61 protein-coding genes and 1 riboswitch (2 of these 62 cut by a window edge) are annotated in these 54,869 nt (G+C 67.4%); of the genes, 17 read left to right on the top strand and 44 right to left on the bottom strand.

The features are described 5' to 3' along the window. A protein-coding gene (locus ABD172_RS11615; protein ID WP_344309808.1) for a hypothetical protein crosses the window boundary here: on the top strand, nucleotides 1–734 show its 3' portion. The gene continues 154 nt to the left of window position 1, outside the view; 734 of the gene's 888 nt are visible here — the last part of the coding sequence; its start codon lies off the left edge, out of view; the stop codon is at nucleotides 732–734. A gap of 33 nt (nucleotides 735–767) precedes the next feature. Here the strand turns inward: ABD172_RS11615 and ABD172_RS11610 are convergent, their stop codons facing one another. After that, entirely contained in the window at nucleotides 768–1,838 is a 1,071-nt protein-coding gene (locus ABD172_RS11610; protein ID WP_344309806.1) for a PLP-dependent cysteine synthase family protein, read from the bottom strand. A gap of 216 nt (nucleotides 1,839–2,054) precedes the next feature. On the opposite strand from ABD172_RS11610, the gene ABD172_RS11605 reads away from it, so the two are divergent. Beyond that, complete coding sequence (locus ABD172_RS11605) at nucleotides 2,055–2,510, top strand: Hsp20/alpha crystallin family protein (protein WP_344309804.1); 456 nt, start codon at nucleotides 2,055–2,057, stop codon at nucleotides 2,508–2,510. 147 nt (nucleotides 2,511–2,657) lie between these two features. Here the strand turns inward: ABD172_RS11605 and ABD172_RS11600 are convergent, their stop codons facing one another. Further along, a complete protein-coding gene (locus ABD172_RS11600) occupies nucleotides 2,658–2,888 on the bottom strand; it encodes a DUF1653 domain-containing protein (protein WP_344309802.1) in 231 nt (76 codons plus the stop codon). 64 nt (nucleotides 2,889–2,952) lie between these two features. Here ABD172_RS11600 and ABD172_RS11595 point away from each other — a divergent pair, with 64 nt between their 5' ends. The 4 genes from ABD172_RS11595 to ABD172_RS11580 all read left to right on the top strand — a co-directional run bounded on the left by ABD172_RS11595 (nucleotide 2,953) and on the right by ABD172_RS11580 (nucleotide 6,681). Next, nucleotides 2,953–3,633, top strand: a complete 681-nt coding sequence (locus tag ABD172_RS11595; RefSeq protein WP_344309800.1) for a hypothetical protein — start codon at nucleotides 2,953–2,955, stop codon at nucleotides 3,631–3,633. A 471-nt stretch (nucleotides 3,634–4,104) separates the two neighbouring features. Then, complete coding sequence (locus ABD172_RS11590) at nucleotides 4,105–4,626, top strand: cyclase family protein (protein WP_344309798.1); 522 nt, start codon at nucleotides 4,105–4,107, stop codon at nucleotides 4,624–4,626. Between the two features lie 101 nt (nucleotides 4,627–4,727). Next, complete coding sequence (locus ABD172_RS11585) at nucleotides 4,728–4,967, top strand: TM2 domain-containing protein (RefSeq protein ID WP_344309796.1); 240 nt, start codon at nucleotides 4,728–4,730, stop codon at nucleotides 4,965–4,967. A 376-nt stretch (nucleotides 4,968–5,343) separates the two neighbouring features. Further along, entirely contained in the window at nucleotides 5,344–6,681 is a 1,338-nt protein-coding gene (locus ABD172_RS11580) for a type 2 periplasmic-binding domain-containing protein (RefSeq protein WP_344309794.1), read from the top strand. A 158-nt stretch (nucleotides 6,682–6,839) separates the two neighbouring features. Here the strand turns inward: ABD172_RS11580 and ABD172_RS11575 are convergent, their stop codons facing one another. After that, nucleotides 6,840–7,658 (bottom strand): exodeoxyribonuclease III, encoded by an 819-nt coding sequence (locus ABD172_RS11575; protein ID WP_344309792.1) that lies wholly within the window; start codon nucleotides 7,656–7,658, stop codon nucleotides 6,840–6,842. Nucleotides 7,659–7,951: 293 nt separating this feature from the next. Here ABD172_RS11575 and ABD172_RS11570 point away from each other — a divergent pair, with 293 nt between their 5' ends. The 4 genes from ABD172_RS11570 to ABD172_RS11555 all read left to right on the top strand — a co-directional run bounded on the left by ABD172_RS11570 (nucleotide 7,952) and on the right by ABD172_RS11555 (nucleotide 11,031). Next, complete coding sequence (locus ABD172_RS11570) at nucleotides 7,952–8,446, top strand: GNAT family N-acetyltransferase (RefSeq protein ID WP_344309790.1); 495 nt, start codon at nucleotides 7,952–7,954, stop codon at nucleotides 8,444–8,446. Between the two features lie 121 nt (nucleotides 8,447–8,567). Beyond that, complete coding sequence (locus tag ABD172_RS11565; RefSeq protein WP_344309788.1) at nucleotides 8,568–9,029, top strand: dimethylamine monooxygenase subunit DmmA family protein; 462 nt, start codon at nucleotides 8,568–8,570, stop codon at nucleotides 9,027–9,029. Beyond that, nucleotides 9,029–10,030, top strand: a complete 1,002-nt coding sequence (locus ABD172_RS11560) for a PDR/VanB family oxidoreductase (protein WP_344309786.1) — start codon at nucleotides 9,029–9,031, stop codon at nucleotides 10,028–10,030. The genes ABD172_RS11565 and ABD172_RS11560 overlap by 1 nt, the downstream gene beginning before the upstream one ends. Beyond that, nucleotides 10,027–11,031, top strand: a complete 1,005-nt coding sequence (locus tag ABD172_RS11555; protein ID WP_344309785.1) for a heme-dependent oxidative N-demethylase family protein — start codon at nucleotides 10,027–10,029, stop codon at nucleotides 11,029–11,031. Before ABD172_RS11560 ends, ABD172_RS11555 begins: the two co-directional genes overlap by 4 nt. Nucleotides 11,032–11,193: 162 nt before the next feature. On the opposite strand, the gene ABD172_RS11550 is transcribed toward ABD172_RS11555, so the two are convergent. Then, nucleotides 11,194–12,081 carry a bifunctional methylenetetrahydrofolate dehydrogenase/methenyltetrahydrofolate cyclohydrolase gene (locus ABD172_RS11550; protein ID WP_344309784.1) on the bottom strand — a complete coding sequence of 296 codons (888 nt, stop codon included), beginning with the start codon at nucleotides 12,079–12,081 and terminating at the stop codon, nucleotides 11,194–11,196. After that, the gene (gene glyA, locus ABD172_RS11545) at nucleotides 12,081–13,364 is read right to left on the bottom strand and encodes a serine hydroxymethyltransferase (RefSeq protein WP_344309782.1); all 1,284 of its coding nucleotides are present in this window, start codon (nucleotides 13,362–13,364) and stop codon (nucleotides 12,081–12,083) included. The genes ABD172_RS11550 and glyA overlap by 1 nt, the downstream gene beginning before the upstream one ends. A 32-nt stretch (nucleotides 13,365–13,396) precedes the next feature. Continuing rightward, a riboswitch (ZMP/ZTP riboswitch) is annotated at nucleotides 13,397–13,484 on the bottom strand. 121 nt (nucleotides 13,485–13,605) lie between these two features. On the opposite strand from glyA, the gene purU reads away from it, so the two are divergent. Further along, nucleotides 13,606–14,499, top strand: coding sequence for a formyltetrahydrofolate deformylase (gene purU, locus ABD172_RS11540; protein ID WP_344309780.1), 894 nt, complete (start codon nucleotides 13,606–13,608; stop codon nucleotides 14,497–14,499). Between the two features lie 23 nt (nucleotides 14,500–14,522). Here the strand turns inward: purU and ABD172_RS11535 are convergent, their stop codons facing one another. After that, on the bottom strand, nucleotides 14,523–15,506 hold the full coding sequence (locus ABD172_RS11535; RefSeq protein ID WP_344309778.1) for an RNA-binding protein: 984 nt from the start codon (nucleotides 15,504–15,506) through the stop codon (nucleotides 14,523–14,525). Nucleotides 15,507–15,763: 257 nt separating this feature from the next. On the opposite strand from ABD172_RS11535, the gene ABD172_RS11530 reads away from it, so the two are divergent. Genes ABD172_RS11530 through ABD172_RS11515 form a run of 4 tightly spaced genes read left to right on the top strand, consistent with a single transcriptional unit; the run spans nucleotide 15,764 to nucleotide 20,448 of the window. After that, nucleotides 15,764–17,440 carry a phenylacetate--CoA ligase family protein gene (locus ABD172_RS11530; RefSeq protein ID WP_344309776.1) on the top strand — a complete coding sequence of 559 codons (1,677 nt, stop codon included), beginning with the start codon at nucleotides 15,764–15,766 and terminating at the stop codon, nucleotides 17,438–17,440. Between the two features lie 4 nt (nucleotides 17,441–17,444). Beyond that, nucleotides 17,445–17,906 carry a hypothetical protein gene (locus tag ABD172_RS11525; RefSeq protein ID WP_344309774.1) on the top strand — a complete coding sequence of 154 codons (462 nt, stop codon included), beginning with the start codon at nucleotides 17,445–17,447 and terminating at the stop codon, nucleotides 17,904–17,906. Further along, nucleotides 17,903–19,243, top strand: coding sequence for a GNAT family N-acetyltransferase (locus tag ABD172_RS11520; protein ID WP_344309772.1), 1,341 nt, complete (start codon nucleotides 17,903–17,905; stop codon nucleotides 19,241–19,243). The genes ABD172_RS11525 and ABD172_RS11520 overlap by 4 nt, the downstream gene beginning before the upstream one ends. After that, complete coding sequence (locus tag ABD172_RS11515; RefSeq protein WP_344309770.1) at nucleotides 19,240–20,448, top strand: hypothetical protein; 1,209 nt, start codon at nucleotides 19,240–19,242, stop codon at nucleotides 20,446–20,448. The genes ABD172_RS11520 and ABD172_RS11515 overlap by 4 nt, the downstream gene beginning before the upstream one ends. A 108-nt stretch (nucleotides 20,449–20,556) precedes the next feature. Here the strand turns inward: ABD172_RS11515 and rplQ are convergent, their stop codons facing one another. The 6 genes from rplQ to infA all read right to left on the bottom strand — a co-directional run bounded on the left by rplQ (nucleotide 20,557) and on the right by infA (nucleotide 23,728). Further along, on the bottom strand, nucleotides 20,557–21,096 hold the full coding sequence (gene rplQ / locus ABD172_RS11510) for a 50S ribosomal protein L17 (RefSeq protein ID WP_344309769.1): 540 nt from the start codon (nucleotides 21,094–21,096) through the stop codon (nucleotides 20,557–20,559). 21 nt (nucleotides 21,097–21,117) lie between these two features. After that, nucleotides 21,118–22,113, bottom strand: a complete 996-nt coding sequence (locus ABD172_RS11505; RefSeq protein ID WP_344309767.1) for a DNA-directed RNA polymerase subunit alpha — start codon at nucleotides 22,111–22,113, stop codon at nucleotides 21,118–21,120. A 98-nt stretch (nucleotides 22,114–22,211) separates the two neighbouring features. After that, on the bottom strand, nucleotides 22,212–22,613 hold the full coding sequence (rpsK, locus tag ABD172_RS11500; RefSeq protein ID WP_344309765.1) for a 30S ribosomal protein S11: 402 nt from the start codon (nucleotides 22,611–22,613) through the stop codon (nucleotides 22,212–22,214). A gap of 24 nt (nucleotides 22,614–22,637) precedes the next feature. Next, complete coding sequence (gene rpsM / locus ABD172_RS11495; RefSeq protein WP_344309763.1) at nucleotides 22,638–23,006, bottom strand: 30S ribosomal protein S13; 369 nt, start codon at nucleotides 23,004–23,006, stop codon at nucleotides 22,638–22,640. Between the two features lie 296 nt (nucleotides 23,007–23,302). Next, a complete protein-coding gene (gene rpmJ, locus ABD172_RS11490; RefSeq protein WP_028473449.1) occupies nucleotides 23,303–23,416 on the bottom strand; it encodes a 50S ribosomal protein L36 in 114 nt (37 codons plus the stop codon). A 90-nt stretch (nucleotides 23,417–23,506) separates the two neighbouring features. After that, nucleotides 23,507–23,728, bottom strand: coding sequence for a translation initiation factor IF-1 (infA, locus tag ABD172_RS11485; protein WP_025777906.1), 222 nt, complete (start codon nucleotides 23,726–23,728; stop codon nucleotides 23,507–23,509). A 414-nt stretch (nucleotides 23,729–24,142) separates the two neighbouring features. Here infA and ABD172_RS11480 point away from each other — a divergent pair, with 414 nt between their 5' ends. Further along, nucleotides 24,143–25,309: a hypothetical protein gene (locus ABD172_RS11480; RefSeq protein ID WP_344309760.1), complete on the top strand. Its 1,167-nt coding sequence runs from the start codon at nucleotides 24,143–24,145 to the stop codon at nucleotides 25,307–25,309. 264 nt (nucleotides 25,310–25,573) lie between these two features. Here ABD172_RS11480 and ABD172_RS11475 read toward each other — a convergent pair whose 3' ends face one another. Then, complete coding sequence (locus tag ABD172_RS11475) at nucleotides 25,574–26,755, bottom strand: MalY/PatB family protein (protein ID WP_344309759.1); 1,182 nt, start codon at nucleotides 26,753–26,755, stop codon at nucleotides 25,574–25,576. A gap of 317 nt (nucleotides 26,756–27,072) precedes the next feature. Here ABD172_RS11475 and ABD172_RS11470 point away from each other — a divergent pair, with 317 nt between their 5' ends. Next, the gene (locus ABD172_RS11470; RefSeq protein WP_344309757.1) at nucleotides 27,073–28,476 is read left to right on the top strand and encodes an MFS transporter; all 1,404 of its coding nucleotides are present in this window, start codon (nucleotides 27,073–27,075) and stop codon (nucleotides 28,474–28,476) included. Between the two features lie 347 nt (nucleotides 28,477–28,823). Here ABD172_RS11470 and ABD172_RS11465 read toward each other — a convergent pair whose 3' ends face one another. The 31 genes from ABD172_RS11465 to fusA all read right to left on the bottom strand — a co-directional run. After that, on the bottom strand, nucleotides 28,824–31,610 hold the full coding sequence (locus ABD172_RS11465) for a cation-translocating P-type ATPase (RefSeq protein ID WP_344309755.1): 2,787 nt from the start codon (nucleotides 31,608–31,610) through the stop codon (nucleotides 28,824–28,826). A 197-nt stretch (nucleotides 31,611–31,807) separates the two neighbouring features. Beyond that, nucleotides 31,808–32,638, bottom strand: coding sequence for a type I methionyl aminopeptidase (map, locus tag ABD172_RS11460; RefSeq protein WP_344309753.1), 831 nt, complete (start codon nucleotides 32,636–32,638; stop codon nucleotides 31,808–31,810). A gap of 181 nt (nucleotides 32,639–32,819) precedes the next feature. After that, a complete protein-coding gene (locus ABD172_RS11455; RefSeq protein WP_344309751.1) occupies nucleotides 32,820–33,389 on the bottom strand; it encodes an adenylate kinase in 570 nt (189 codons plus the stop codon). 180 nt (nucleotides 33,390–33,569) lie between these two features. Continuing rightward, on the bottom strand, nucleotides 33,570–34,871 hold the full coding sequence (gene secY, locus ABD172_RS11450; RefSeq protein WP_344309750.1) for a preprotein translocase subunit SecY: 1,302 nt from the start codon (nucleotides 34,869–34,871) through the stop codon (nucleotides 33,570–33,572). 298 nt (nucleotides 34,872–35,169) lie between these two features. Beyond that, on the bottom strand, nucleotides 35,170–35,622 hold the full coding sequence (gene rplO / locus ABD172_RS11445) for a 50S ribosomal protein L15 (RefSeq protein WP_344309749.1): 453 nt from the start codon (nucleotides 35,620–35,622) through the stop codon (nucleotides 35,170–35,172). A 1-nt stretch (nucleotide 35,623) separates the two neighbouring features. Beyond that, on the bottom strand, nucleotides 35,624–35,806 hold the full coding sequence (gene rpmD / locus ABD172_RS11440; RefSeq protein ID WP_344309748.1) for a 50S ribosomal protein L30: 183 nt from the start codon (nucleotides 35,804–35,806) through the stop codon (nucleotides 35,624–35,626). Beyond that, nucleotides 35,806–36,432 carry a 30S ribosomal protein S5 gene (gene rpsE / locus ABD172_RS11435; RefSeq protein WP_344309879.1) on the bottom strand — a complete coding sequence of 209 codons (627 nt, stop codon included), beginning with the start codon at nucleotides 36,430–36,432 and terminating at the stop codon, nucleotides 35,806–35,808. Before rpsE ends, rpmD begins: the two co-directional genes overlap by 1 nt. A gap of 26 nt (nucleotides 36,433–36,458) precedes the next feature. Continuing rightward, entirely contained in the window at nucleotides 36,459–36,839 is a 381-nt protein-coding gene (rplR, locus tag ABD172_RS11430; protein ID WP_344309747.1) for a 50S ribosomal protein L18, read from the bottom strand. Between the two features lie 2 nt (nucleotides 36,840–36,841). Next, entirely contained in the window at nucleotides 36,842–37,378 is a 537-nt protein-coding gene (rplF, locus tag ABD172_RS11425; protein ID WP_344309745.1) for a 50S ribosomal protein L6, read from the bottom strand. A 19-nt stretch (nucleotides 37,379–37,397) separates the two neighbouring features. Next, nucleotides 37,398–37,796: a 30S ribosomal protein S8 gene (gene rpsH, locus ABD172_RS11420; protein WP_344309743.1), complete on the bottom strand. Its 399-nt coding sequence runs from the start codon at nucleotides 37,794–37,796 to the stop codon at nucleotides 37,398–37,400. A gap of 70 nt (nucleotides 37,797–37,866) precedes the next feature. Beyond that, nucleotides 37,867–38,439 (bottom strand): 50S ribosomal protein L5, encoded by a 573-nt coding sequence (gene rplE / locus ABD172_RS11415; RefSeq protein WP_344309741.1) that lies wholly within the window; start codon nucleotides 38,437–38,439, stop codon nucleotides 37,867–37,869. Beyond that, a complete protein-coding gene (rplX, locus tag ABD172_RS11410; protein ID WP_344309739.1) occupies nucleotides 38,439–38,804 on the bottom strand; it encodes a 50S ribosomal protein L24 in 366 nt (121 codons plus the stop codon). Before rplX ends, rplE begins: the two co-directional genes overlap by 1 nt. A gap of 2 nt (nucleotides 38,805–38,806) precedes the next feature. Continuing rightward, a complete protein-coding gene (gene rplN / locus ABD172_RS11405) occupies nucleotides 38,807–39,175 on the bottom strand; it encodes a 50S ribosomal protein L14 (protein ID WP_344309737.1) in 369 nt (122 codons plus the stop codon). A gap of 154 nt (nucleotides 39,176–39,329) precedes the next feature. After that, nucleotides 39,330–39,605, bottom strand: coding sequence for a 30S ribosomal protein S17 (rpsQ, locus tag ABD172_RS11400; protein WP_344309735.1), 276 nt, complete (start codon nucleotides 39,603–39,605; stop codon nucleotides 39,330–39,332). Then, nucleotides 39,605–39,856 (bottom strand): 50S ribosomal protein L29, encoded by a 252-nt coding sequence (rpmC, locus tag ABD172_RS11395; RefSeq protein ID WP_344309733.1) that lies wholly within the window; start codon nucleotides 39,854–39,856, stop codon nucleotides 39,605–39,607. The genes rpsQ and rpmC overlap by 1 nt, the downstream gene beginning before the upstream one ends. Nucleotides 39,857–39,858: 2 nt before the next feature. After that, a complete protein-coding gene (rplP, locus tag ABD172_RS11390) occupies nucleotides 39,859–40,275 on the bottom strand; it encodes a 50S ribosomal protein L16 (RefSeq protein ID WP_344309731.1) in 417 nt (138 codons plus the stop codon). Between the two features lie 3 nt (nucleotides 40,276–40,278). Beyond that, complete coding sequence (gene rpsC, locus ABD172_RS11385; protein WP_344309729.1) at nucleotides 40,279–41,091, bottom strand: 30S ribosomal protein S3; 813 nt, start codon at nucleotides 41,089–41,091, stop codon at nucleotides 40,279–40,281. Next, on the bottom strand, nucleotides 41,091–41,474 hold the full coding sequence (rplV, locus tag ABD172_RS11380; RefSeq protein ID WP_344309727.1) for a 50S ribosomal protein L22: 384 nt from the start codon (nucleotides 41,472–41,474) through the stop codon (nucleotides 41,091–41,093). Before rplV ends, rpsC begins: the two co-directional genes overlap by 1 nt. Nucleotides 41,475–41,514: 40 nt before the next feature. Beyond that, the gene (rpsS, locus tag ABD172_RS11375; protein WP_344309726.1) at nucleotides 41,515–41,796 is read right to left on the bottom strand and encodes a 30S ribosomal protein S19; all 282 of its coding nucleotides are present in this window, start codon (nucleotides 41,794–41,796) and stop codon (nucleotides 41,515–41,517) included. Between the two features lie 15 nt (nucleotides 41,797–41,811). Then, complete coding sequence (rplB, locus tag ABD172_RS11370; protein WP_344309724.1) at nucleotides 41,812–42,648, bottom strand: 50S ribosomal protein L2; 837 nt, start codon at nucleotides 42,646–42,648, stop codon at nucleotides 41,812–41,814. A gap of 30 nt (nucleotides 42,649–42,678) precedes the next feature. Then, nucleotides 42,679–42,981, bottom strand: coding sequence for a 50S ribosomal protein L23 (gene rplW / locus ABD172_RS11365; RefSeq protein ID WP_344309722.1), 303 nt, complete (start codon nucleotides 42,979–42,981; stop codon nucleotides 42,679–42,681). Beyond that, nucleotides 42,978–43,652 carry a 50S ribosomal protein L4 gene (gene rplD, locus ABD172_RS11360; protein WP_344309720.1) on the bottom strand — a complete coding sequence of 225 codons (675 nt, stop codon included), beginning with the start codon at nucleotides 43,650–43,652 and terminating at the stop codon, nucleotides 42,978–42,980. Before rplD ends, rplW begins: the two co-directional genes overlap by 4 nt. 5 nt (nucleotides 43,653–43,657) lie before the next feature. Beyond that, nucleotides 43,658–44,332, bottom strand: coding sequence for a 50S ribosomal protein L3 (rplC, locus tag ABD172_RS11355; RefSeq protein ID WP_344309718.1), 675 nt, complete (start codon nucleotides 44,330–44,332; stop codon nucleotides 43,658–43,660). A gap of 14 nt (nucleotides 44,333–44,346) precedes the next feature. Continuing rightward, complete coding sequence (gene rpsJ, locus ABD172_RS11350; protein WP_009379191.1) at nucleotides 44,347–44,655, bottom strand: 30S ribosomal protein S10; 309 nt, start codon at nucleotides 44,653–44,655, stop codon at nucleotides 44,347–44,349. Between the two features lie 458 nt (nucleotides 44,656–45,113). Further along, a complete protein-coding gene (locus ABD172_RS11345) occupies nucleotides 45,114–46,355 on the bottom strand; it encodes an ABC transporter ATP-binding protein (protein ID WP_344309716.1) in 1,242 nt (413 codons plus the stop codon). Nucleotides 46,356–46,385: 30 nt separating this feature from the next. Beyond that, nucleotides 46,386–47,222 (bottom strand): carbohydrate ABC transporter permease, encoded by an 837-nt coding sequence (locus ABD172_RS11340; protein WP_344309714.1) that lies wholly within the window; start codon nucleotides 47,220–47,222, stop codon nucleotides 46,386–46,388. A gap of 2 nt (nucleotides 47,223–47,224) precedes the next feature. Further along, nucleotides 47,225–48,178: a carbohydrate ABC transporter permease gene (locus tag ABD172_RS11335; protein ID WP_344309713.1), complete on the bottom strand. Its 954-nt coding sequence runs from the start codon at nucleotides 48,176–48,178 to the stop codon at nucleotides 47,225–47,227. After that, nucleotides 48,175–49,491 (bottom strand): extracellular solute-binding protein, encoded by a 1,317-nt coding sequence (locus tag ABD172_RS11330; protein ID WP_344309711.1) that lies wholly within the window; start codon nucleotides 49,489–49,491, stop codon nucleotides 48,175–48,177. The genes ABD172_RS11335 and ABD172_RS11330 overlap by 4 nt, the downstream gene beginning before the upstream one ends. 160 nt (nucleotides 49,492–49,651) lie before the next feature. Beyond that, nucleotides 49,652–51,430, bottom strand: coding sequence for a glycoside hydrolase family 13 protein (locus ABD172_RS11325; RefSeq protein WP_344309709.1), 1,779 nt, complete (start codon nucleotides 51,428–51,430; stop codon nucleotides 49,652–49,654). A gap of 255 nt (nucleotides 51,431–51,685) precedes the next feature. After that, nucleotides 51,686–52,879, bottom strand: a complete 1,194-nt coding sequence (gene tuf / locus ABD172_RS11320) for an elongation factor Tu (protein ID WP_344309708.1) — start codon at nucleotides 52,877–52,879, stop codon at nucleotides 51,686–51,688. A 105-nt stretch (nucleotides 52,880–52,984) separates the two neighbouring features. Continuing rightward, nucleotides 52,985–54,869, bottom strand: partial view of an elongation factor G gene (gene fusA / locus ABD172_RS11315; protein ID WP_344309706.1) — the 3' portion only. It continues 221 nt past the right edge of the window; only the last 1,885 of its 2,106 coding nucleotides appear in the window; its start codon lies beyond the right edge, outside the window; the stop codon is at nucleotides 52,985–52,987.

Raw genomic sequence — 54,869 nt, 5'->3', positions numbered from 1 at the left:
ACCGGTTCCTCGTGACGCTCGATGCGCTCGACCAGTGCGTGTACACCTCGATGCACGCGGCCGAGGACGAGGCGCTCCGGCTCGACGACGTGGAGGTCGAGGACACTCCGGAATCGCTGCACGCGTTCGACCGGGCGCAGCTCGCGCACATCGTGTCCCGGTTCACGGATCCTGCGTTCCGTGTCGAAGCACCGTCGCTCATCGGGCGGCTCCCCGCCGAGGACGCGGACATCGAGGTGCTCGCCCGCCTCAACACGGACCCGGACGACGCACTCGATGCCGTTCTCATGGTGCAGGCGCTCCCCCTCGAACACGTCGGCGATCCGGACGACGACCCGTCCGGGCACTCCGCGGACCTCCTCGCGGGCCTGCCGAACGGGTACTTCTCGGACGACCTCGACGTCTTCGAGAACCACGCGCTCGTGCGGCACCTCGCCGGGGAGTACGGATACCGCCTGTTCGGAATCGGCGCCTCGCTGCTGGGCCTCGTGCGGCCGGAGCCGCTCGGCCCGGAGGCCGCCGCCCACCTCACCGGGGATCTCGCCCGCCTCTACGGAGGCGCCGAGGCGCCCGCCTGGTCGGACTTCACCGCCGCCGTCTCCTCCGGTCGGGTCCTCCTCGTCGGGTACACGTCCGGATTCGCCGAGGGGTTCGGTCCGCCGTCCGCGGGAGGCGACGGTGCCGCGGACGAACGGGGCGCCTCGGCGGACGCAGCCGCGGATCCCGGACGCTGAGGTCCCGATGCGTCGAGGCGTTGGGGCCGTGGCTCAGATCTCCCGCCACTGCCCGGTCGCGAGGAAGTGTTCGGTCCGTTCCCGGTACGGGGTGAGATCGCTTCCCTGAGCGGCGACCCACTCGTCGTCGAAGTACGTGTGGGCGTAGCGGACGCCGCCGTCGCAGATGAGTGTCACCACAGACCCGGTCTCGCCGCGTTCGCGCATTCCGGCGATGATGCGGAAGGCCCCGGCGAGGTTCGTCCCGGTGGAGCCGCCCGCCCAGTGCTGCGAGATCTCCCGCAGGAGGCGGACGGTCGCGATGGACTCGGCGTCGGGGATCCGGAACATCTCGTCGACGACGGTGGGAACGAACGACGGTTCCATGCGGGGCCGGCCGATGCCCTCGATGCGCCCGGGCAGACCGGTCGCGTGTTCGGGGTCGCCGGACTTCCAACCGCCGTAGAAGGCGGAGTTCTCCGGGTCCGCAACGGCGATCCGGGTGTCGTGACGGTGGTAGCGCACGTAGCGCCCGAAGGTCGCCGAGGTCCCGCCGGTGCCCGCACTCACGACGATCCACGCGGGTTCGGGGTACCGCTCGAGGCGCATCTGGGCGAACACGCTCTCGGCGATGTTGTTGTTCCCCCGCCAGTCGGTCGCCCGCTCCGCCTGGGTGAACTGGTCGAGATAGTGCCCGTTGCACTCCGCGGCGATCCGTTCGGCCTCCGGATACATGTCGAGGGGCCGGTCGACGAAGTGGCACTTCCCGCCGTAGAACTCGATGAGCTCGATCTTCTCGCGGCTCGTCGACCGCGGGACGACGGTGACGAACTCGACGCCGATCATGCGGGCGAAGTACGCCTCGCTCACCGCGGTGGACCCGCTCGAGGCCTCGACGAGGACGGTGTCGGATCCGATCTTCCCGTTCACGAGCCCGTAGAGGATGAGGGACCGGGCGAGGCGGTGCTTGAGCGATCCGGTCGGATGCACGGACTCGTCCTTGAGGTAGAGGTCGATCCCCCATTCGGCCGGCAGCGGGAACACGTGGAGGTGCGTGTCCGCACTCCGGTTGGCATCGGCCTCCAGCAGCCGGATCGCTTCATTCACCCACGCGCGTTCACTCATGCGCACCATGCTAGGCGGCGGATGTTTCCGTGACGTCCGGAGCGTTTTCAGCGGACACTCATCGAAGTTGAGTGCCATTCACTCAACTTTGAGGTTCGGCGCGGAATACCGCACCCGTGGGCCACGTTGTGCCGGGCGAAAGGTTCGCAGGCGCAGCGGTCCACCAGGAACGGTCGCCGATCCCGGCACCGGCGCCCTACACAAAGGAGGTATGACATGGCCGGCACTCTCACCCGCATCGACCCCTTCTCGCTCATCGACGAGGTCTTCGGATCGATGCGTTCACCGTTCCTCGACACCCGTGATCGTCGGAGCGGATTCGTTCCCGCGCTCGACGTCTCGCGGCACGACGAGGATCTCCACGTCCGCGTCGATCTGCCGGGCCTCGACCCGGAGAAGGACGTGAACATCGACCTGTCCGGTCGCACTCTCACGATCTCCGGCGAGCGCCGCACCGAGTCCGACGAGGACGGCATCCGGGAGGTCCGGTACGGCTCGTTCAGCCGCACCGTGACGATTCCGACGGAGGTCTCGCCGGAGAACGTCACCGCACGGTACGAGGCAGGCGTCCTCACCGTGACGGTCGCCGGGGTCTACGCACAGGAGCAGCCGCACCGGATCCCGATCACCGCAGGTGACGCGGACGACCGGAAGGCCGTGACGGCAGGCTGATCCCCGGCTCGGAGTGCACCACGCCGTACACCACAGCGCTCCGTACCGGAGTTCCGACGGGCTGGGCGGGGGAAGCACGCGCATCCCCCGCCCGGCCCTCGTGTGTGCGGTCATCGTCCGCCTCCCGCGCGTGCGGTCGCCGTCCGTTCAGGCCACCCGCCGGAACCGCGGCCCCGTGTAGTCCTCGCGTTCGACGTGCTCCGTGAACATCGCGAGGGGGCGGATCCAGAATCCGTAGTCGCCGTAGAGGGCGCGGTAGTAGACGAACGGTTCCTCGGTCTCGCTGTGGAGACCGACGCCGTACACCTCGTAGCGATTGCCCTTGAAGTGCTCGTAGATGCCCGGTTCGATCCCGACCGGCTCGCTCGCCAGTGCCATGACAGTGCCTTTCGCGTGAGAGGGTGGAGCACCGAGAAGACTACGGCCCGACCGAGGAGTGCCCGTGACAGAGACCCAGCCGTACCGCGACCTCGCGGCCCTCATCGCCGAGATCCCGACGGGCCGGCTCCTCGAGTACTTCGAGCAGGGCACATATCCGTATGCACCCGAGGAGGATCCGTTCGCCGCGGAGTTCTTCACCCGGTTCGCACTCGTCGAGCGCTACCGCGCGGCGCCCGACTTCAACCTCCCGGCTCCACTCGAGGAGCCGAAGGTGTTCCTCTACCGCTACGGGAAACTCACCCGCGAGGTGGCGGCCCGGGAAGCCGCTCCCGGCGCGGAGCAACCCACCACCGTCGAGGACCTCACCCCGGAGCAGACACGGCTCTCGCGGTGGCGGACCATCCTCGAGGAGTACCTCGAGATGTACGACCTGCAGTCGATGGACGACGACGGCGAGCGCCTCATCTCCGACGAGGACTTCGATGCGGTGGCCGCCCTCCCGTTCCGGTCCCTGCTCGACGCTGCGGAGAGCCTCGTCCGGCCGTTCCTCGACGACTCGGCCGATGCCGAGGATCTCGCAGACACTCCCGGACTCCTGCTCATCACCGCGTTCGAGCTCACTCTCGTCTCCGACCTCCGCCCGGCGATCACCCGCATCTTCCGTGACGAGATCACGTTCCGCCTCGACTGGAGACAGGGCGTCCTCGAGTCGGAACGGGATGCGCTCGGAATCGAGGAGTGAGGCAGCCGGTCCCTCCTCACTAATGCCCCGACCACCGGCTCCATGAGCCCGGTTCCACGGGAAACCGAGCGCTTGATCACATGCCCGAACGCGTGATCGGGTGGTTTTAATCCAAAGATCCGTCGGGCACTCCGGTCCGGCGGAGATGAGAGCACCACACATGTGGGGCGGGTGACGACAACGGCGTCGCACCTGCCCCACATGTCTTGCCCGCCGCACCTCTCACCGGCTGTAACTACGCGACCCGGAACGGAGCATTCTCATGACGGAAACGACCCCGCGTACTGCCACCCCGCTCACCGAACTCCTCGCGGAGGCACCGAAGAACTGGCACCGTTGGGGTGCCGAGGACGAGCTCGGTGCCCTCAACTTCCTCACTCCCCAGGAGGTGCTGCGCGGGGCCGCGGAGATCCGTGACGGACACGTCTTCACCCTGCAGCGCCCGCTCGGTCACGCGCGAGTGTCCTCCCAATGGCCGAGCACGGTGCCGTCGGCCGCGCCGTCCTCCTCGACTTCGCGCGGTTCCTCGGCGTCGAGTCCGTCGATCACGGGCACAGTTTCGACCTCGAGGACGTCCTCGCGTGCGCCGAGGCGCAGGGCACCGCGATCCGCCCGCACGACATCCTCGTGTTCCGCACGAACTACCTCCAGCGCTTCTACGACGAGGGCGCGGAGTTCTGGACCCGGTACGACGAACCGGGCCTGCGGTACTCCCCCGCCCTCGTCGACTGGTTCCACCGGATGGAGATCCCGAACCTCGTGTCCGACACGATCGGGAACGAACCGACGATCCATCCCGAGCACGGCACCGCGCTCGTCCTCCACAGTGCGCTCATGCGTAACCTCGGGGTCGCGTTCACGGAGATCGCACTTCTCGAGGATCTCGCGGCCCACCTGGCGGAGACCGGCCGGTCGTCCTTCTTCTACGTCGCCGCTCCGCTCAAGATCCCCGAGGCGAGCGGTGCACCGGTGGATCCCATCGCGATCACCTGATCTCCCCCGCCGGATCGTACGGGTAGCCCCACCCCCTCGGGGGAATCGGGTGAGCCGGGTCCGCGTTACTGTGGATACCGACCTCGATCAGGAGAAACGCCATGACCCCGAACCCGTACGCCGTCGTCCCTGCGAAGGATCCCGGGCTCGCGCTCGTCCTCACGATCCTCGGCTTCTTCTTCGTCGCCGGGCTGCAGTACTTCTACATCGGCAAGATCTGGAAGGGCATCTTCTTCCTGCTCACGCTCGGTTTCTTCTACATCGGCACCGTGATCTCGCTCTTCACCATCCGCGACGAGACCGCCCGGGTGAACGTCCGCCGCGCCTCCCGCGGGTACTGAGCCCGGCGGTCGCCGGCCCCACCTGCCCGCGACAGCGGCGACACCAGTTCTGTGCCCCGGACATCGGGAATCGCTTCCCGATGTCCGGGGCACTGTGCTGTCACGGCGGACCGCCGAGGTGCCTCGGCCCTGGCACCGCGCCGCGGGCGGACGGCGCCTCGGGCTCGGCCCTCCCCGAACAACCAGTCCGCAGCGGCCCGTGAAGATTGCATTTCGTCGACCCGGGAGCGATGACGCCCCCCGTCGCGCGGAGTGGATCGGAGGAGACGGCCGGCCCGGCTGCCGGACATGGACTTCATCGAGAGGCTTACTGAACGTACGATCAGTTTTGAAAGCGCGATCACCCGGATCGCACCATCACCACAACGGAGTGACGATGACCGACCGCACCACGATCTTCTCCACGGACCCCGGAACGGGATCCGCCACCGGCCCCGCCGGGGACCGGCGCCCGCGTGCCCTCGCACTCGGCGCCTCGGCGTTCGCCCTCGCACTCGGGTTGGCCGGATGCGCCGGGTCCGCCGGCGGCAGTACCGGTGGAGGCGATGAGGCTGCAGGCGTCGACTACGGCGCGACTCCCGAGGAGTATCAGGCGGCCCTCGCCGACATGGACCCGGTGACGCTCACCTACCAGCCGGGGTCCGCCTCGGCACAGGGCTTCACCGGGGAGGGCGAGACCGCCTTCACCGAACTCGTGCACGAGTGGTCCGGCGGGAAGATCACCCTCGAGCCCGTCTGGGGGCAGGCGATCGCACCGTTCGACGAGGTCACGGAGGCCGCGGCGGACGGGCGCATTGACATCGGGACCGAGATCCCGATCTACACCCCGGCGAAGTACCAGGCGATCAACGACCTCATCAACCTCACCCCCTCGAAGCCGGCGAGCCCCTACTTCACGGAGATCGCCACGACCGCAGCAATGCTCGAGACGAGCTGGAACACGCCGGAGATCATCGACAACTACACAGAGATGGGGGTCGAGGTCCTCCGCCCGACGTTCTTCGAGTTCTCGAATGCGCTCATGTGCACCGAACCGGTGACTGCTCTTCCGGACTTCGCCGGCAAGCAGGTCCGCGTCGGTTCCGCCGCCGACCTCACGATCAACGAGGCACTCGGATCGAGCGGCGTCTCGATGCAGTTCGGCGAGGCCTTCGAGGCGCTCCAGCGCAATACCGTCGACTGCACCTTCGGCGGTCTGCGCATCGGTTCCGAGTACGGCTTCCTCGAGGTCGCCTCGCACGTGACGTTCCCGAGCGAGGGCGCATGGGTGCGGAACCCGACGGCGATCGTCGCGGGACCCGGGTACCAGAACCTCCCGCTCCCGGCACGTCAGCTGATCTTCGACGCATTCTCCGTGTCCAACGGCACGACGCTCGAGGCGATGCTCCAGTGGAACGTCGAGGCCATGAAGAAGGTCGAGGAGTACGGCGGCTCGGTCTCCCGCATGGAGCCCGATGCCGAAGCGGCGTTCGAGGGCGCCGTGTCGTCCCTCGAACAGAAGACCGTGGACTCGACCGCGCTCGACGGCGCTCTCGCCCTCGAGACCTTCAATGCGAACTACGACAAGTGGATCGGGATCGCGGAGGAGCTCGGGCTTCCGCAGATCGACGACTACATGGAGTTCAAGGACGCATACGAGTCCGAACCGATCGAACTCGACGAGTTCTCCGCACGGATGTTCGAGGAGATCTACCTCCCGCACCGCCCGAGCTGACCCCGCTCGAACCGGCCGAGGGCTCCGGCCCGAGACAACGCCCCCGGACAGCACTTTGCCCCGGATACCAGGTTTTGGAATCCGGTATCCGGGGCACAGTGCTGCTATCGGCAGCCGGCCACGGTCGGACACGGCCGGCCACAGTCGGCCCAGCGGCGTCAGACGAGCGCGGGCAGGTCGTAGTCGATGACGAGCGGGGCGTGATCGGACCAGCGCGAGGCGTAGTCGGGAGCGCGGTCGACCCGGGCGACGCGGGCGAGCTCGGCGAGTTCCGGGGTGGCCATCTGGTAGTCGATGCGCCAGCCGGCGTCGGTGTCGAAGGCCTTGCCGCGCATCGACCACCAGGTGTACGGACCGTCGATGTCACCGGAGAGCGCACGGTGGACGTCGACCCATCCGAGCTCACCGAAGAACCTGTCGAAGTACGCACGCTCCTCGAGGAGGAAGCCGGCCTTCTTCCGGTTCGCCTTCCAGTTCTTCAGGTCCTTCTCCGTGTGGCACACGTTGAGGTCACCGGTGACGAGGGCGTGGTCCGCATGTTCCCGGATCTGCGGCATCCGCACGAGCATCTGCTCGAGGAATCGGTACTTGTCCACCTGCTTCGGGGTGTCGACCTCCCCCGAGTGCACGTAGGCGGACACGACGGTGAGGAGCTTGCCGTCGGACAGGCGGTAGTCCGCCTCGATCCAGCGTCCGGCGGCATCGAAGTACTCGTCACCGTTGCCGACCCGGACCTCGACGGGCGCAGTACCGCGGGAGATGACGGCGACGCCCGCCCGGCCCTTCGCCTCGGTCGAGTCCGCGGAGGCTGCGGTGTACCCGTCCACGGCATCGAGGATCCCCAGTGCGATGTCGTTCGCCGCCCGGACCTCCTGCATCGTGATGAGATCCGCGTCGACCCCCTGGATCCACGGCTCCATGCCCTTGCGCCAGGCGGCCCGGATTCCGTTGACATTCACTGTTGCGATCCTGATCATGCGCCCAGTTTTCCACGTCGCCGCGGCCCGGGCGAACCCGTCCCACACCCCACGCAGGGCCCGTCCCGCCGGTGACCTGCGGGTTTACTGCGGCATGTGACGCAGGCCGCACGGGGCTCTTACTACACGGCGTAGAGTGGTGCTACATTCAAGGCCCCCGAGGCGCCCGGCCGGACCGACAGGAACTCCCCGGCGGGAACTCCGAAGGTGGACGTCTCCCCCCGACGGAGTCCTCCTTCTTCGGAGTCACCACCACGGCTGCACCGGACGCCTCACGGATTCAAGGAGGAATCATGGCCGTCGTCGACATCACCCCGATCGACCGAACCCACCTCGTCATCAGCCCGCTCGACGAGGTCGATTCCCTGGAACTGCGCGACTTCCTCGTCGGCGAGCAGCAGAAGTTCTGGGGAGAACGCGACCTCAGCGAGGACCACGATCCCTTCTGGTTCCGACAGCTCGCCGCCGGCGGTCTCGTCGCCCGGTACAAGAACGAGATCGTCGGTTACCTCCTCGGCGTCGTCCCGAAGGAAGGACCCGCCTTCATCCATCTCGTCGCCGCCCGGGACGACTTCCGCGGCCAGGGCATCGGCCGCGAGCTCTACACCGCCTTCCTCGATCGCGCGCGGTCCTTCGGCGCCTCCGAGGTGCAGGCGACCACGGAGCCGGAGAACGCCGGCGCGATCAGTTTCCACTCGTCCCTCGGATTCGAGGGCGAGCGCATTCCCGATTACGCCGGAGCAGGGCGCGACCGCGTACTCTTCAGCCGCGCCTTGAACGGCCACTGAGCCCGGTCCGACGGGTCCTCCCGCACACCGGCCCGGCTCCGTTCCCCGTCGGTCATCGACCGTTACACCGGGGAAACCCCCAGGCTTCCGGCGTGTCACGGACCTCTCGTTCACTGGAACCGTGACGCACTGGACGCTTCCGCGAACCCTGAGCGCCGAGGACGCCGACACGCGCATGCGTGAGGGCACCTCGGCGCTCTCGGTCGTCTTCTCACCGGATGCCCCCGCCACCGCCGAGGCGCTCGCGGCATTCTCCCGCGACCTCGCCTCCGCCTCGGTCGGGGTCCGCATCCGCATCACCGGCCCGGAGGCCGACGTCCACGCCGCCGCCGCGGTCGCCCTCGAACAGGGGGCGCTGCCGGAGGAACTCGTGCTCGTGTGCGACGCCGTGATCGACGAGGCCCCCGTCCGTCGGGTGTTCTGCGTGCACTGCTCGCACATCACGCGTACCGAGGCGCCGATCGACGGCACCTGTGACTGCGACGGGTGTGGAAAGCGCCTCGGGGTGCACCGTCACTTCAGTCGTCGGCACAGCGCCTACATGGGCACCGCGGCTTCCTCCGTCCCGGGAGCGCCGGCCTGATGACGACGATCACCGCACCGTCCGCTGCACCGTCCCCCGCCCTCCGCGACGGCCTCGACCTCGTCGTCGACCGGATCCGTGATCTCACTCCGGTCGTCCGCGAGGTCACCTTCCGCTCGGCGGACGGTGCCGAACTCCCCGGGTTCACCGCCGGTTCCCACCTCGTGGTCGAGTGCGCGGGAGAACGGGGCACCCGGACGAACGGCTACTCACTCACGGGCGAGGGCCTCTTCCCCACCCGGTACACGATCGCGGTCCGCCGCGACGACGCGGGGCACGGCGGCAGCCTCTTCGTCCACGGCCTCCGCTCGGGTGACCGCGTCCGCACGTCCCGGCCCCGCAGCGCGTTCGCGCCGATCGTCTCCGCACGTCGCCACCTCCTCATCGGTGCGGGCATCGGGATCACTCCGATCGTCTCCCATGCGAGGGCCGCGGCGCGCACCGGCACCCCTGCCCTGATCCTCTACCGCCACCGTCCGGGCGAGGCCTCCCATCTCCGCGAACTCCGGGGTCTCGCCTCGGCCCACCGCCACCTCGAACTCCGGGCCGTGGGCTCCCGCGCGGACTGGGACACGGTGTTCGCGGACGCTCTCCGATCGCAACCGCTCGGCACCCACCTGTACGCCTGCGGACCGAACGGTTTCACGGACGCCGTGCGGGAGTCCGCGATCGCGGCCGGTTGGCCGGACGGTCGCCTCCACTTCGAGGCCTTCGGTGCGCAGACCGAACCGGGCGAACCCTTCGTTCTCCGGCTGGGCAGGTCCGGTGAGGAACTACCGGTGTCCGCCGGCGACTCGGGGTTGGAGGTGCTCGAGGCCTCCGGCCGAACGGTGCCGAACATGTGTCGGCAGGGTGTGTGCGGAGAATGCATGTTGTCGGTGCTCTCGGGCACCCCCGATCACAAGGACCTGTTCCTCTCCCCCGAGGAGAAGGAATCCGGCCGCTACGTCATGTGCTGTGTGTCCCGGGCGACCGGGCCGACCCTGGAGGTGGACCTGTGACGGTACCGACGACCGAGGTGGGTGCCTACCCCGGCTCCCTCGCACGCTTCCCGTTCTCGATCCCCGAGGGCCCCTTCGTCTACCGATCGAACGTCGAGCCCGCGCTCGTTGCCGAGCACACTGCCGCGGGCTCCTGGGGAGGGACGCTGTTCGACGTGAATCCCCTGTGGGACGCCGAGGTGGCCCTCCGCCGACAGGTCCTCGCGGCCGATCCCCGCCGGGCGTTCGCGTCCCCGCACATGCACCTCGCCCAGTGGGACACGCTCGTCCTCATGATGGAGCACCTGAACGCGGTCGACCCGTGCACGTTCCGGTACGCACGCGACGGGGCGCAGATCTCGTGGACGAACGGCCGCACCGGAGACACCCTCGAGTGCACCTTCGGTGACGACTCGACACTGCCGGCCGCCGGGACGGGCCGGCGCAGTGCCCTCCACTACATCGGTACGCAGGTGCCCGAGGACATCGTGCTCCTCGACCAGCGCGAGGGGCAGCTGTGGTTCGACGCGGGACTCGTCACCTACGCCTCGGCATGGTCGATCGCATTCACCGCGGGGATGAGTTTCACGGACATCCACGGCCCGGTCCCGCGCATCAAGGAGGAGGGTGTCGTCGGCCGTGCCGAACAGTTCCTCATGCGCCTCACCCCGGAGAAGCCCTACCGGCGGACGAACTTCGCGTTCTCCCTCGGGCGCGACCTCGACATCTCGATGGAGGTGTCCGACCGGTGGCTGCCCGCGAAAGAGGCCGCGGTCGACGCCCCGGACCTCATGGAGCGCCTCCACGGACGGGTCGAGGTGCAGCACTTCTTCCGCCTCCCCCACTCGGGCGCGGTCATCATGACCGTCCGCACGCACCTCGAGAGGCTCACCGATCTCGTGACAGTGCCGGAGTGGAAGGCCCGGCTGCGCGAGTACTTCACGACGATGCCTGCGGACATCCGCCTCGACAAGGGAATCACCCGCTACGAGGACCGTCTGCTGGAGTTCCTGGACTCCTGATCCGGCACTGGTTCGGTGCTGGTTCGGCGCCGTCGGGTGGCCCGGGCTTCCCGCCGCCGAGGCGCCCTGCGGCCGGGTGCGGAACGCACCGCGGCCCCCGTGGAGAGGACTCCGACGGGGGCCGCGGTGTGCGCCGGGCGATGACACCCGTGAGGCGGAGGGTCAGGACCGAGCGGCGGCCCGTTCCGCCGCCTCGACCACATTGGTCATGAGGAGCGCGACGGTCATCGGGCCCACACCGCCGGGATTGGGCGAAAGGTATCCCGCGACCTCGGCCACACCCGGGTGGATGTCGCCGTACACCTTGTTCTTCCCGGTCTCCGGGTCGACCTCCCGGGTGACCCCGACGTCGAGCACGGCGGCGCCGGGTTTCACGTCCTCGGGCCGGATGAGGTGCTTGACCCCGGCGGAGGCCACGATGACGTCCGCCTGACGCAGGTACTGGCCCATGTCGACGGTGCCGGTGTGCACCTGGGTGACGGTCGCGTTGATCTCACGACGGGTGAGGAGCAGCCCGATCGACCGACCGATCGTCACTCCGCGACCGACCACGACCACGTGCTTCCCCTTGAGGTCGTAGTCGTGGCGCAGGAGCAACTCGATGACACCGCGGGGCGTGCACGGCAGCGGGGTGTCGATCGGCTGGTTGACGTTGAGGACGAGACGCCCGAGGTTCGTCGGGTGCAGCCCGTCGGCGTCCTTGGCCGGGTCGATCCTCTCGAGGACCGCATCCGTGTCGAGGTGCTTCGGCAGCGGCAGTTGCACGATGTACCCGTGGCACTCGGGGTCCGCGTTGAGTTCGTCGATGAGGTCCTCGACCTGCTGCTGCGTGGCGTCGGCCGGCAGCTCGCGCTGGATCGAGTTCATGCCGATGGCCTCGGACTGCTTGTGCTTCATGCCCACGTACAGCTGCGAGGCCGGGTCGGCCCCGACGAGCACGGTGGCGATGCCCGGGGTCACGCCCCGGTTCTTGAGGGCGGCGACGCGTTCGGTGAGCTCCGCCTTGATCGCGGCGGACGTCTCCTTCCCGTCGAGAGAGACCGCCGGCATCAGTACTGCACCAGCCCGTCGTAGAGCGGGAAGTCGTCGGCGAGCTTCTTCACCCGGGCCTGGAGCGCCTCGACGTCCGGCTGCGGCTTGAGCGACTCGGCGATGATGTCGGCGACCTCGGTGAACTCGGTCGCACCGAATCCGCGGGAGGCGAGCGCCGGGGTACCGATGCGCAGACCGGAGGTCGTCATCGGCGGGCGCGGGTCGAAGGGCACCGCATTGCGGTTGACGGTGATGCCGACCTCGTGGAGGAGGTCCTCGGCCTGCTTGCCGTCGAGGGCGGAGTTCCGGAGATCGACGAGGACGAGGTGGACGTCGGTGCCGCCGGTGAGGACGGAGACGCCGTGCTTCGTCACATCGTCCTGCATGAGACGGTCGGCGAGGATACGGGCACCCTCGAGAGTGCGCTCCTGGCGCTCCGTGAACGCCTGGGTTCCGGCGAGCTTGAAGGCGACGGCCTTCGCGGCGACGACGTGCATGAGCGGGCCGCCCTGCTGACCGGGGAAGACCGCGGAGTTGATCTTCTTCGCGTACTCCGGGTTCTTCGAGAGGATGAAGCCCGAGCGCGGTCCGCCGATGGTCTTGTGGACGGTCGAGGAGACGACGTCGGCGACCGGGACCGGGTTCGGGTGGAGGCCGGCGGCGACGAGACCCGCGAAGTGTGCCATGTCGACCCAGAGGGCGGCACCGACCTCGTCGGCGATCGACCGGAAGGCCTCGAAGTCGAGCTGACGCGGGTACGCGGACCAGCCGGCGACGATGACCTTCGGATTGTGCTCGAGGGCGCGCTTGCGGACCATGTCCATGTCGATGACGTTCGTCGCGGGATCGACCTCGTAGGACGCGACGTCGTAGAGCCGGCCGGAGAAGTTGATCTTCATGCCGTGGGTGAGGTGACCGCCGTGGGCGAGGTCGAGGCCGAGCATCGCATCACCGGCACGCGCGAAGGCGTGCATGACGGCGGCATTGGCCTGAGCGCCGGAGTGGGGCTGGACGTTCGCGAACTCGGCGCCGAAGAGATCCTTGGCGCGGTCGATCGCGAGGTTCTCGGCGACGTCGACGTACTCGCATCCGCCGTAGTAGCGACGACCGGGGTAGCCCTCGGCGTACTTGTTCGTGAGCACAGAGCCCTGCGTCTGCAGGACGGCGCGTGGCACGAAGTTCTCCGAGGCGATCATCTCGAGCGTGTCGCGCTGACGACCCAGCTCCTGATCGAGGACGGCGGCGATCTCTGGATCGATGACGCTCAACGAGTCGTTCATCAGATCGAAGGATTCGGTCATGTGCAGGTCTTCTCCCATATCCGAGTCGACGAATGAGCGGCCCAGGCGATCGGCCTCGTTCGTGAGTGCGGTCGCTCCCCCGTGGTTTCCCACGTCTTCTCGCCAGTCACGACCGTCGGTCAGTCTAGCAACGCGGGCACCGTCCGACCCCGGTCGTTCCCCCTCGCGGGCCCGGGCGCGCGCGACGACCACGTGACGGGCAGCCCGGCACCCCGCGAATCGTGCGTCGTACAATGCGCGGATGACCGATTCCGCCTCCGTCTCCCAGACCGGTGCACCCGCGCACTCCGACTCGCCCGAATGGGTCCTCTCGCTGTCCTGCCCCGACGGCGCCGGGATCGTCCACGCAGTGTCGGGAGCCCTCGTCGACGTCGAGGCGAGCATCACCGAGTCCCAGCAGTTCGGCTCCCCGGACTCGCGACGCTTCTTCCTCCGTCTGCAGTTCCGCACCGCGGCTCCGGAAGAGGTGATCCGGGAGGCGCTCGCACCCGTTGTCCGACGCCTCGGCGCGGACATCGAACTGCATCCGGCCGTCCGCAGGCAGCGGGTGCTCATCCTCGTGTCGAAGGCCGGCCACTGCCTCAACACCCTGCTGTTCCAGCAGCGGGGCGGACAGCTTCCGATCGAGGTCGTTGGCGTCGTCGGGAACCACGACGACCTCGCACCGATGGCGGAGTTCTACGGCGTTCCGTTCCATCACATCCCGGTCACCCCGGAGACGAAGGCCGACGCCGAGGCGACCCTCCTCGACCTCGTCCGTGACCTCCACGTCGAACTCGTCGTCCTCGCCCGGTACATGCAGATCCTCTCCCCGGAGCTCTGCGAGGTCATGCGCGGCCGCGTCATCAACATCCACCACTCCTTCCTCCCGAGCTTCAAGGGTGCGAAGCCCTACCACCAGGCGCACGACCGCGGGGTGAAGATCATCGGCGCGACCGCACACTACGTGACGAGCGACCTCGACGAGGGCCCGATCATCGAACAGGACGTCGAACGCGTCACCCATGCGGACTCCGCGCGCGACTTCGTCCACATGGGCCAGGAGATCGAGGCGTCCGTCCTCGCCCGCGCCGTCAAGTGGCACACCCAGGGCCGGGTCCTCCTCGACGGGCACCGCACGGTCGTCTTCCGCTGAGGGCTCCCCCTGCTGAGAGCTCCTCACTCCTCCCCCGCGCGGGGCTCTCCCACCAGATCCGCGGCACGTGCGATGCCCGCCATCGCACTCTCGAAGGAGAAGCGGCTCCGACCGCTCGCCAGGCCCGTGTCGGTGAACCGCGCGAAGTACCGCACCTCGGCCGCGGCACGCACACGGACCTCGTCGGCCTCGGGGACGAAGTCCCGGATCACGGCGAGGTACTCGCGGAACATCCCGTCGATGGTCGCCTCGTCGGCACCGGCGACGCGCATGTGCCGGAGAACCGTGTGGAGTTCGGCACCGACCGGAGAGGCGTCCGCGATCCCCAGGTCGAGGAGGATCGTCCTTCCGCCGCGGTGGACGACGTTGTGGAAGTGGAGATCGTTGTGGGCCACCGTCATCGGCGCGTCCAGAAGTGCGTCCCGCGTGCGTGTCCATGCGGCGAACCCGCGGTCCCACCGTCGTCGTAGTGCCAACGCTGCGCCACCGGGCACGCGGAAGGTCCTGGCGAGGTCCTCGACGGACGGGGCGCGCCGCGGGGGCCAGGCCTGGGGCAGCCGTGCGTCGACCCGGTTGCGACCGTTGAATTCCGCGACGGCCCGCACGGTGTCGAGCAGCCGTGCGTCGAAGACGGCCTCGCGTCGGCCGAGCTCCTCGACGCACTCGGAAACGAAGGAGAACTCGAGGGTCCGCCCTGCCGTACTGTCCCGGATCCGGGTCGGCGCGACGACGGTGAACCGTTCGCCCTCCCGAACGAGGTCCTTTCCCAGCCCCGTGGTCCAGAAATCGTGTTCGGCGCTCGTCGGCGCCAGGACCTTCTCGACGTGGTCGCGACGGGACCCGTCGCGCAGCACCGTCGTGACCCGTACGACCTCCAGACTGCCGGACCCGCTCGGCAGCATCCGCCTCGTGACCTCGACCGGAGCCGCGTGCACGGCGGCCCCGACCACCGAGTCCGGCCACAGGAGCCGTGCGAGTAACGGGATGCGGAGGCAGAGGCGACGCACGGGTCGCAGGATCCTGCGACACGACCGTGGAACCCGAGGAGACATGAGAGAGCCGATCTGGTCAGCCCCCGGCGACGACGACGGGGGCGTATGCACGAATTGCATCGACGGTAGTGCACGTGCAGTGCGCGCGAGATGAAGGTCTTCTCATCCGGCTCTCACACAGCACCGAACTCCTCCCGTGCCCCGTCCGCCCGACGCAGAATCGATACAGCTCCCTGCTGTCCTCAGAGGGTGCGGGCGCATAGGTTCGGACCATGAACGCTTCAGGACCCGCCGTGTCCCCGTCCTCCGCCCGTGGCTCCTCGATGTCCGGCTCCGCGACCTCCGGCTCCTCCGCCCCCGGTCTCCGCACCGCCCTCACCCGACTCAGGGTGCCCAGGCGCCCGGTGAACCTCGCCCGCCAGGCCGTGCTGCGCCTCGCGAACGTCGGTCTCACGGGCGCGTACGCGGCGTACCGCGTACACCCCGCCGTGTGGCGGTTCACCGCCCGCCACTACCGGCCGGAGATGGAACGGTTCGCGAAGCTGAATGCGTGGATGATCTGCCAGAACGCCTCGCTCGACGTGCCGGCCTACCAGGACCACCTCGCCCGCAACGACTTCGAGTTCCGGTGGTGGGACCTCGCGAACTACACCCCCACCTCGAAGGACGAGTACGTGAGGATGTACGCGGAGGACGACCGCTGTTGGCACGGCCGGATCGAGACGGTGGGCACGGTGGTCGACGAGTCCTCGGGCTCCTCGGGCACACCGTTCAACTGGATGCGGTCGAAGAACGAACTGCGCACGGTGCACAAGAACGTCGCCGGTTACGTCACCCTCCTCTTCGGCAGCCGGGACCTGTTCTGCATCAACGCGTTCTCGATGGGCGCCTGGGCGACGGGAACGAACACCGGGCAGGCGATGTCGAAGATCGCGATGGTGAAGAACACCGGTCCGGACCTCACGAAGATCCTCGACACCATGCGGCACTTCGGCCCGCGGTTCACGTACCTCATCAGCGCGTATCCGCCGTTCCTCAAGCACATCGTCGATGCGATGGATGCCGAACCCGAGTACTGGGATCGCTACCGCATGAACGGTTTCGTCGGCGGTGAGGCGATGACGGAAGGTCTGCGCGACTACGTCGAGCGGCGCTTCGACCGGGTGTACTCCGGCTACGGCGCCTCCGACCTCACGATCGGGATGGCCGGCGAGAGCGACCTTTCCGTGACGATCCGCCGGGCGCTCTCGGAGGACCCCGCATTCCGGGCCGAACTCCTCGGCGCGCACGAGTCCCGCGTCCCGATGGTGTTCCAGTACAACCCGCTCGAGACCTACCTCGAGACCACGGAGGACCACGAACTCGTCGTCACCATCAACTCCCGCTCCGTCATGAGCCCCCGCCTGCGCTACAACATCGGTGACGAGGCGAAACTCGTCGACTTCCCGACGATGGTCGCACTCACCCGGAAGTACCCGGAGATCGCCGCCGCCTGCTCCGCGGCCTTCCGGGAACAACGGATGAGGCTCCCCTTCGTCCTCCTCTTCGGCCGCGCGGATTCGACGATCAGTTACATGGGCGCGAACATCTACCCGCTCGACGTCGAGAACGGGCTCTACCGGAACAATCCGTGGGCGCATCTGCTCGACGGGTTCCGGATCGAGCTCACCGACATCGGCGCACTCGAGAACCGTCCGACCATCCACGTCCACCTGCGGGAGGACGCACCGCTCACCGGTCACGAGGCGGTCGACACCGACGCACTCGCCGCCCGGATCTCCGCCGGTGTCGTCGAGCACCTCGCGTCGGTGTCGAGGGACTTCGCCCAGTCCCTCGAGGAGGATCCGACGACCGCCGACATCCGCGTCGAGGTCCACCCGCACGGCACTGGCCCCTTCGCGGAGGCCACTGGGAAGATCAAGAACGTCTACCTCGTGAAGAAGGACTGAGACCGTGCGCACGAACGACTTCTCCCGGGCGCTGCCCCAGGGCCGCGCCGAATCGCTCTTCCTCGGCTGCAATCGGTACCGGTCCCCCTGGGCGGTGCTCGGGCAGGTCCGGCGCTGGCCGAAACTCGCGCGCGCACTGAAACGGGCGCCGGGTTACCTGTGGCACCGCAGCTACTACGAGTTCCCCGACAGGATCGGCCTCGTCGTCGCCTTCGCCACCCGGGACGATCTCATGCGCTTCGCCCGCACCCCCGAACACCGGGAGATCATGGACTGGCTCGTCGGCGCGGAGCCCGGCTCCACCGAGGGCGGCCGGAACGCCCCGGCTCTCGGTGGCTTCATCCGTATCCTCGCCGCCGAGGAATGGGGGTACTCGAACGGGATCTACCGTGCGGAGGACGGGACACTCGGCATGGTCGACCGTTTCACCGCGGTCGACGGGGAGACCACGGGACCGGCGACGTGACCGGCGCGTCCGTCGGGTCCGGTGCCGCGATCCGCATCGTGCCGGTCACCACACGCGCACAGCTCCGCGACTTCCTCGCTCTCCCGGCCCGCCTCGCCCGGTCCCGAGGCGCCGCGCACTGGGTGCCCTTGTTCGCCTCGGACGTCCGGCGGTGGTGGCGCCACGGCGGCCCGTACCCCGGCGGGGACTGCGCGCTGTACCTCGCACTGCGCGGATCCGCGGTCGTCGGGCGCACGACCGTGCACACGGCGCCGCGCCTGGCCGCGAAACTCCGCGCCGAGAGGCAGTGCACGGACGATTTCCTCTTCTTCGGGGCCACCGAGTTCGCGGACGCCGCCGTCGGCGCCGCCCTGTTCGGGTTCCTCGAGGAGGTGGCCCGTCGCGGTGTCGGGACCGAAGAGCGGGATGGGACACCTGCCGCAGCACCGACCGCCTCGGGTGCCGACCGGAGGACTGCGCGGCCGTCCCGCACCGTGCGCCTGTTCGGACCGGTGTCGCTCCTGCCGAACATGACCGGCGGAGTCGTCACCACGGGGTTCGAACACCCGGGTTTCTTCGACGCCGTGTGGAACGACGAAGCGACCGCAGCAACCTTCACGGACGCCGGCTTCACCCCCTGGGGCGGCGGCCGGACCTGGGAGGTCGACATCGCCGGGATTCCGGCGGACCGGCGGACTCCCCCGACCCGGGACGAGCTCGCGCGCGCCGGGGTACGGGTGTTCTCACCGTGGCACAAGGTGGTCGGCCCCTCCCGGCAGCCCGTCGGCGAGGCGGCTGCGGTCCGCACTCGTAATGCGCTCCGGGCGATCCACCGCACGATGAACCGGGCCTTCGCAGCCCTGCCGTACTACACGCGGATCGACGAGGCACAGTGGCGGGAACAGACGGCGGGCCTCGGACTGGTCATGGACCCGGCGCTCGTCGTCCTCGCCGCCCGAGCGGGCGCAGGGGATCACGCTGCTCGGGCACAGCTTCCGGGGTGTGACTCCTTCGCGCTCGTGATCCCGGATCCGATCGGAGGGCTCCGGTCCTCGGGCGGCCGGCTCGACCTCCGCGCCGCCCGCGAGCTGCTCGGTCCGCTTCTTCGACGGCGGCCTCGTGACGCCGTGCTCATCATCCAGGGCACCGACCCCGAGGCGCAGGGTCGCGGTCTCCTCTCGATCGTCACCCGGCAGCTCTTCGCAGCGCTCCACGCACGCGGGTACCGACGGCTCCGTGCCACGTTCATCGCCGAGGACAATCCCGCGTCCTCGGCCGTGTTCGAACGGGCCGGCGGGTATCCCCTCCACACCGTCCGCTTCTTCGAGAAAGCGGTCCGACTGGAGGGCGACGCGTGAACGAGGCGCACCACCATCCGGCAGGCCGGCCGACGCTCCTCTCCCCGGCCGAGATCACCCGGGTCCTCGACACCGCCCGGTTCGCCCCGTCGGCGCACAACACCCAGCCGTGGGTGCCGGAATTCCGAACGGAGGAGGCCAGAACGCCGGAGGCGCACACGGCGCTCGTTCTCCGGGTGGATCCCGAACGCACCCTTCCCGTCGCGGACCCCCGTCACGAGGACCTCACGCTCGCGCTCGGCTGCTGGCTCGAGGCGGCCGCGATCACCCTGCGGCAGAACGGCTCCGACCTGCGGATCGATGCGGTCACGGGCAATGGTCCGGACCTCCACGTGCGTGCGACCGTCGTCGAATCCGCGCCGGACGGCCGGGCGCAGACGACCTCGGCGAAGGCGGCGACCGTCGAGACCTTCACCCCCGCCGACGTCCGCGACCGGTGCGTCGACCGCGGTCGGCTCCTTCCCGATCCCGCGGCGCTCGACCGTGCCCTCACCGCATGGACGGCGGAGGACCCCCGGTCCTCACGCGCGGAAAGTGGCGACGGCGACGCGGCACTCCGGATCGTGGAGGTGACGGAAGCCGTGTGGAGTCGCGCAGCCGGGCTGTCGAGGTACGCACTGTTGTCCTCGGCCCCGGTGTTCGAGGAGACGCTCGCGTGGTTGCGGCTCGACCCCCGGGAGCCGCAATACCGCGAGGACGGACTCACTGCCGACACGCTGCGGATCCCGGCCCCGCTCGCTCGGGGAATGCATGCCCTCGTGGGCACGGGACGGTCCGTGCCGACCCACCTGGTCCACCGCCTCGTGCGGGCTGCGGCGGTGGGCGTCGGTGGGACGGTCGATCGTGTCGTCCGCCGGACCGGGAACCGACGCCGCGCGGACCGTTCCCCGACGTCCGACAGGTACGACGTGGGCGCCCGGTTCCGCGCCCTCTCCCGGCAGAACCCGCACCGTCTCGCACTGCTCGTGCCGACCGCCGGTTCCGCGCCGTCACCCACCGTACTGCTCGCCCACGGCCGGAGGCTCTACCGCCTGTGGTTGCATCTGGCAGGCGCGGGCCTGCGGGTGAACGTCGCCTCGGAGCTCAAGGACGTGCCCGAGGCCGCCCGCCGGCTGACTCCGGACCCGCGGCTGCGGCCCCTCGCCGCCTTCAGCGCGGGAAGGTCCCGGGACCAGCGGGTCCCGCGGGCGCCTCGGCTCCCGTGACCGGGCTCCTGTGAATCGGCTCCCGTGAATGGACCGAGGACCCCTGGTCCGATCGAATGTGATCGCACCAGGGGCCCTCGGGCAGCTCGGGAGGTCAGAGCGAGAAGATCACTTCTCCTCGAACTTCTCCTCAACGGGCTCGGCGTCGGCGGCAGCCTGTGCTTCGTCCTCCTGAGCACCGGACTCGACGTCGGGCTCGACTGCGGGAGCTTCCTCGACCGGAGCCTCCTCGGCAGCAGCTGCCTCGGTGACCTGCTCGGCTTCCTTCACGGTTGCCTGCTTGGGCGAGTAGGGCTCGAGAACGAGCTCGATGATGGCCATGGGGGCGTTGTCGCCCTTGCGCGGACCGATCTTGGTGATACGGGTGTATCCGCCGGGACGCTCGGCCATGACCGGAGCGATCGCGGTGAACAGCTCGTGGACGATTCCCTTGTCCGTGATCTGCTGCAGAACGCGGCGGCGAGCGGCGAGGTCACCACGCTTGGCGAAGGTGATGAGACGCTCGGCAACCGGGCGGAGGCGCTTGGCCTTCGTCACGGTCGTCTTGATCTGCTTGTGCTCGAAGAGCTGAGCGGCCATGTTGTTGAGCATGAGCCGCTCGTGCGCCGGAGATCCGCCGAGGCGGGCTCCCTTGGTGGGCGTAGGCATTGTTCTTCTCCTTGAAGGTTCTTAGAGCTGCTCGTCCTCGACGTAGGACATGTCGTCCTCGGCGACGGTGTCGTAGATACCGACGGAGTCCTTGAGGCCGAGGCCGAGCTCGGCCAGCTTCGCCTTGACTTCGTCGATCGACTTCGAACCGAAGTTACGGATGTCCATGAGGTCCGCCTCGGAGCGTGCGACGAGCTCACCCACGGTGTGGATGCCCTCGCGCTTGAGGCAGTTGTAGGAACGAACAGTGAGATCCAGGTCTTCGATGGCAAGAGCCAGATCCGCTGCAAGCGCTGCATCGACCGGCGACGGGCCGACCTCGATACCCTCGGACTCGGGGTTGAGGTCGCGCACCAGGCCGAAGAGCTCCACGAGGGTCCCACCGGCGGAGGCGATCGCATCACGCGGGGTGATGGACGGCTTGGTCTCCACATCGACGATCAGACGATCGAAGTCGGTACGCTGCTCGACACGGGTGGCTTCGACCTTGTAGGTCACCTTGAGCACCGGCGAGTAGATCGAGTCGACCGGGATCCGGCCGATCTCTGCGTCGGCGTTCTTGTTCTGCTCGGCAGAAACGTAGCCACGACCGCGCTCGATCGTGAGTTCCATGTCGAGTCGACCGGTCTCGCTGAGCGTCGCGATGTAGAGCTCCGGGTTCCGGATCTCCACACCGGCCGGCGCCGAGATGTCCGCTGCGGTGACTTCGCCCGGACCCTGCTTGCGCAGGTAGGCCACGACGGGCTCGTCGAAGTCGGAGGTCACCACGAGGGACTTGAGGTTCAGCATGAACTCGGTGACGTCCTCCTTCACACCGGGAACGGTGGTGAATTCGTGGAGGACACCGTCGACGCGGATGCTGGTGACAGCGGCGCCGGGGATCGAGGACAGCAGGGTACGGCGCAGCGAGTTACCGAGGGTGTATCCGAAGCCCGGTTCGAGCGGTTCGAGAACGAAGCGCGAACGGTAATCGGAGACGACCTCTTCCGTGAGCGTGGGGCGCTGTGCGATGAGCACGTGGGCTTCCTTTCGGCGAGCATCCGCTATATGACGCTCGCATGCACTAGGTGAGTACTACTACTCGAAAACGCTTGCGGTGGATCGAGAGGCTCTGATCAGCCGCGACGACGCTTGGGCGGACGGCAACCGTTGTGCGCCTGCGGCGTCACGTCCTGGATGGTGCCGAGCTCGAGGCCGGTGGCCTGCAGCGAGCGGATAGCGGTTTCGCGACCGGATCCCGGACCCTTCACGAAGACGTCGACCTTCTTGAGGCCGTGCTCCTGTGCGCGGCGAGCGGCGGACTCGGCAGCCATCTGCGCAGCGTAGGGGGTCGACTTACGGGAACCCTTGAAGCCGACCTCACCGGAGGAAGCCCAGGAAATGACGGCGCCGGTGGTGTCGGTGATCGACACGATCGTGTTGTTGAACGTCGACTTGATGTGCGCCTGGCCGTTGACGATATTCTTCTTGACCTTGCGGCGGGTGGAACGCGCAGCGGCGCGTGACTTGGGAGGCATGTGTGATTACTCCTGAACCTGAGGTTACTTCTTCTTACCGGCCACGGTGCGCTTCGGGCCCTTGCGGGTGCGCGCATTCGTCTTCGTACGCTGACCACGGACGGGGAGTCCGCGGCGGTGGCGCAGGCCTTCGTAGCTACCGATCTCGACCTTGCGGCGGATGTCGGCTGCAACCTCACGGCGGAGGTCACCCTCGACCTTGAAGGTTCCTTCGATGTAGTCGCGCAGCTGCACGAGCTCGTCGTCGGTGAGGTCCTTCACGCGGGTGTCCGGGCTGATTCCGGTGTCGGTCAGGGTCTGGCTCGCACGAGTGCGGCCCACACCATAGATGTATGTCAGGGCGATTTCCACGCGCTTCTCACGCGGGAGATCTACTCCGGCAAGACGTGCCATTGGTGATTCTCCATATGTTCGGGTTTCGAAGGTGCTTGCTCAGACCTGATCCCGGTGGAAATGCTCCTCCATCGGGTCCCCGGCCTCCGAACCGAGGGTGTCGTCCTGTCGTTCACCCGGCGCCGGCTCGTTCCACCGGGGTGGACCGGGCCGCGTGGGCCGACAGGGGGCGAGGTCTGCTTGGGTGTGGTGCTCACAGGGATCGATCGGATCATCGACGTTTCAGCGGCATTGCTGCTGCCTCACGACCACGACCTCCCGACCCGTGCGAACGGATCTGCCTCAGGTGCCTGCGATCAGCCCTGGCGCTGCTTGTGGCGCGGGTTCTCGCAGATGACCATGACCCGGCTGTGACGACGGATCACTTTGCACTTGTCGCAGATCTTCTTGACGCTGGGCTTAACCTTCATCGTTATTCCTTCTTCTCACCACGAACACCCCGCGGTGGCACGAGACCTCCGGGGGTGTGTCCGGCGGCAAGAGATGTCGAAAAGATCTTCTTACTTGTACCGGTAGACGATGCGTCCGCGCGACAGGTCGTAGGGAGACAGCTCCACCACGACGCGGTCCTCGGGGAGGATGCGGATGTAGTGCTGGCGCATCTTTCCGGAGATGTGCGCAAGCACCTTGTGACCGTTGCTCAGCTCGACCCGGAACGAGGCGTTCGGGAGAGCTTCGACGACGGTTCCTTCGATCTCAATGACCCCTTCTTTTTTGGCCATATCGTTCGCTAACCTCGGTTTCCCGCAGCAGGTGCTGCGATTCGTTCGTGTCACGTGCTTCCGGGAGGAAACCGGAGGCCCGCACGTACCGGTGGCTGCTCGCCGTGCACCGATCACCCTGTCGCTCACCACACACCCTGCCGGGTGCCACCCCGAGAAACACCTGTCGGCACCCGAGGGTGCCGCGCTGTAGAGTTCTCCCGGCACGGTGCGTGCGAGACCCGCGGTGATCGCCGGAGGGCGATGCCGTGAGTGTTCGCACGAGGGTGCTCGAACGTATTCGAGCATGTGCCGGAACGGGTGTCGAGCGAGCAGGACGAACTGCCCACAGGTCACAAGCCAATCATCTACTCTACACAGTCCCCGCCCCGGCTGCCAGTTCGCGCGGGACCGCAGGAACGAAAGACTCGTCACATGTCCAGCACCGCACCCGGCGTTTCGCGGACCTCCTCGACGGTCCCCGCGGCCTCCATCGCCGCGCCTGTCGCCGTGCACGTCGTCACGTCGGTCACCGCGGGCGTCCTCGAGCTCGTGAACGAGTCCCGGACGCGCGGTATTCCCCTGTCGCGGTTCCGGGCGGACCTCGGCGCCCTCGGAAGCGTCCTCGGTCGGTCCCGCAGGGCCGGCCATGCGGTGCTCCGGGCTCTCGCCGGGGACTCCGCCGCCGAGGCGCCGCGGCCCGACAGCCCCGCGTCCCCCATCCTCCGCCTCACGCCGGACGAGCTCGCCGTCGTGCTCGGGGCGATCCCGGTCCTCGAGCCCGTAGGCCGCGGGCGACCGTGCAGCGTCCCGGCACGGCTCTCCCGCGCCGGCGCGTCCGAATCCCGCGCCGGCGCGTCCGAATCCCTCGCCGGCCCGGGTGCCGGAGCCCTGCCGGCCTCCGCCGGCGGCGGTGCGCCGGTCTCCGTGCGGCAGGGGCGCCTCGGCGATTGTTGGTTCGTCGCGGTGATGGCCGCGTGCGAACACGTGCGGCCGGGGTTCCTCTCCTCACTCGTCCGTGTACGTCCCGATGGTCTCGTCGAGGTCGACCTCCACGGACTGCGCGGCCCGCGCACCGTCGTGATGAGTGCGCGCGTGCCCCCGGCGAATCGGGCCGGGGACCGGCACCTCCGTCCGAACGTGGCGAGCCTCGTCGAGAAGGCCCTCGTCGTCGGCTTCGCCGGGCACCGGTACGTGTGGGCCCAGCGGAACTTCGCGGGGAACGCACTCCGCGTCCTCACCGGCACCTGGTGTCCCGCTCGCCCGGTACCGCGCACTCTCGCGCCCATCGCCGAGGCGCTGGCCACCGGCCGTCCCGTCGTCGCCTCGACGCTCGTGCGGCCCGGTGGTTCCTTCCTCCTGCCCCGGGAGGACGACCCCGCGCGCGCATTCGCCCTCATGGACGGCCATGTCTACGTGGCGCACGGCGTCTCCCGCACCGACGAGGACGGACACCCCGATCCGGATGCGCCCCTCCGCGTCCACCTGCACAACCCCATCGGAGTCCCCGAGGGCGAGCCCCGCCGTACGGATCTGTACCTGTCCGCCCGGCAGTTCCGACGCGCGTTCGTCTCCGTGAACATCGGCCCACCGCTGCACTGACCAGCACTCACCGATTGCAGGGCAGCCGCGGCCCGCAACGACAGCCGCCGAACCGATTGCCCGGCACTGAGGCCCGTCCGGAACGAGCAACGCAAGGTGGGGTGGTGGCGGCGCCCGATGGGAGTGGCTTCGGGCGCACACGACGAGGGGCTTCCGGCGAATGCCGGAAGCCCCTCGTCGTGTGGGCGGGAGGGCGCCGCCACCAGCCCACCGCCCTGTGCTGTGCTTTCGCCGTCGATCAGCAAGCAGGTATTCGAACCACCGTCACTCGGAGAGCGCCGCCGCCGTCCGCTCGAGCGCCTCTCGGAGGATCGGCCGCGGAGTCGCGAAGTTCATCCGCAGGTGTCCGGCGAGTCCCGTGCCGCACAGCGCACCGTCGGTGAAGGACACCTTCCCCTTCTCCAGGATGTGCGTGTGGAGTGCGCTCGGGTCGATCCCGAGGCGCGCACACGTGGCCCGGAGGTCGAGCCATCCGATGTACGTGCCCTGCGGCGGGATGAAGACCGCGTCCGGCACGAGTGCGGGCAGGAGCTCGGTCACGAGGTCGCGGTTGCCCTCGAGGTAGGTGCGCACCTCTGCGAGCCAGTCCCGGCTCCCGGTGTAGGCCGCGGCCGTCGCGAAGAGCCCGGGGTTCGAGGCCATGTGCGCCGTGAAGAGGCACTTCTGTTTCCAGACCGCGAGGTCAGCCTCGTTCGAGAAGAGCATCTGTGCGCACTTGAGGCCGGGGATGTTGAAGGCCTTCGTCGCGGCGATCGCGGTGACCGCGTGTCCGGCGTTCACTTCGTTCACGGACGTGTACGGCACATGGGAGTGCTCGGAATAGACCAGCGGGGCGTGGATCTCGTCGGCGTAGACGCGGGCACCGTTCGCCTCGACGACCTCTCCGATGCGCACGATCTCCTTCGCGCTGTAGACCTTGCCGATGGGGTTGTGGGGGTTGACGAACACGAGGAGCCCACCACCGGCCTTGAAGGCCGCGTCGAGGCCTGCGTAGTCGACGGTCCAGTCGGATTCGCCCTTGATCATCGGCACCTCGATGACCTCGCGGCCGGCGAAGGTCGGAGCCGTGAAGAACGGCATGTACGCCGGTGTGAGGAGGACGATCTTCGATCCCGGCGCACTGAAGTGGTCCATCGCGACGTTGAGGCCCATGAGGACGTCGGGCAGGGTGTCGATGCGCTCCGGCGGCACGCGGTACCCCGAGAGGTCCGCGTAGAAGTCGGAGGTCGCCCGGCGCACCTCGTCGTACAGCCATTCGGGGGCATACCCGAAGAGGTCCCGCCGGTCGACCTCGTCGAGGCTCTTCCGCACCGGGTCCGCGACCCCGAAGTCCATCTCCGCGATGTGCATCCCGATCGTGCCGGGGTAGGTCGTCCACTTGTTCGAGCCCTGTTCGACGAGGGCGGTCTCCGTGATGGAGTCGAAGCGGTGAGTCGCAGGTGACATGAGGGGTGCCTTTCGCATTCGTGGAACGGGGATGTCCCCAGTGTGCACGCACCGCGTTCACGGCAGTACTCCGGTCGTCACATCCCGGACACGCCCGTGGATGCGCCGGCCTCATGTGCGGGTCCGACACGCACTCGGGCGTCCTCCGTATCAACTTCGTGTAAATCTCCCGAGGATTTTCCGTGTTTTTGTTGGCCACGTGAGCGAAAACGTGGTGAACTCTTGTTGAGGCGGCGGTTGTATACACCCCCTCGAGTCCCGGGCATCATCCCCCCTTGCAGTGATCCCACCTCGCAACCGCCGCCTCTCCCCATCCCATGAAAGGCAAGCCGATGCGGGCCACCTCCGGTTCCAGTACCCCCGTTCCCGGCGCCGCGGCCCCACCGTCCCGGTCCGACCGCGGTCGTCCCCGCCTCGTCCTCGAACGCAGGCACTACCTTCTCGCCGCCGCCCAGATGTTCTCCGGTGTCGGGATCGCCGTCGGTGTGGCGGTCGGTGGCCTCCTCGCCGAGGACCTCACGGGTCGCACCGAGTTCGCCGGGTTCTCGCAGACCGCCTCCGTGCTCGGTGCCGGACTCGCCGCGATCCCGCTTTCCCGCCTCGCGGTCCGCCGGGGCCGCCGCGCCTCCCTCACGACCGGGTTCACCCTCGCACTCTGCGGCGCGGTCCTCATCGTCCTCGCCGCGACGCTCGACTCCTGGCCCGGGTACTTCCTCGGCATGATGCTCTTCGGGATCGCGACCGCGACGGGCCTCCAGGCCCGCTTCGCTGCGACCGACGGCGCACCCGCCCATGTCCAGGGCCGTCTCATGTCCTTCGTCGTGTGGGCGCAGACCATCGGCTCCGTCGCCGGACCGAACCTCTCGGAGCCCGGCGCCGGCATCGGCACCTGGCTCGGCACCCACGCCCTCGTGGGACCGTTCGTCATCAGCATCCTCGCGTTCGGCCTCGCGGTCTGTTTCACGGCGTCACTCCCCCGCCTGCGTCCCACGGGCGGGACTCCCGCCCCCGGCCGAGGCGCCCCGCTCTCCGCAGACCGGGGCACCTCGGCAGCGGGCGGCACCGATGACCCGACGGAGCGCGGGGGCACCGGCCCGGCGGGGTCGAGATCCTCCGTCGGCGCCCTCGCCGCGCTCCGCGTCGTCCTCGCCCACCCACGCGCGACGATGGGTATGACCGCGGTCGTCGCCGGGCAGATGATGATGGCGTCGGTAATGGTGATGACGCCCATCCACATGCATCACAGTGGGCACGCGATCCACCTCGTCGGACTCGTCATCAGCGTCCACATCCTCGGGATGTACGCGTTCTCGCCGGTCGTCGGCTGGCTCACCGACCTCCTCGGTCCCGGTCGAGTCATCACCGTCGGGATGGCCGTGTTCGCGCTCGCGATCGGCATCGGGATGTGGGACGCGACCGGGGAGTCCCTCATGTGGCGGATCTCCCTCGCCCTCGGCCTCATCGGTCTCGCATGGTCGTGCACGATGATCGCCGGGTCGACCCTCCTCACGACGTCGATCGACCCGTCGCACCGGACCGCGGTCCAGGGCACCTCGGACGCGTGCATGAACTTCGGTGCCGCGGGGGTGACGGCCCTCGCCGGGCCCGTCCTCGCGGTCGGCGGCTTCCTCTGGATCAACGCGATGGCGGCCTGTGTGCTCGCGGTCCTCGTGCTCGTGTGCGCCCGCGCCGGTTTCGCGTGGCACCCGGCGCGCCGCTGAACCCGGATCGGAGCGCACTCCGTCGACGCCACGATTCCCTTCGACCACCCCGTCGAAATCGCGATTCCCTTCGACCACCCCGTCGAGATCGCGATTCCTTGCGCATTCCTGCCGATTTCCAGCACACAATCGCGACCTCAACGGCCACACTCGCAGGCAATCGCGACGTCGATGCCCCCGCCACCGGGCGCCACGACGCCGCGTAGGGTCCCTACGACACGTGAAAGTTCCATGATGGTGGCTCGCGCGAGCCACCATCATGGAATTCTCCCGTGTCTCGACGGTTCACTCGTACGACGAGTTCCGGATGTGAAATCAGTCGTTCTCGAGAAATCGTGCCGCGAACCTCAGCTCCTCCAGAGGCGTTTGATGCCCTCGGTGACGACGAAGATCCCGAGCGCGAGGAGCGCCGTGATACCCCACGCCTCGAGCGGCAGCGCAGTGCTGCCGAAGAGGTCGTGCATGACAGGGACATAGACGAAGAACAGCTGGAGTGCGAGGAGCGCCCCGCACGACAGCCACAGCATCCGGTTGCCAGTGAACACCTCGGGGGTGAACGAGCTCCGCCCGAGGAACCGGCAGTTGAAGAGGTACGCCATCTGCCCGAGCGCGAGCATCGTCACGGCCGTGGTGCGGGCCGCCTCGAGATCGACGCCGCGCCCCATCTGCCAGTAGAACAACGCGATCGTCACCCCACCGATGAGGACGGACACCGCGAGGACCCGGCCGAGGAAACTCGCGCTCAGCAGGGGTGCGTTCGGATCGCGCGGCATCCGGTCCATGATCCCGGTCTCCGCCCGCTCGTTCGCGAGGCTGAGCGAGAGCGTCACCGCGGTCACCATGTTGATCCACAGCACCTGCACGGGTTCGAGGGGGAGCACCCACCCGAAGACGACCGCGAAGAGCACGACGAGCGACTGCGCCCCGTTCGTCGGCAGGAGGAAGAGGACGGACTTCCGGACGTTGTCGTAGATCCGTCGTCCCTCCTCGACCGCGGCCCGGATCGTCGCGAAGTTGTCATCGCCGAGGACGACGTCCGCGGCCTCCTTCGTCACCTCGGTACCCTTGATGCCCATCGCCACCCCGACGTCCGCCTGGGTGAGTGCGGGGGCGTCGTTCACCCCGTCGCCGGTCATCGCGACGACCTCGCCGTGCGCCTGCAGCGCACGCACGATCCGCACCTTGTGCTCGGGACTCGTACGGGCGTACACGTCGACGTCGCGAACGACGGACCGCAGGTCCTCGTCGTTCATCGCCTCGAGTTCCGCACCGGAGAGCACGTTCGTCCCGGTGCCGTGGACGAGGCCCATCTCCTTCCCGATCGCGAGCGCGGTACCCGCGTGGTCACCGGTGATCATCTTCACCGCGACGCCGGCCCGCTTGCACACCGCGATCGCCTCGACCGCCTCCGGGCGGGGCGGGTCGACGATACCGACGAGCCCGACGAGTTCGAGCCCGTCCTCCACCGCGGCGTGATCGAGCGTGTTCTCTCCCTCGGCGGCCGGGCGCCGGGCAGCTGCGAGGACCCGCAGGCCCCGGCCCCCGATCTCGTCGATCCGGGCCTCCCATGCCGCCCGGTCGAGCGGTTCCGCACCACCCGAGGCGCCGGTCTGGTGGGTGCACCGTGCGAGCACCCGGTCGGGGGCGCCCTTGAGGAGTACCTCGCGTTCGCCTGCGGGACCGGCGACGAGGACCGCCTGGTACTTCGTGGCGGATTCGAAGGGCACGACCGCGTCGCGCCGCCATCCCTCCCCCGCGAACCCGATCTTGGGGCCGAGCACCGTGAGCGCCCCGTCCGTGGGCGAACCGACGAGGGTCCACCCGTGCTCCTCCTCGGTGACGGCCGCATCGTTGCACAGGGTCATGACCCGGGCGAGGGCCGTGAGGTCCGCCCGCGGACCGACCTGCTCTCCGCCCAGGGTGAGCTCGCCCTCGGGCGAGTACCCGATCCCGGTGACCGCGAACTCCGCGTCCGCTGTCCGCACCGTGCGCGCGGTCATCTCGTTCTTCGTGAGGGTCCCCGTCTTGTCCGAACAGATCGTCGTGACGGAACCGAGCGTCTCCACGGCGGGGAGCTTCCGGGTGATCGCGCGACGCCGTGCCATCTGTTGGACACCGAGCGCGAGCGTGATGGTGACGAGCGCGGGCAACCCCTCCGGGACCGCGGCCACGGCGAACCCGATGGCGGCGGAGACGAGTTCACCGGCGGGCCAGTCGTGGACGAGCATGCCGACGAGCATGATGACGACGGCGAGCCCGAGGATGAAGATCGCGAGCTGCGTACCGAACCGGCCGAGCGCCCGGGAGAGCGGGGTCTCGAGCGTCGTGACGTCGGCGATCATCGCCTGGATCCGTCCGATCTCCGTCCGTGTGCCGGTCGCGGTGACGACGCCCCGTCCCTCCCCCACGACGACGAGCGTGCCGGAGAACAGCATGTTCGAGCGGTCGCCGACCCCGGCGTCCGCGGGCACGGGCGCAATGTCCTTCTCCGCCGCCGTCGACTCGCCCGTGAGGGCGGACTCCTCGGCCTGGAGGTTGTTCTCCTCGAGGAGCCGGATGTCCGCGGGTACACGCTGGCCCGCGCTCACCCGGACGATGTCCCCGGGAACGAGGTCGTCGGCGTCGACGTCGTGCCACTGCCCGTCCCGGAGTGCGAAGGCGCGCGTCGTGAGCATCCGGGAGATCGCGTCGAGGGCCTTCTGCGCGCGTCCCTCCTGAATGAGCCCGACCGCCGCGTTGATGACCGTGACCGCGAGGATGACGAAGAAGTCGACCCAGTCCCGCAGGAGGAACTTCGCGAGTGCGGAGGCGAGCAGGATGTAGATGAGGACGTCCTGGAACTGTGCGAGGACCCGCCGCCAGAAGGGCACGGGTTCACTCGCGGCCAGGCGGTTGGGACCGTACTCCCGCAGCCGGGATCCGGCTTCCTCCGCTCCGAGGCCCGTCGTCGCGGTGCCGAGCTCCTGCAGGAGGAGGTCGGTGTCCTGGGCCCACGGCGCCTCGGGAACGGGGTGCCCGGCGGGATCGGAGTACCCGGCAGGGGCGGACCGCGCCGGGTCGGTGGGGCCGACGGGGTGCGCGGACTGTGCCGCGCGGCCGGGTCGATCGGCAGGGGTGTTCGGGGAACCGCTCATCGAAATCCGCTCTCGGGAGGGAAACGTACGTGCTTCGATGGTAGGACTGCCCCGACCTTCCGACCAGGGCGGACAGTGGCCGTCTCAGGACGGCGAACGCCCCCGTCTCACGGCGGAGGCGTTCGGGGTGGAACACGGCGGACACCGGAGGGACGGCGCGGTCGGATGTCGTCGGTGCGAGCGCCCCCCGGGTCGGTTCAGTCCGCCAGGGGTACCGGGGTCACCCCGTACTTCGCGAGGCGCGCCTCACCGCCGTCGGGCTCGGTGAGCACCCAGATGCCCTTCGAATGGCGGGCGACCGTGTGCTCCCAGTGGCTGGCGCGGGATCCGTCCTTCGTCACGACCGTCCACTCGTCCGGGAGCGTCTCCGAGGCGATCTCGCCGAGCACGAGCATCGGCTCGATGCACAACACCATGCCGGGGCGCACCTTGGGCCCCATGTTCCGGGCGCGGTAGTTGAGGACCTCGGGATCCATGTGCATCTCGGTCCCGATGCCGTGGCCGGTGAAGTCTTCGATGAGGCCGAGATCGGGACCGAGCTCGGTCGCACACTCCTCGATCGCCTCGCCGATCTCCCCGACCTTCTTCGCTCGGGCGAACGCCGCGATGCCCGCCCACATGGCTTCCTCCGTCACCTGCGACAGCCGGATGTCCTCGGGGCGACCGACCTCGTCCCCGCCGCACACCATGGTGAAGGCGGAATCACCGTGCAGCCCGCCGACGATGGCACCGCCGTCGATCGAGACGAGGTCGCCGGCCTCGAGCACGCGGTCGTCGGGGATGCCGTGGACGATGACCTCGTTCGGGGAGACGCACAGGGTCCCGGGGAACCCGTGGTAGCCCTTGAAGTTCGAGCGGGCGACGGCTGCCTGCACCGCCTCCTCCCCTGCTCGGTCGACGTCCCGCAGAGTCGCTCCCGGGACGCACGCGGCGCGCGCGGCGTCGAGGGCGGCACGGGTCACGAGCCCGGCCTTGCGCATCGTACGGATCTGGGCGTCGGTCTTGAGTTCGATACGGGATCCGAACATCGGGCCCTCCTCGGTCGTGCAGTGATGGTGGTCGTGCCGGTTGCGGTGGTGTCGTGCCGGTGGTGCGTGCCGCGCCGTGGTGATCGCCCTGGGGCCCGCGTGGGACCACGGCCGGAACGGCCAACGCCGCCCGGGAGGGACGTCGGTGTCCGGTCCGGGCGGCGATCGATGGAGAACGGAATCAGGCGTCGAGCGCCGCGAGGATCCGTGCGGTGACCTCGTCGACCTCGCCGAGGCCGTCGACCTGCTTGAGCAGACCGCGGTCCGCGTAGATCGCGGTGAGCGGCTGGGTCTCCTTCGCGTAGACCTCGAGGCGGTGGCGGATGACGTCCTCGGTGTCGTCCGCGCGGCCCTGGATCTTCGCGCGCTCGAGCAGACGGGAGACGACCTCGTCGGTGTCCGCGGTGATCTCCACGACCGCGTCGAGCGACGAACCGAGGTCCGTGAGCATCGCATCGAGCTCGTTCACCTGGGCCTCGGTGCGCGGGTAGCCGTCGAGGAGGAATCCCTCGGCTGCGTCCGACTGCGCGAGGCGGTCCCGGACCATGCCGTTCGTCACCTCGTCGGGGACGTACTCGCCCTTGTCCATGTACGACTTCGCAGTCTTCCCGAGTTCGGTCTCCTCGGCGACGTTGGCGCGGAAGATGTCGCCGGTCGAGATCGCCGGGACTCCGAGCTTCTCCGTGAGACGTGCGGCCTGGGTGCCCTTACCGGCACCGGGGGGACCGATGAGGATGATGCGTGCGGACATGGAGATCCTTCCTGTGGGAATGCGTGACGCCAGTCTAGTCCGGTCACCGGCGGGCGCGTCCTCGCGTCCGCCGGTGACGCCCGGGCCGGGCGTGCACCTGTCGGGCGCTGCCCCGGTACGGGGAAGCGCAGAAGGTCGGGGCGCCTCGCCGGTTCACGAGGCGCCCCGACCGGTGGGCACTCAGCGCAGCAGACCCTCGTAGTGGCGCTGCTGCAACTGCGAGTCGATCTGCTTGACGGTCTCCAGGCCGACACCGACGACGATGAGCAGGGAGGTACCGCCGAACGGGAAGTTCTGGTTCGCATCGATGAGGACGAGCGCGATGAGCGGGATCATCGCGATGAACGCGAGGTACATCGAACCCGGGAAGGTGATCCGGGACAGCACGAAGCTCAGGTACTGCTCGGTCGGGCGGCCGGCGCGGATGCCCGGGATGAAGCCGCCGTACTTCTTCATGTTGTCCGCGACCTCCTCCGGGTTGAAGGTGATCGCGACGTAGAAGTACGCGAAGAAGATCGTGAGGAGGAAGTACAGGACCATGTACATCCAGTGGTCACCGGTGGTGAGGTGCTCGTTGATCCACAGCACCCAACCGGCCTCCGGGTCACCGAACTGCGCGATGAGCCCGGGCAGGTAGAGGACCGAGGACGCGAAGATCACCGGGATAATGCCGGCTTGGTTGACCTTGATCGGGATGTACGTCGAGGTACCGCCGAACATGCGGCGGCCCACCATGCGCTTGGCGTACTGGACCGGGATGCGGCGCTGCGACTGTTCCACGAAGACGACGAGGACGACGAGAGCGAGGCCGACGAGGAGCACGATCGCGAAGATGTCGATGCCCTGGGTCTGGAAGATCGCGCCGAAGGCCGAGGGGAACGCGGAGACGACAGCCGTGAAGATGAGGATCGACATGCCGTTGCCGACGCCGCGTTCGGTGATCTGCTCACCCATCCACATGATGAGGCCGGTGCCTGCGGTGAGAGTGATGACGATGATGAGGATGCCCCACCAGGCGTCGTTGACGAGGAGGTTGTTGCACTGCTCGACGTTGCCGAAGAGGGCACCCGTCCGAATGGTCGACACGAGCGTCGTCGCGTTGAGGATACCGAGACCGATGGTGAGGTAGCGCGTGTACTGCGTGAGCTTCGCCTGTCCCGAGGCGCCTTCCTTGTGGAGGGCCTCGAACCGCGGAATGACCACGCGCAACAGCTGCACGATGATGCTCGCGGTGATGTACGGCATGATGCCGAGCGCGAAGATCGACAACTGCAGGAGCGCACCACCGGAGAACAGGTTGATGAGCCCGAACGCACCCTGGTTGAGCTGGGGCGCGGCGACACACAGCTGGACCTGGCTGTAGTCGACGCCGGGAGCGGGAATGTACGACCCCATGCGGTACAGCACGATCATGGCCAGGGTGAAGAGGAGTTTGTTCCTCAGGTCAGGCGTTTTGAAGGCCCGCCCAATAGCGCCGAGCAAGCGTCCTCCTGAAGTCAGGGTGTCCCGCGTGATCCGAGGCCGTGGGGCGCCGGGTCCGCCGCCACGGGGGCGTGGGCACGTACGAGTGAGAGAAATACCTGGTGCACTTTATCAGCCGGGGCCTGCGCGCCCGAACCGGAAAGTGTCCGGCAGGTGAATGCCACCGGGCCGCGGGCCGAAGCGGGCGCGGGCCCGCCCGGCACGGACCGCGGACGAGGAAGGATGAATGCGAGGAGGGAGACCGCTCTTCACGAGCGATCTCCCTCCTCCTCACACAGCGTTCAGCGTGCGATACCGATCAGGCAGCGGTGGTGGTTCCGCCGGCAGCGGTGATCTTCTCGATCGCCGATGCGGAGAACTTGTCCGCCGTGATGTCGATCTTCACGGTGATCTCGCCGGTGCCGAGCACCTTGACGGGCTGCTTCGGGCGAACCGCACCCTTGGCCACGAGATCCGCGACGGTGACGGTGCCACCTTCGGGGAACAGGGCCGAGAGCTTGTCGAGGTTGACGACCTGGAAGGTCACCTTGTTCGGGTTCTTGAAGCCACGAAGCTTGGGCAGACGCATGTGCAGCGGCGTCTGTCCACCTTCGAAGCCGTGGGGCACCTGGTAACGAGCCTTGGTGCCCTTGGTTCCACGACCGGCGGTCTTACCCTTCGACGCCTCACCGCGACCCACACGGGTCTTCGCGGTCTTGGCACCGGGGGCGGGACGCAGGTGGTGGAGCTTCAGTGCGCTCTGTTCAGACATGTCAGTCCACCTCTTCGCACGTGACAAGGTGGCGAACGGTGTTCACCATGCCACGGATTTCCGGACGGTCTTCCTTCACGACGACGTCGTTGATCCGCTTGAGGCCGAGCGTACGCAGGGTCTCGCGCTGATTCTGCTTGCCACCGATCTGGGACTTGACCTGGGTGATCTTGAGGTTGCTCATCAGGCCTTCGCCTCCTCAGCCGCGCGCAGGAGTGCGTGCGGAGCGACTTCGTCGACCGGGAGTCCGCGGCGGGCGGCAACCTCTTCGGGACGCTCGAGGCCCTTGAGCGCGGCGATCGTGGCGTGCACGATGTTGATCGCGTTCGAGGAACCCAGCGACTTCGAGAGGATGTCGTGGATGCCGGCGCAGTCGAGGACTGCACGGACCGGACCACCGGCGATCACACCGGTACCCGGGGCAGCCGGACGGAGCAGGACGACGCCTGCAGCCGCTTCGCCCTGGACCGGGTGCGGGATGGTCTTGGCGATGCGGGGGACGCGGAAGAAGTTCTTCTTCGCCTCCTCGACGCCCTTGGCGATGGCCGCGGGAACTTCCTTGGCCTTGCCGTAACCGACGCCCACGAGACCGTTGCCGTCACCGACCACGACCAGCGCGGTGAAGGAGAAACGACGTCCACCCTTCACGACCTTGGACACGCGGTTGATGGTGACGACGTGCTCGATGAACTCGCTCTTCGCCTCGCGGTCCTGACGGTTGCCACGACGGTTGTCGCGGTCACCGCGGCCACGACCACGACGGTCGTCGGACTTGGTGTTGTCGGCCTGTGCGGCCTGGTTCTCGGACACGTTCTGGTCCTTGACTTCTTCGGTGCTCACAGGGACAGTCCTCCTTCGCGGGCTCCCTCGGCGACGGCGGCCACACGGCCGTGGTAGGCGTTGCCACCACGGTCGAAGACGACTGCCTCGACGCCGGCGGCCTTCGCACGCTCGGCAACGAGTTCGCCGACCTTGTGGGCCTTGGCGGTCTTGTCACCCTCGAGGGTGCGGAGGTCGGCTTCCATGGTGGAGGCCGATGCGAGGGTCTTGCCCTCGGTGTCGTCGATGATCTGCACGAAGATGTGACGTGCAGAGCGGTTCACCATGAGACGCGGACGTTCCGTGGTTCCGGAGATGTGCTTGCGCAGACGAGCGTGACGACGTGCGCGAGCAGCCGTCTTGCCCTTGCCATAGCTCTGCTTCTTACCGAAGGCCATGATCACTTACCAGCCTTTCCGACCTTGCGACGGACGTTCTCGCCCGCGTAACGGATGCCCTTGCCCTTGTACGGTTCAGGCTTCCGCAGCTTGCGAATGTTGGCGGCGACCTCACCGACCTGCTGCTTGTCGATGCCCTTGACGGTGAGCTTGGTCTGGCTCTCCACGGTGAATTCGATTCCGGCCGGCGGCTCGATGGTGATGCCGTGCGAGTAACCGAGTGCGAAGTCGAGGTTCTTGCCCTTGGCCTGCACGCGGTAACCGGTACCGACGATCTCGAGGGACTTCGAGTAGCCCTCGGTCACACCGATGATGTTGTTGTTGATGAGGGTCCGGGTCAGACCGTGGAGCGACCGCGATTCACGGGAATCGTTCGGACGCGTCACGGAGATGACGCCGTCTTCGAGTGCGACCTCGATGGGGTGCGCAACGGTGAGCGAGAGCTCGCCCTTGGGCCCCTTGACGGAGACTTCCTGACCGTCGACCTTGACCTCTACGCCCGAAGGAACGGAGATCGGCTGCTTGCCAATACGTGACATTGTGCTGTTTCTCCTTTCCTTACCAGACGTATGCGAGGACTTCGCCGCCCACGCCCTTCTTGGCGGCCTGCTTGTCAGTCAGCAGACCCGAAGAGGTGGACAGGATGGCGATACCGAGACCGCCGAGCACCTTCGGAAGGTTGGTGCTCTTGGCGTACACACGCAGACCCGGCTTCGAGACGCGCTTGATGCCGGCGATGGAACGCTCGCGGTTGGGACCGAACTTGAGGTCGATCGAGAGCTTCTTGCCGACCTCAGCGTCCTCGACGGTGTAGTCGGTGATGTAACCCTCGGACTTGAGGATCTCGGCGATGTTGGCCTTCAGCTTGCTGTGCGGCATGCTGACGTCCTCGTGATACGCCGAGTTCGCGTTGCGCAGACGCGTAAGCATGTCTGCGACGGGATCAGTCATTGTCATGGTGGGCTCGTGCCCTTCCTCGTCACGGTTTCCTTCGGGACGTACCCGGTCGGACCTGCGACGTAGTGCTTCAGTTGGTCTTGAACGGGAAGCCCAGGTGCTTGAGCAGCGCCCGGCCCTCTTCGTCGGTCTTCGCCGTGGTGACCACGGTGATGTCCATGCCGCGCACGCGATCGATCGAGTCCTGATCGATCTCGTGGAACATCGACTGCTCGGTCAGACCGAAGGTGTAGTTACCGTTCCCGTCGAACTGGCGGTCCGAGAGTCCGCGGAAGTCGCGGATACGCGGGAGTGCCAGGGACACGACGCGGTCGAGGAACTCCCACATGCGGGCGTTGCGCATGGTGACGTGGGCACCGATGGGCTGGCCCTCGCGGAGCTTGAACTGCGCGATGGACTTGCGGGCCTTGGTGACGACCGGCTTCTGACCCGTGATGAGGGTCAGGTCGCGGATGGCACCCTCGATGAGCTTCGAGTCACGGGCGGCGTCGCCGACACCCATGTTCACGACGACCTTGACGACCGTCGGGACGAGCATGGGGTTGGAGTAGTTGAACTCCTCCTGGAGCTTCGCCACGATCTCTTCGCGGTACAGCGTCTTGAGACGCGGTGCCGGACGGGACTGCACGTTCGCTTCCGTCATCAGATGTCCTTCCCGGTACGGCGGGAGATGCGGACACGCACGGTCTTCTTACGACCGTCGCGCTCGACCTCCTCGAGGCGGTAGCCCACACGGGTCGGCTTGCCGTCCGTGGGGTCGACGAGCTGGACCTTCGAGATGTGAAGCGGAGCTTCGACGATCTCGATGCCGCCGGCGGTAGCGCCGGATGCGGTCTGCATCGGCTTCTTGTGCTTGGTCACCCGGTTGACACCCTCGACCAGCACGCGGTTGGTCTCGGGGAACACCTGGAGGACCTTGCCCTGCTTGCCGCGATCGCCGCCACGGGACTGCTTGGCGCCCGAGATGACCTGCACGAGGTCACCCTTCTTGATCTTGAGCTTTGCCATACTCACAACACCTCCGGTGCGAGCGAGATGATCTTCATGAACTTCTTGTCGCGGAGTTCGCGACCGACCGGTCCGAAGATGCGGGTGCCGCGGGGTTCACCGTCGTTCTTGAGGATCACCGCAGCGTTCTCGTCGAAACGGATGTAGGAGCCGTCGGGACGACGACGTTCCTTGACAGTGCGGACGACGACGGCCTTGACCACGTCGCCCTTCTTGACGTTGCCACCGGGGATGGCGTCCTTGACGGTCGCCACAATGGTGTCGCCGATTCCGGCGTAGCGTCGACTGGAGCCACCGAGCACACGGATGGTGAGAATTTCCTTCGCACCCGTGTTGTCGGCGACCTTGAGTCGCGACTCGTTCTGAATCACAGATTTTCTCCTGTCGTCTCGTCGGTTCTCGTGGCGCGCACGAGCCTGACGGAACGGTCAAATGGTGTGTGCCCTCCCCCGGCGTGCCCGGTGGCCACTGTGGAGCAGTGGGACCGGGCGGGAGCCGGGGGCAGGCGGCGTCGAAGAGGCGGAATTACTTCGCGCGCTCGATGACGTCGACGAGACGCCACCGCTTCGATGCCGACAACGGGCGGGTTTCGGCCACGAGAACGAGGTCGCCGATGCCGGCGGTGTTCTGCTCGTCGTGAACCTTGATCTTCGAGGTCTTCTTCATCACTTTGCCGTAGAGGCGGTGCTTCTTGCGATCCTCGACCTCGACGACGATCGTCTTCTCCATCTTATTGGAGACGACGTAGCCGCGCGCAGTCTTGCGACGGTTGTCGCGGACAGTGGTGGTCTCTTCAGCCATCACTTACCCTCTTCCTTTGCATCGGCCGGGTTCGTACGGATCGACAGCTCGCGCTCGCGGAGCACGGTGTAGATCCGGGCGATGTCACGACGGACGGCCTTGAGACGACCATGGCTCTCGAGCTGGCCGGTGGCCGACTGGAACCGGAGGTTGAACAGTTCGGCCTTGGCCTTCTTGAGCTCTTCGACGAGACGATCGTTATCGAAACCGTCGAGGGCGTCCATGGAGAGATCCTTGGAACCGATAGCCATGATCATTCACCACCTTCACGCCGCACGATGCGGGCCTTGAGCGGAAGCTTGTGGATCGCCAGGCGCAGGGCCTCGCGAGCGACTTCCTCGGACACGCCGGCGAGCTCGAAGAGAACTCGGCCCGGCTTGACGTTTGCGACCCACCACTCGGGCGAACCCTTACCGGAACCCATGCGGGTCTCGGCGGGCTTCTTCGTGAGGGGGCGGTCCGGGTAGATGTTGATCCAGACCTTGCCGCCACGCTTGATGTGGCGGGTCATGGCGATACGAGCAGCCTCGATCTGGCGGTTCGTGACGTAGGCCGGCTCGAGAGCCTGGATGCCCCAGTCACCGAATGCCACGGTGTTGCCACCCTTGGACATGCCACCACGCTTGGGGTGGTGCTGCTTGCGGTACTTGACACGACGCGGGATAAGCATCCGTCAGCCCTCCGATCCGGCTTCTGCAGCCGGAGCTGCAGCAGCAGTCTGGTTCTTCGAAGCGTCGCGGCGGTCGTTTCCACGACCACGGCCGCCACGGCCACGGCCGGCGCCACGACCCGCACCACGCGGACCACGGTTGTTCGGCTGCGCGGCTTCCTGCGCGGCGATCTCCTTGTCGGTGAAGTCGCCCTTGTAGATCCACACCTTCACGCCGATGCGACCGAAGGTCGTGTGGGCCTCGAAGAAGCCGTAGTCGATGTTCGCGCGGAGGGTGTGCAGCGGCACGCGACCCTCGCGGTAGAACTCCGAACGCGACATCTCCGCACCGCCGAGGCGGCCGGCGCACTGCACGCGGATGCCCTTGGCACCGGCCCGCATGGCGGACTGGATGGCCTTGCGCATCGCGCGGCGGAAGGCCACGCGGGACGCGAGCTGCTCGGCAACACCCTGAGCGACGAGCTGGGCGTCGACCTCGGGGTTCTTGACCTCGAGGATGTTGAGCTGGATCTGCTTTCCGGTGAGCTTCTCGAGCTGACCGCGGATGCGGTCCGCCTCGGCGCCGCGGCGACCGATGACGATGCCCGGGCGTGCCGTGCGGATGTCCACACGGACACGGTCACGGGTGCGCTCGATGTTCACGCGGGAGATGCCCGCGCGCTCGAGACCGGTGGACAGCATCTTGCGGATCTTGATGTCCTCGAGGACATAATCCGAGTAACGCTGGCCCTTCTTGTGGGAGTCCGCGAACCACTTCGACTTGTGATCGGTGGTGATTCCGAGGCGGAACCCGTTGGGGTTGATCTTCTGACCCATCAGGCGTCCTTCCGTGCGTAGCGGGCCGGCACATCGTCACCGGACGCGAGGGTCACGGTGATGTGGCTGGTGCGCTTGTTGATCCGGAACGCACGCCCCTGAGCGCGGGGCCGGAACCGCTTCATGGTGGGTCCCTCGTCGACGAATGCCTCCGAGATGACCAGATCGTTCTCGTCGAACGCCTCTCCGAGCTTGTCGGCCTTGACACGCGCATTGGCGATGCCCGAGGCGACGAGCTTGTAGATCGGATCGGACGCGGACTGTTCTGCGAATTTCAGCACCGCGAGGGCTTCGGTTGCCTGCTGACCACGAATGAGGTCAACGACGCGCCGAGCCTTCTGGGGCGTTACGCGCAGGTAGCGCGCCTTCGCCATGGCTTCCATCGTTTCCTTCTTTCCTTCTGACCGTGAGAGCCGGCCGCGATCAGCGGCGGCGGCCCTTGCGGTCGTCCTTTTCGTGGCTGCGGAACGTCCGCGTGGGTGCGAATTCGCCGAGCTTGTGCCCGACCATCGCTTCGGTGACGAAGACCGGGACGTGCTTGCGGCCGTCGTGCACGGCGATCGTGTGTCCCAGGAAGTCCGGGATGATCATCGAGCGACGGGACCAGGTCTTGATGACGTTCTTGGTGCCCTTTTCGTTCTGAGCAGCAACCTTCTTGTAGAGGTGCTCGTCGACGAAGGGGCCCTTCTTCAAGCTACGAGGCATATTTCAGGCTCCCTATCAGCGCTTCTTGCCGGTGCGGCGGCGGCGAACAATGTACTTGTCGCTTTCCTTGTTCGGCTTGCGGGTACGGCCTTCGGCCTGTCCCCACGGGCTGACCGGGTGGCGACCACCGGAGGTCTTGCCCTCACCACCGCCGTGCGGGTGGTCAACCGGGTTCATGACGACACCACGGACGGTCGGGCGGACGCCCTTCCACCGCATGCGGCCTGCCTTGCCCCAGTTGATGTTGGACTGCTCGGCGTTTCCGACCTCGCCGACCGTTGCGCGGCAACGGGCGTCGACGTTGCGGATCTCGCCGGACGGCATACGCAGCTGGGCGTACGGGCCGTCCTTGGCGACGAGCTGAACCGAAGCGCCTGCGGAGCGTGCGATCTTCGCGCCGCCACCGGGGCGGAGCTCGACCGCGTGGATCACGGTACCGACGGGGATGTTGCGCAGGGCGAGGTTGTTGCCCGGCTTGATATCCGCGCCGACACCGGCCTCGATCTGGTCACCCTGCTTGAGCTTGTTCGGCGCGATGATGTAACGCTTCGTGCCGTCCACGTAGTGCAGGAGTGCGATGCGAGCGGTGCGGTTCGGGTCGTACTCGATGTGCGCGACCTTGGCCGGCACACCGTCCTTGTCATGACGACGGAAGTCGATGACGCGGTACTGGCGCTTGTGACCGCCGCCGTGGTGGCGGGTGGTCACGCGGCCCTGGCTGTTGCGGCCGCCCTTCTTGGGCAGCGGGCGCAGAAGCGACTTCTCCGGCGTCGACCGGGTCACTTCGACAAAGTCGGCGACCGAGGAGCCGCGGCGGCCCGGGGTCGTCGGCTTGTGCTTACGGATTCCCATGAGTCCTAATCCTTCTGACGAAGTGATCGCTTAGAGCGATCCGCCGAAAATGTCGATCGAACCTTCCTTGAGCGCGACAATGGCACGCTTGGTGTCCTTGCGCTTGCCCAAGCCGGTACGGGTCCGACGGGTCTTACCCTGACGGTTCAGGGTGTTCACCTTCTCGACCTTCACACCGAAGATGGATTCGATTGCGTACTTGATCTCGGTCTTGTTCGAACGCGGATCGACGAGGAAGGTGTACTTCCCTTCGTCCATCAGGTTGTAGGACTTTTCCGAGACGACCGGTGCGATGATGACATCGCGCGGGTCCTTGATCTTCACGCTGCTCATGCTGCGTCCTCCTGCTTGTCGGAGCGGCCGGCCTTGGAGGCACGGTTCAGGAAGGAAGCGAGGGCGCCCTCGGTGAAGACGATGTCGTCCGCCATGAGCACGTCGTAGGTGTTGAGCATGCCCTCGGAGAGGACGTGCACACCCGGGAGGTTCCGCACCGAGAGGTACGTGAGCTCGTCCGAGCGCTCCACGACGACGAGAGTGTTCTTGCGGTCCGAGAGGGCCGCGAGTGCTGCCTTCGCCTGCTTGGTCGACGGCTGCTCACCGGTGACCAGAGCGGAGACCACGAACACCTGACCCAGGCGTGCGCGATCGGACAGGGCGCCACGGAGGGCGGCGGCCTTCATCTTCTTGGGGGTGCGCTGCGAGTAGTCACGCGGCACGGGGCCGTGGACGATTCCGCCGCCTGCGTACTGCGGAGCACGGATCGAACCCTGACGGGCGTTACCGGTGCCCTTCTGCTTGTAGGGCTTCTTGCCGCCACCGGAGACCTCGGAGCGGGTCTTGGTCTTGTGCGTGCCCTGACGTGCAGCAGCGAGCTGTGCGACGACGACCTGGTGGATCAGCGGAACGTTGGTCTCGACGCCGAAGACGTCGGCCGGGAGTTCCACGGAGGCACCGGTCTTCGCGCCGGCAGCATCGAGAACGTCGATGGTGTTGGTTTCAGTCATGTCTCTCAGGCCTCCTTCGCAGCGGAGCGAACGAGAACGACAGCACCCTTGGGGCCGGGGACGGCACCCTTGACGAGCAGGAAGTTGTTCTCTGCGTCGACCGCGTGGATGGTGAGGTTCTGCGTGGTGTGCTTGACGGCACCCATGCGACCGGCCATGCGCAGACCCTTGAACACACGCGACGGCGTCGAGGCGCCACCGATGGAACCGGGCTTGCGGTGGTTGCGGTGCGCACCGTGGGATGCGCCGACACCGGCGAAGCCGTGGCGCTTCATGACACCTGCGGTGCCCTTACCCTTGGTCTTCGCGGTGACGTCGACCTTGGTGCCGGCCTCGAAGGTGTCGATGCCGAGCTCCTGGCCGAGCGAGTACTCGGAAGCGTCCGGGGTGCGCAGTTCGACGAGGTGGCGACGCGGAGCGACGCCTGCCTTCTCGAAGTGACCGGCCGTCGGCTTGTTCACCTTGCGCGGGTCGATCTCGCCGAAAGCAATCTGCACGGCGGAGTAGCCGTCGACCTCTTCGTTGCGGATCTGCGTGACAACGTTGTTGCCCGCCGCGATCACGGTGACCGGAACCAGGTTGTTGTTCTCGTCCCACACCTGGGTCATGCCGAGCTTGGTGCCGAGCAGACCCTTGACGACGCGAGTGGTGGGGCGGGGCTTGGAACGGGTGTTAGCCATTACAGTCCTCCCCCTCAGAGCTTGATCTCGATATTGACGTCGTCGGCGAGGTCGAGACGCATGAGCGAGTCGACGGCCTTCGGCGTCGGGTCCACGATGTCGATGAGGCGCTTGTGGGTGCGCATCTCGAAGTGCTCGCGGCTGTCCTTGTACTTGTGCGGAGAGCGGATAACGCAGTACACGTTCTTCTCCGTCGGGAGCGGCACCGGGCCAACAACCGTAGCGCCCGCGCGAGTGACAGTGTCCACGATCTTTCGTGCAGCACTGTCGATCACCGCGTGGTCGTACGACTTGAGCCGGATGCGGATCTTCTGTCCCGCCATGGCGTCGTAACCTTTTCTTTCGTTCTTCCCGGCCATCAACCGTTGTCCTCGCGGATCGAACGGTCTGTGCCGGCTGAGTGTGACCGACCCCCGGGGTCGGGCGTGTCGCCCTGCGCTTGCGCGCAGAGGTTCCACGCATTCCTTCATTCGGTTGCCCGGTGTTATCGAACCCGATGAACCAGATTCTGACCGGAGATTTCTGAGCTGTTCGACGGCGCACGCCGTGGGACCCGGGGAATCGAACCGCTATATGATCGATTCGCAACCGGCCCAGGGTCGACCGTTCGTCCTGTTCCGTCCCACCGCTATATGAGTGACGGACCGAGATTCACGGGCCGTCCGTGCAGGGGCCAGAGCTCGAAATGCAACCCGTCTATCTTGTCACAGCCGACAAGTCCCGCGCAAACGCGGGTCGGAGGACCTCCATCACATTTGTCCGCCCGCGCGTGTCTCCCCATTCATCCCGCGGACTTCGCGCGGGCGGCCCGTGCGGCCTCGGCGCGTTCCTGGAGCTGCGCCACCTTCTCCTCGTCGCGGGTGAGGTTCTCCCCTGTACTCGGGTCGAACACCATCACGCGGGCCGGATCGAACCACAGCTGCGCCTGCTCCCCCTCCCGCACCCTGGAGGCGCCCGAGAGCGTCGCGATCATCTGGGTCCGCATGCCCTCGCCGTCGAGGTCCCGGTCGAGCTGGTCGAGCGAGGCCCGGATCTCGTCGGAGGCGCTGAACGGCAGGTAGACGTACACCTCGTTGCCCAGCCACTCGACGACATCGACCTCGGCGGTGAGGACAGCACCGTGGTCCCGCCGGGACTCCTCGACGAGCGAGAGGTCGGAGAAGGCCTCGGGTCGGATCCCCGCGATGAGCACCTTCCCCTCGTGCGCGGTGAGCTTCGCAGCCTTCGCCTCGGGCAGGGCGAAACGACCGAACGGACTCTCGAGCGCTCCGGCGGAGTACGTGACGGGCAGGAAGTTCATCGGTGGGGAACCGATGAATCCTGCGACGAAGAGGTTCACCGGCTGCTCGTAGAGCTCCTGCGGACTCGCGAACTGCTGGAGTCGGCCCTTCTTGAGGACCGCGACCCGATCGCCGAGCGTCATCGCCTCCGTCTGGTCGTGGGTGACGTAGATCGTCGTCGTCCCGAGGCGCCGCTGCATCCGGGAGATCTCCGTCCGCATCTGCCCGCGCAGCTTGGCATCGAGGTTCGAGAGGGGCTCGTCGAAGAGGAACGCCTTCGCATCCCGGACGATCGCCCGGCCCATGGCGACGCGCTGCCGCTGACCGCCGGAGAGGTTCCCGGGCTTGCGGTCGAGGTGCTCGCGGAGTTCGAGCATCGCGGCCGCGTCCTCGACCCGTCTCCGGATGTCCGCCTCGGAGTACTTGCCCTTCGCGAGGCGCAACGGGAACGCGATGTTCTCCGCCACCGTGAGGTGTGGATAGAGGGCGTAGCTCTGGAACACCATCGCGAGGTCACGGTCGCGCGGGGAGCGGTCGTTCACGACCTCCCCGTCGATCCGCAGTTCGCCCTCGGTGATGTCCTCGAGGCCCACGACCATCCGCAGGAGCGTCGACTTACCGCAGCCGGACGGCCCGACGAGGATGACGAACTCCCCGTCGCGGATGTCGAGGTTCACGTCGTTCACCGCCGGGAAGCCGTCGGCGTACCGCTTGACGATGTGCGAGAGCGTGATCTCAGCCATGGTGGACCTTTCCGTGGGGTGCCTCGGCGTTCATCCCTTCACCGCGCCCTGGGTGAGGCCGGCGACGATCTGGCGCTGGAACAGGAGGACGAGGACGACGACGGGGACGGTGACGACGATCGCCGCCGCGGCGATCGCCCCGGCCGGCTCCTCGAACTGCGAGGCGCCGGTGAAGAAGGACAGCGCGGCCGGGACGGGCCGGGCCGCCGAGGTCGAGGTGAGGGAGATTCCGTACACGAAGTCGTTCCACGCGATGAAGAACGCGATGATCGCGGTCGTGAACACCCCCGGCGCGGCGAGGGGCACGATGACCTTCCGGAACGCCTGGAACGGGCTCGCCCCGTCGACCTGCGCCGCCTGCTCGAGCTCCCACGGGATCTGCCGGAAGAACGCCGCGAGCGTCCAGATGGAGATCGGGAGGGTGAGCGAGAGGTACGGGATGACGAGCCCGAGCCAGGTGTCGAAGAGCCCGATCGCCGACCACACCCGGAACAGCGGAGTGACGAGCGAGATGACGGGGAAGATCGACACCGCGAGGGCCATCGTGAGGACGAACTTCTTGCCGGGGAACTCGAGTCGCGCGACCGCGTAGGCCGTGAGCGTCGAGAGGACGACGGCGATGAGCGTCGCGATGAGGCAGATGCCGATCGAGTTCACGAGGGCCGGGACGAAGAGTTCGCGGGCGCGGCCGTTGAAGATGAGGTCGTAGTTCTGCCAGGTGATCTCCGTGGGCCAGAACTGCCGATTCGCGATATCGGCCGGCGATTTGAGCGACAACGACACGATCCACACGACCGGGAACAGCGCGTACACCGCGATTGCGAGCGACAGGAGGACCCAGAAGAGGGTCTTGCCACGTGTGCCCATGATCAGCCTCCCCTCGTCTGGGACAGGTCGACCCGGAACAGCTTGATGAAGACGAAGCAGATGAGGGCGACGCAGAGGAACAACAGGACCGAGAGCGCCGAACCCATGCCGATCTGCAACTGTCCGATCGACTGGTCGTACGCGAGGAAGGACACCGTCGCGGTGTTCTGCGCACCGTTCGTCATGACGAAGACCGAGTCGAAGACGCGGAAGGCGTCGAGCGTACGGAACAGGAGCGCGACCATGATCGCGGCCTTCATGTTCGGGATGATGACCCGACTCATGCGCTGCCACCAGCTCGCGCCGTCGACGGTCGCGGCCTCCACCATGTCGCCGGGGATCTGGGCCAACCCGGAGAGCAGGAGGAGCGAGATGAAGGGTGTCGTCTTCCAGATCTCAGCGGCACAGATGACGAAGAACGAGGACCAGAAGCCACCGAACCAGTCGAATTCCTCGAGCCCGAACCACGTCCCGACGAACCCCGTCCCGAGGTCGAACGCATAGGTCCACGAGAACGCGGAGACGACCGTGATGATGCCGTAAGGCACGAGAATGACGGTGCGGATCCACGGCCGCACCGCCCGCACGGCGTTGAGCATGACGAGGGCGAGGGCGAAGCCGAGGACGAGTTCGACCGCCACCGTCACCACCGTGATGAGGAGGGTGACGCCGAGCGTCTGCCACCACAGGGGGTCGGTGAGGACGACGAGGTAGTTCTCACCCGCGTTGAAGAATCGGTTGTCCGGGTCCGTGAGGCGGTAGTTGAAGAACGAGTAGTAGAGGGCCTGGAGGATCGGGTACCCGGTGACGGCGAGGAGGATGACGACGGCGGGCGCGGAGAGCAACCAGCCGAGTTTCCGTTCCGCGCGGGCCCGGTCCGACAGTGCGGGCTTCGGCGCGGAGTTCCGCGTCCCCTTCGCGGGCCCCTCGGTCCGCGGGACGGTCGTGTCGCTCACAGCAGTCGCTCCCCTCGCAGGATCTCGGTGATGACGAGTGCGGAGCTCGCGGGGGTCGATTCCGGATTCACGGAACCGGGAGCGTGCCAGGTCTTCTGCACTCCCCCGCTCACCTCGTTGTAGTAGGGAGTGAGCGGCCGCGGTGCCGAGGCCTCGAGCGACTCGACGATCGTCGGCGCGGCCGGGAACTGCTCGGCGATCGCCGGGTCCTCGAACGCCTGTGTGTTCGAGGGTGCGTTGCCGTCCGAGAGGAAGTACGCCGCCTGGTTCTCCGCCGTCCGGATGCACTCGACGGCGTCGAACGCGAGGTCGGGGTGCTGCGAGAACGCCCCCACCCCGAGGTTGATCCCGCCGAGCGGCGGCGCGGACGGGTCCTCCGGATCCACCCGCGGGTAGAGGGCCCAGCCCATGTCGTCGAGCACCGCCCGGTCGAGGCTGCCCTCCTCGACGGCCGCCGACGTCGCCGCGTACACGAACGGCCAGTTCACCATGAACCCGCCGGCATCGGACTGGAACTCGAGCATCGAGGCGTTCTCGTCGAGGGTGCTGTACGCGGGACCGGCGACCCCGGTCTCCCCGATCCGCCGCATGATCTCCGCGGCCTGCGTGCCCGCCTCACTGTCGATGCCGAGCTCGACCGCATCCGCGCCGTCGGCCTCCGGGTTCTCGACGATGTGCCCGCCGGCGGACTCCATGAGCGCGTTGAGCCACACCATGAGCGACTCGGCGCGGACCCCCTGGACACTGAGGCGCGTGCCCGTGGATTCCGCGGCGTCGATGAGCTCGTCCCAGGTCACGGGCCTGCTCATGTCGAGGCCGGCCTCGGCGGCCACGGATTTCCGGTACCAGAGCAGCTGCGTGTTCGCCCAGAACGGCGCTGCGATGAGTTCGTCCTTCCACGTCGAGGAGTCGATGGAGGACTGGATGACGTTCTCGGTGAAGGCCTGCTCGTACTCCTCGGGTACCGGTGCGAGGTAACCGGCGTTCGCCATCTCTGCGACGAAGACGGGGTCGAGGCTCATGATGTCGATCGAATCGTCGTTCGACGCGAGCCTGCGCACGAGCTGTTCCCGCTGTCCGGGTGCGTCGTTGGGCAGCAGGGTCGTCGCGATCCGGTAGGCGCCGTCGGCCTCCGCCGTGCACTGCTCGGCGATCGCCGCCTGTCCTCCGTTGTCCGGGTTGATGTACCACGTGAGGGTGGGCGCTCCGTCGTCCGGCGCGCAGGCACCCAGCGCGAGGAGAAGCGCGGCTGAGGGCAGTGCGAGCGCGCGGAACGGTCCGCGTCTCCTGCGGCTTCGGCGATCCGGCTCCATTGCAGTTCCACCTGGTCGTTCGGGTTCGTGTCGCTCGGGACGAGGTCGTTCGGGTCGGTACCCCGGTCACCGGGGTCACGGCGAGGACGGAGCCACGGCGTTGTGAGCCGCGTCCCGGGCTTCAACCTATACCACGTGTTCTCTTTCCGCCACGGTCCTTTCAGGCCTTTTCGGGGCCGGTTCCGGGAGCGGGGTGGACGAACCACACGGCCGTGTCCGGAGCGAGGACCTCACCGCTCCACGCCTCCGGTGAGCTCCCGAGCACGAGGCGCCACGCAGGGGGCACCGTCATCGGCACCTCCTCGCCGCCGAGGTTGGCCCGGACCTCGACCACGTCTCCGCCCGTGCACTGCACGGAGAAGGCGAGCACCTGGTCCGGCACCCGGCTCGGGGCCCGTTCCTCCCCCGGCCACGCGGTCTCCTCCACCGCGCTCTCCGCCGCGTCGTACCAGGAGAACTCACCGCGGCCGAGCCGGAGCTCCTTCCGCGCCGCGAGGAGCCGCCGGTACAGGTGGAGGACCGACTCCGCGTCGGCCTCCTGGAGGTCGACGGCGGAGGCGGCGTACGCCTCGGGGACGGGGAGCCACGGGGCGGAGTCCGGAGCGGTACCGAACCCGAGGTGCGGCTCCACGGCGCTCCACGGCATCGGCACCCGGGCTCCGTCGCGCCCGAGATCGGCTCCTCCGGACCGCTCGAAGGCCGGGTCCTCGCGCGCCTCCGGTGGGAGCGTCGTGTGGTCCGGGAGCGCGAGCTCGTCGCCCTGGTACACATATGCAGACCCGGGGAGCCCGAGGAGGACGAACGCCATCGCCCGTGCCCTCCGCCGTCCGAGCGCGGCGTCCGGCTGCGGGTCCAGCGGTCCGATGCCCCGCTGATGCGGTGGGGGCGTGGGCAGGCCGAACCGGCTCGCGTGGCGGACAGTGTCGTGGTTGGAGAGGACCCACGTGGGCGGTGCCCCGACCTCACGGGCGTGGGCGAAGGTCTCCCCGATCGAGCGCCGGAGGGCCGCCGGGTCGTAGCCGGCCATGAGGAAGTCGAAATTGAACGCCTGGTGCATCTCATCGGGCCGGACGTAGCGGAACAGGCGGTGCATGGGATCGACCCACGCCTCGGCGACGAGGATCCGAGGCGGTGCGTACGCGTCGAGGAGCCTGCGCCATGTCCGGTAGATCGCGTGGACGCCGTCCTGGTCGAAGTACGGTGTGCGGTCCATGGGGGCGTGACCGACGTGTTCCTCACCGCCGATCATGAGGACGCGACCGGCGTGATCGGGCAGGCCCTCGGCCTTGACGAGACCGTGCGCGACGTCGACCCGGAACCCGTCGACCCCACGCTCGAGCCAGAACCGGAGCACGTCCGCGAATTCCGCGTGAACCTCGGGATCCGTCCAGTCGAGGTCCGGCTGGGTGACGTCGAAGAGGTGGAGGTACCACTGGCCGGGCGTGCCGTCTGTTTCCGTCACCCGCGTCCAGGCGGGACCACCGAACACGGAGGTCCAGTTGTTCGGCGGTTCCTCCCCCGAGGCGCCCCGGCCGTCGCGGAACAGGTAGCGACGCCGCGCGGGCGAGTCGGGTGGGGCGGCGAGGGCCTCGCGGAACCAGGGGTGTTCGCTCGAGGTGTGGTTCGGCACGAGGTCGACGATGACCTTGAGCCCGTGCCCGTGGGCCTCGCCGATGAGGCGTTCGGCGTCGTCGAGCGTACCGAACATCGGATCGACATCGCGGTAGTCGGCCACGTCGTACCCGGCATCGTGCTGCGGGGAGACGTAGAACGGGGAGAGCCAGACCGCGTCGACGCCGAGCGAGGCGAGGTACGGCAGCCGGGCGATGACGCCCGGCAGGTCGCCCATCCCGTCCCCGTTCCCGTCGGCGAAGGACCGGGGGTAGACCTGGTAGACGACGGCGTCCTGCCACCATGCGATGTCATCGGAGGGAGTCATGGCACCACGATAGATGCCCGGGCGGACACAGTGGCTGGAACTTCCACGGATTCGCCACGGGAAACCGAATCGATTTCCCTTTCACGAGACGCAAAGCGTTTCGGTTGGCCTCGTCGAATTCGTTGCTTTCGCCGGCTGCTCAGCATCTGACCCGTGCCGTCGCAGGGTGCACGGCGCCGGTGAATGCACGAATGCCCCGGTCCGAGGACCGGGGCATTCGTTCGGATCGAGGATCCGATCACCTCAGGAAGGTGATCAGGCGACGATCTTGGTCACACGACCTGCGCCGACGGTGCGTCCACCCTCGCGGATTGCGAAGCGGAGGCCTTCCTCCATGGCGATCGGCTGGATGAGCTCGACCGACATGTCGGTGTTGTCGCCGGGCATGACCATCTCGGTGCCCTCGGGCAGCGTGATGACGCCGGTGACGTCCGTGGTGCGGAAGTAGAACTGCGGGCGGTAGTTCGAGTAGAACGGGTTGTGGCGTCCACCCTCGTCCTTGGAGAGGATGTAGACCTGGCCCTCGAACTTCGTGTGCGGGGTGATCGAACCCGGCTTCACGATGACCTGGCCGCGCTCGACCTCGTCGCGCTTGGTGCCGCGGAGGAGGAGTCCGACGTTCTCACCGGCGCGTGCGTCGGGGAGGGTCTTGCGGAACATCTCGATGGCGGTGACGGTGGTCTTGGAGGAAGCCTCCTTGATACCGACGATCTCGATCTCCTCGTTGGGGAGGAGAACGCCGCGCTCGACACGACCGGTGACGACGGTGCCGCGACCGGTGATGGTGAAGACGTCCTCGACGGGCATGAGGAACGGCTTGTCGATCTCGCGCTCCGGCTCCGGGATGAAGTCGTCCACGGCATCCATGAGCTCTTCGACGGTCTTGACCCACTCGGCGTCGCCCTCAAGAGCCTTGAGTGCGGACACGCGCACGACGGGAGCGTTATCGCCGTCGAACTCCTGGTCGGAGAGAAGCTCGCGAACTTCCATCTCGACGAGGTCGAGAAGTTCCTCGTCCTCGACCATGTCGGCCTTGTTGAGGGCGACGAGGATCGCCGGCACGCCCACCTGGCGAGCGAGCAGCACGTGCTCGCGCGTCTGCGGCATCGGACCGTCGGTAGCAGCAACCACGAGGATCGCGCCGTCCATCTGGGCGGCACCGGTGATCATGTTCTTGATGTAGTCGGCGTGACCCGGGGCGTCGACGTGTGCGTAGTGACGCTTCTCGGTCTGGTACTCAACGTGCGAGACGTTGATGGTGATACCGCGCTCCTTCTCCTCCGGAGCGTTGTCGACCTGATCGAAGGCACGCGCCTCGTTCAGATCCGGGTACTTGTCAGCAAGCACCTTGGTGATGGCCGCGGTCAGAGTCGTCTTACCGTGGTCAACGTGACCAATGGTACCGATGTTGACGTGCGGCTTAGTCCTGTCGAAACTAGCCTTTGCCACTGTTCCTCCTGGTTGTTGGTGTAGGAAACGAGGTTCGTGTCCTACGCCTTCCTATTTTTAGGGTGTCCGGGCCGGGGGTACCCGGCCCGGACGACGGGCAAGAGATTACTCTCCGCCGCGGGTCTTCTGGATGATCTCGTCGGCAACTGCCTTCGGGACCTCCGAGTAGCTCTCGAACACCATCGAGTACACGGCGCGGCCCTGCGTCTTGGAACGCAGGTCGCCGATGTAGCCGAACATCTCCGACAGCGGAACGGAAGCGCGAACGATCTTCACGCCGGCTGCGTCCTCCATGGACTGCACCATGCCGCGGCGGGAGTTGAGGTCGCCGATGACGTCGCCCATGTACTCCTCCGGAGTACGGACCTCGACGGCCATCAGCGGTTCGAGAAGAACCGGGTTCGCCTTCTTGACGCCCTCCTTGAGGACCATCGAGCCGGCGATCTTGAACGCCATTTCCGAGGAGTCGACGTCGTGGTAGGCACCGTCGATGAGGGTGGCCTTGATGCCCACGAGCGGGTATCCGGCGAGGACACCCATCTGCATCGCGTCCTGGATACCGGCGTCCACGGACGGAATGTACTCACGGGGCACGCGGCCACCGGTGACGGCATTCTCGAACTCGTAGATGGTGTCGCCCTGGACCTCGAGCGGCTCGAAGGTGACCTGCACCTTTGCGAACTGACCGGAACCACCGGTCTGCTTCTTGTGGGTGTAGTCGACCTTCTCCACCTTGCGGCGGATGGTCTCGCGGTAGGCGACCTGCGGCTTGCCGACGTTCGCCTCGACCTTGAACTCGCGACGCATGCGGTCGACGAGGATGTCGAGGTGGAGCTCGCCCATGCCACCGATCTCGGTCTGGCCGGTCTCCTCGTTCAGGTTGACCGTGAACGTCGGGTCTTCCTTCGCGAGCTTCTGGATGGCCGTCGAGAGCTTTTCCTGGTCACCCTTGGTCTTGGGCTCGATGGCCACGGAGATCACGGGGTCCGGGAAGGTCATCTTCTCGAGGACGATCGGGTTGCTCGGGTCGCACAGGGTGTCACCGGTGGTGGTGTCCTTGAGACCGATGAAGGCGTAGATGTGGCCCGCAACGGCTTCCTCGACCGGGTTCTCCTTGTTGGAGTGCATCTGGAAGAGCTTGCCGATGCGCTCCTTCTTGCCGGTGGTGGTGTTGAGCACCTGGGCACCGGACTCGACCTTGCCGGAGTACACGCGGACGTAGGTGAGCGAACCGAAGAACGGGTGGGTCGCGACCTTGAAGGCGAGAGCCGAGAAGGGCTCCTTCATGTCCGGGTGGCGCTCGAGCTTCTCGTCCTCGTTGTTGAGGGCGTGGCCCTCGACGTTCGGGACGTCGAGCGGGGTCGGGAGGAAGTCGATGACCGCGTTGAGCATGGGCTGGACACCCTTGTTCTTGAACGCGGAACCGCACATGACCGGGAAGGCACGCGAGGAGATGGTGAGTTCGCGGATGCCGGCCTTGAGCTCGTCGAGGGTGAACTCACCCTCCTCGAGGTACTTCTCCATGAGCTCGTCGGACGCCTCGGCGACGTCCTCCATGAGCTGCTGGCGGTATTCCTCGGCCTTGTCGGCGAGGTCGGCGGGGATCTCGACCTCCGTCATGTCCTGGCCCATCTTGGACACGTCCGGCCAGACGTAGGCCTTCATCTTGAGGAGGTCGACGACGCCCTCGAACTCGCTCTCCGCACCGATCGGGAGCTGGATCACGAGCGGCTTCGCGCCGAGGCGGTCCTTGATGGTCTGCACGGTGAAGTAGAAGTCCGCACCGAGCTTGTCCATCTTGTTGACGAAGCACACACGCGGCACGTCGTACTTGTCGGCCTGACGCCACACGGTCTCGGACTGGGGCTCGACGCCCTCCTTGCCGTCGAACACGGCAACGGCACCATCGAGCACACGCAGGGAGCGCTCCACCTCAACGGTGAAGTCGACGTGCCCGGGGGTGTCGATGATGTTGATCTGGTTGCCCTCC

The organism is Brevibacterium samyangense (assembly GCF_039529845.1).
GTDB classification, from domain to species: domain Bacteria; phylum Actinomycetota; class Actinomycetes; order Actinomycetales; family Brevibacteriaceae; genus Brevibacterium; species Brevibacterium samyangense.
Note: the sequence above shows the minus strand (reverse complement) of the source record. Positions and strands in the feature narration are given on the sequence as shown.

Bases quoted from the DNA above. Each gene is read 5' to 3' on its own strand.
- ABD172_RS11610 (WP_344309806.1), bottom strand. From the start codon at position 1,838: ATGAGTGAACGCGCGTGGGTGAATGAAGCGATCCGGCTGCTGGAGGCC.
- ABD172_RS11605 (WP_344309804.1), top strand. From the start codon at position 2,055: ATGGCCGGCACTCTCACCCGCATCGACCCCTTCTCGCTCATCGACGAG.
- ABD172_RS11600 (WP_344309802.1), bottom strand. From the start codon at position 2,888: ATGGCACTGGCGAGCGAGCCGGTCGGGATCGAACCGGGCATCTACGAG.
- ABD172_RS11590 (WP_344309798.1), top strand. From the start codon at position 4,105: ATGGCCGAGCACGGTGCCGTCGGCCGCGCCGTCCTCCTCGACTTCGCG.
- ABD172_RS11585 (WP_344309796.1), top strand. From the start codon at position 4,728: ATGACCCCGAACCCGTACGCCGTCGTCCCTGCGAAGGATCCCGGGCTC.
- ABD172_RS11580 (WP_344309794.1), top strand. From the start codon at position 5,344: ATGACCGACCGCACCACGATCTTCTCCACGGACCCCGGAACGGGATCC.
- ABD172_RS11575 (WP_344309792.1), bottom strand. From the start codon at position 7,658: ATGATCAGGATCGCAACAGTGAATGTCAACGGAATCCGGGCCGCCTGG.
- ABD172_RS11570 (WP_344309790.1), top strand. From the start codon at position 7,952: ATGGCCGTCGTCGACATCACCCCGATCGACCGAACCCACCTCGTCATC.
- ABD172_RS11560 (WP_344309786.1), top strand. From the start codon at position 9,029: ATGACGACGATCACCGCACCGTCCGCTGCACCGTCCCCCGCCCTCCGC.
- ABD172_RS11550 (WP_344309784.1), bottom strand. From the start codon at position 12,081: ATGCCGGCGGTCTCTCTCGACGGGAAGGAGACGTCCGCCGCGATCAAG.
- glyA (WP_344309782.1), bottom strand. From the start codon at position 13,364: ATGACCGAATCCTTCGATCTGATGAACGACTCGTTGAGCGTCATCGAT.
- purU (WP_344309780.1), top strand. From the start codon at position 13,606: ATGACCGATTCCGCCTCCGTCTCCCAGACCGGTGCACCCGCGCACTCC.
- ABD172_RS11530 (WP_344309776.1), top strand. From the start codon at position 15,764: ATGAACGCTTCAGGACCCGCCGTGTCCCCGTCCTCCGCCCGTGGCTCC.
- rplQ (WP_344309769.1), bottom strand. From the start codon at position 21,096: ATGCCTACGCCCACCAAGGGAGCCCGCCTCGGCGGATCTCCGGCGCAC.
- rpsK (WP_344309765.1), bottom strand. From the start codon at position 22,613: ATGCCTCCCAAGTCACGCGCCGCTGCGCGTTCCACCCGCCGCAAGGTC.
- rpsM (WP_344309763.1), bottom strand. From the start codon at position 23,006: ATGGCACGTCTTGCCGGAGTAGATCTCCCGCGTGAGAAGCGCGTGGAA.
- rpmJ (WP_028473449.1), bottom strand. From the start codon at position 23,416: ATGAAGGTTAAGCCCAGCGTCAAGAAGATCTGCGACAAGTGCAAAGTG.
- infA (WP_025777906.1), bottom strand. From the start codon at position 23,728: ATGGCCAAAAAAGAAGGGGTCATTGAGATCGAAGGAACCGTCGTCGAA.
- ABD172_RS11480 (WP_344309760.1), top strand. From the start codon at position 24,143: ATGTCCAGCACCGCACCCGGCGTTTCGCGGACCTCCTCGACGGTCCCC.
- ABD172_RS11475 (WP_344309759.1), bottom strand. From the start codon at position 26,755: ATGTCACCTGCGACTCACCGCTTCGACTCCATCACGGAGACCGCCCTC.
- ABD172_RS11470 (WP_344309757.1), top strand. From the start codon at position 27,073: ATGAAAGGCAAGCCGATGCGGGCCACCTCCGGTTCCAGTACCCCCGTT.
- ABD172_RS11465 (WP_344309755.1), bottom strand. From the start codon at position 31,610: ATGAGCGGTTCCCCGAACACCCCTGCCGATCGACCCGGCCGCGCGGCA.
- map (WP_344309753.1), bottom strand. From the start codon at position 32,638: ATGTTCGGATCCCGTATCGAACTCAAGACCGACGCCCAGATCCGTACG.
- ABD172_RS11455 (WP_344309751.1), bottom strand. From the start codon at position 33,389: ATGTCCGCACGCATCATCCTCATCGGTCCCCCCGGTGCCGGTAAGGGC.
- rplO (WP_344309749.1), bottom strand. From the start codon at position 35,622: ATGTCTGAACAGAGCGCACTGAAGCTCCACCACCTGCGTCCCGCCCCC.
- rpmD (WP_344309748.1), bottom strand. From the start codon at position 35,806: ATGAGCAACCTCAAGATCACCCAGGTCAAGTCCCAGATCGGTGGCAAG.
- rplR (WP_344309747.1), bottom strand. From the start codon at position 36,839: ATGGCCTTCGGTAAGAAGCAGAGCTATGGCAAGGGCAAGACGGCTGCT.
- rplF (WP_344309745.1), bottom strand. From the start codon at position 37,378: ATGTCACGTATTGGCAAGCAGCCGATCTCCGTTCCTTCGGGCGTAGAG.
- rpsH (WP_344309743.1), bottom strand. From the start codon at position 37,796: ATGACAATGACTGATCCCGTCGCAGACATGCTTACGCGTCTGCGCAAC.
- rplE (WP_344309741.1), bottom strand. From the start codon at position 38,439: ATGACGGAAGCGAACGTGCAGTCCCGTCCGGCACCGCGTCTCAAGACG.
- rplX (WP_344309739.1), bottom strand. From the start codon at position 38,804: ATGGCAAAGCTCAAGATCAAGAAGGGTGACCTCGTGCAGGTCATCTCG.
- rpsQ (WP_344309735.1), bottom strand. From the start codon at position 39,605: ATGGCTGAAGAGACCACCACTGTCCGCGACAACCGTCGCAAGACTGCG.
- rpmC (WP_344309733.1), bottom strand. From the start codon at position 39,856: ATGGCTATCGGTTCCAAGGATCTCTCCATGGACGCCCTCGACGGTTTC.
- rplP (WP_344309731.1), bottom strand. From the start codon at position 40,275: ATGCTTATCCCGCGTCGTGTCAAGTACCGCAAGCAGCACCACCCCAAG.
- rpsC (WP_344309729.1), bottom strand. From the start codon at position 41,091: ATGGGTCAGAAGATCAACCCCAACGGGTTCCGCCTCGGAATCACCACC.
- rplV (WP_344309727.1), bottom strand. From the start codon at position 41,474: ATGGAAGCCATGGCGAAGGCGCGCTACCTGCGCGTAACGCCCCAGAAG.
- rpsS (WP_344309726.1), bottom strand. From the start codon at position 41,796: ATGCCTCGTAGCTTGAAGAAGGGCCCCTTCGTCGACGAGCACCTCTAC.
- rplB (WP_344309724.1), bottom strand. From the start codon at position 42,648: ATGGGAATCCGTAAGCACAAGCCGACGACCCCGGGCCGCCGCGGCTCC.
- rplW (WP_344309722.1), bottom strand. From the start codon at position 42,981: ATGAGCAGCGTGAAGATCAAGGACCCGCGCGATGTCATCATCGCACCG.
- rplD (WP_344309720.1), bottom strand. From the start codon at position 43,652: ATGACTGAAACCAACACCATCGACGTTCTCGATGCTGCCGGCGCGAAG.
- rplC (WP_344309718.1), bottom strand. From the start codon at position 44,332: ATGGCTAACACCCGTTCCAAGCCCCGCCCCACCACTCGCGTCGTCAAG.
- rpsJ (WP_009379191.1), bottom strand. From the start codon at position 44,655: ATGGCGGGACAGAAGATCCGCATCCGGCTCAAGTCGTACGACCACGCG.
- ABD172_RS11345 (WP_344309716.1), bottom strand. From the start codon at position 46,355: ATGGCTGAGATCACGCTCTCGCACATCGTCAAGCGGTACGCCGACGGC.
- ABD172_RS11340 (WP_344309714.1), bottom strand. From the start codon at position 47,222: ATGGGCACACGTGGCAAGACCCTCTTCTGGGTCCTCCTGTCGCTCGCA.
- ABD172_RS11330 (WP_344309711.1), bottom strand. From the start codon at position 49,491: ATGGAGCCGGATCGCCGAAGCCGCAGGAGACGCGGACCGTTCCGCGCG.
- ABD172_RS11325 (WP_344309709.1), bottom strand. From the start codon at position 51,430: ATGACTCCCTCCGATGACATCGCATGGTGGCAGGACGCCGTCGTCTAC.